Origin of the sequence: Siminovitchia fortis (genome assembly GCF_007681465.1) — a bacterium.
GTDB classification, from domain to species: Bacteria; Bacillota; Bacilli; order Bacillales; family Bacillaceae_C; genus Siminovitchia; species Siminovitchia fortis.
Genome location: NZ_VEKZ01000002.1, coordinates 1 through 57,671, shown reverse-complemented (window position 1 = coordinate 57,671; position 57,671 = coordinate 1). Strand labels below are relative to the sequence as shown.

Annotated in this window: 59 protein-coding genes and 1 other annotated feature (1 of these 60 running past the window's edge); of the genes, 2 read left to right on the top strand and 57 right to left on the bottom strand. The window is 45.6% G+C overall.

Features of this window, described 5'->3' with window-relative positions; all coding sequences use genetic code 11:
- The 25 genes from FS666_RS01295 to FS666_RS01180 form a co-directional block, all read right to left on the bottom strand.
- Nucleotides 1–471 carry the beginning of a TP0910 N-terminal domain-containing protein gene (locus FS666_RS01295; protein ID WP_144461389.1) on the bottom strand. The gene continues 735 nt to the left of window position 1, outside the view, so 471 of the gene's 1,206 nt are visible here — the first part of the coding sequence; the start codon lies at nt 469–471; the stop codon falls past the left edge of the window.
- 72 nt (nt 472–543) lie between these two features.
- Complete coding sequence (locus FS666_RS01290) at nt 544–1,320, bottom strand: ribonuclease HII (protein WP_144461390.1); 777 nt, start codon at nt 1,318–1,320, stop codon at nt 544–546.
- 31 nt (nt 1,321–1,351) lie between these two features.
- On the bottom strand, nt 1,352–1,618 hold the full coding sequence (locus FS666_RS01285) for a hypothetical protein (RefSeq protein ID WP_144461391.1): 267 nt from the start codon (nt 1,616–1,618) through the stop codon (nt 1,352–1,354).
- Nucleotides 1,619–1,658: 40 nt separating this feature from the next.
- Complete coding sequence (gene ylqF / locus FS666_RS01280; protein WP_144461392.1) at nt 1,659–2,516, bottom strand: ribosome biogenesis GTPase YlqF; 858 nt, start codon at nt 2,514–2,516, stop codon at nt 1,659–1,661.
- A 19-nt stretch (nt 2,517–2,535) separates the two neighbouring features.
- Nucleotides 2,536–3,075 carry a signal peptidase I gene (gene lepB, locus FS666_RS01275; protein ID WP_144461441.1) on the bottom strand — a complete coding sequence of 180 codons (540 nt, stop codon included), beginning with the start codon at nt 3,073–3,075 and terminating at the stop codon, nt 2,536–2,538.
- Nucleotides 3,076–3,276: 201 nt separating this feature from the next.
- The gene (rplS, locus tag FS666_RS01270) at nt 3,277–3,621 is read right to left on the bottom strand and encodes a 50S ribosomal protein L19 (RefSeq protein ID WP_120069619.1); all 345 of its coding nucleotides are present in this window, start codon (nt 3,619–3,621) and stop codon (nt 3,277–3,279) included.
- A gap of 154 nt (nt 3,622–3,775) precedes the next feature.
- The gene (trmD, locus tag FS666_RS01265) at nt 3,776–4,489 is read right to left on the bottom strand and encodes a tRNA (guanosine(37)-N1)-methyltransferase TrmD (protein WP_144461393.1); all 714 of its coding nucleotides are present in this window, start codon (nt 4,487–4,489) and stop codon (nt 3,776–3,778) included.
- Nucleotides 4,486–5,004 (bottom strand): ribosome maturation factor RimM, encoded by a 519-nt coding sequence (gene rimM, locus FS666_RS01260; RefSeq protein WP_120069609.1) that lies wholly within the window; start codon nt 5,002–5,004, stop codon nt 4,486–4,488. The genes trmD and rimM overlap by 4 nt, the downstream gene beginning before the upstream one ends.
- A 3-nt stretch (nt 5,005–5,007) precedes the next feature.
- Complete coding sequence (locus tag FS666_RS01255; RefSeq protein WP_120069606.1) at nt 5,008–5,400, bottom strand: YlqD family protein; 393 nt, start codon at nt 5,398–5,400, stop codon at nt 5,008–5,010.
- A gap of 54 nt (nt 5,401–5,454) precedes the next feature.
- A complete protein-coding gene (locus FS666_RS01250) occupies nt 5,455–5,688 on the bottom strand; it encodes a KH domain-containing protein (protein ID WP_120069869.1) in 234 nt (77 codons plus the stop codon).
- An 11-nt stretch (nt 5,689–5,699) separates the two neighbouring features.
- Nucleotides 5,700–5,972: a 30S ribosomal protein S16 gene (rpsP, locus tag FS666_RS01245; protein WP_018705165.1), complete on the bottom strand. Its 273-nt coding sequence runs from the start codon at nt 5,970–5,972 to the stop codon at nt 5,700–5,702.
- A gap of 172 nt (nt 5,973–6,144) precedes the next feature.
- Nucleotides 6,145–7,488, bottom strand: coding sequence for a signal recognition particle protein (gene ffh / locus FS666_RS01240; RefSeq protein ID WP_120069603.1), 1,344 nt, complete (start codon nt 7,486–7,488; stop codon nt 6,145–6,147).
- A 13-nt stretch (nt 7,489–7,501) separates the two neighbouring features.
- Complete coding sequence (locus FS666_RS01235; RefSeq protein WP_144461394.1) at nt 7,502–7,834, bottom strand: putative DNA-binding protein; 333 nt, start codon at nt 7,832–7,834, stop codon at nt 7,502–7,504.
- Between the two features lie 102 nt (nt 7,835–7,936).
- Nucleotides 7,937–8,926 carry a signal recognition particle-docking protein FtsY gene (gene ftsY / locus FS666_RS01230; RefSeq protein ID WP_144461395.1) on the bottom strand — a complete coding sequence of 330 codons (990 nt, stop codon included), beginning with the start codon at nt 8,924–8,926 and terminating at the stop codon, nt 7,937–7,939.
- A 24-nt stretch (nt 8,927–8,950) separates the two neighbouring features.
- Complete coding sequence (smc, locus tag FS666_RS01225) at nt 8,951–12,511, bottom strand: chromosome segregation protein SMC (protein WP_144461396.1); 3,561 nt, start codon at nt 12,509–12,511, stop codon at nt 8,951–8,953.
- A complete protein-coding gene (gene rnc, locus FS666_RS01220) occupies nt 12,493–13,254 on the bottom strand; it encodes a ribonuclease III (protein WP_144461397.1) in 762 nt (253 codons plus the stop codon). The genes smc and rnc overlap by 19 nt, the downstream gene beginning before the upstream one ends.
- A gap of 79 nt (nt 13,255–13,333) precedes the next feature.
- Complete coding sequence (gene acpP, locus FS666_RS01215) at nt 13,334–13,567, bottom strand: acyl carrier protein (protein WP_018705171.1); 234 nt, start codon at nt 13,565–13,567, stop codon at nt 13,334–13,336.
- A 64-nt stretch (nt 13,568–13,631) separates the two neighbouring features.
- On the bottom strand, nt 13,632–14,375 hold the full coding sequence (fabG, locus tag FS666_RS01210) for a 3-oxoacyl-[acyl-carrier-protein] reductase (protein ID WP_144461398.1): 744 nt from the start codon (nt 14,373–14,375) through the stop codon (nt 13,632–13,634).
- Between the two features lies 1 nt (nt 14,376).
- Nucleotides 14,377–15,318 (bottom strand): ACP S-malonyltransferase, encoded by a 942-nt coding sequence (gene fabD, locus FS666_RS01205; RefSeq protein ID WP_144461399.1) that lies wholly within the window; start codon nt 15,316–15,318, stop codon nt 14,377–14,379.
- Between the two features lie 13 nt (nt 15,319–15,331).
- The gene (gene plsX, locus FS666_RS01200) at nt 15,332–16,321 is read right to left on the bottom strand and encodes a phosphate acyltransferase PlsX (RefSeq protein WP_144461400.1); all 990 of its coding nucleotides are present in this window, start codon (nt 16,319–16,321) and stop codon (nt 15,332–15,334) included.
- 294 nt (nt 16,322–16,615) lie between these two features.
- On the bottom strand, nt 16,616–16,762 hold the full coding sequence (locus FS666_RS19620) for a hypothetical protein (RefSeq protein WP_186306507.1): 147 nt from the start codon (nt 16,760–16,762) through the stop codon (nt 16,616–16,618).
- 72 nt (nt 16,763–16,834) lie between these two features.
- Nucleotides 16,835–17,392, bottom strand: a complete 558-nt coding sequence (gene fapR / locus FS666_RS01195; RefSeq protein WP_144461401.1) for a transcription factor FapR — start codon at nt 17,390–17,392, stop codon at nt 16,835–16,837.
- Nucleotides 17,393–17,488: 96 nt separating this feature from the next.
- A complete protein-coding gene (recG, locus tag FS666_RS01190; RefSeq protein ID WP_144461443.1) occupies nt 17,489–19,537 on the bottom strand; it encodes an ATP-dependent DNA helicase RecG in 2,049 nt (682 codons plus the stop codon).
- A gap of 33 nt (nt 19,538–19,570) precedes the next feature.
- The gene (locus FS666_RS01185) at nt 19,571–21,229 is read right to left on the bottom strand and encodes a DAK2 domain-containing protein (RefSeq protein ID WP_144461402.1); all 1,659 of its coding nucleotides are present in this window, start codon (nt 21,227–21,229) and stop codon (nt 19,571–19,573) included.
- Nucleotides 21,230–21,245: 16 nt separating this feature from the next.
- Nucleotides 21,246–21,608: an Asp23/Gls24 family envelope stress response protein gene (locus tag FS666_RS01180; protein ID WP_144461403.1), complete on the bottom strand. Its 363-nt coding sequence runs from the start codon at nt 21,606–21,608 to the stop codon at nt 21,246–21,248.
- 259 nt (nt 21,609–21,867) lie between these two features.
- Between FS666_RS01180 and rpmB the strand changes: the two genes are divergently transcribed.
- Entirely contained in the window at nt 21,868–22,056 is a 189-nt protein-coding gene (rpmB, locus tag FS666_RS01175; protein ID WP_018705180.1) for a 50S ribosomal protein L28, read from the top strand.
- A 170-nt stretch (nt 22,057–22,226) separates the two neighbouring features.
- Here rpmB and spoVM read toward each other — a convergent pair whose 3' ends face one another.
- The 16 genes from spoVM to FS666_RS01095 form a co-directional block, all read right to left on the bottom strand.
- Nucleotides 22,227–22,307 carry a stage V sporulation protein SpoVM gene (gene spoVM / locus FS666_RS01170; RefSeq protein ID WP_018705181.1) on the bottom strand — a complete coding sequence of 27 codons (81 nt, stop codon included), beginning with the start codon at nt 22,305–22,307 and terminating at the stop codon, nt 22,227–22,229.
- A gap of 103 nt (nt 22,308–22,410) precedes the next feature.
- Entirely contained in the window at nt 22,411–23,064 is a 654-nt protein-coding gene (locus FS666_RS01165; RefSeq protein WP_144461405.1) for a thiamine diphosphokinase, read from the bottom strand.
- A 16-nt stretch (nt 23,065–23,080) separates the two neighbouring features.
- Nucleotides 23,081–23,737 (bottom strand): ribulose-phosphate 3-epimerase, encoded by a 657-nt coding sequence (rpe, locus tag FS666_RS01160; protein WP_144461407.1) that lies wholly within the window; start codon nt 23,735–23,737, stop codon nt 23,081–23,083.
- A 1-nt stretch (nt 23,738) separates the two neighbouring features.
- Nucleotides 23,739–24,620: a ribosome small subunit-dependent GTPase A gene (rsgA, locus tag FS666_RS01155; protein WP_120069863.1), complete on the bottom strand. Its 882-nt coding sequence runs from the start codon at nt 24,618–24,620 to the stop codon at nt 23,739–23,741.
- A gap of 24 nt (nt 24,621–24,644) precedes the next feature.
- Nucleotides 24,645–26,600, bottom strand: a complete 1,956-nt coding sequence (gene pknB, locus FS666_RS01150) for a Stk1 family PASTA domain-containing Ser/Thr kinase (RefSeq protein ID WP_144461409.1) — start codon at nt 26,598–26,600, stop codon at nt 24,645–24,647.
- The gene (locus FS666_RS01145; RefSeq protein WP_144461411.1) at nt 26,594–27,355 is read right to left on the bottom strand and encodes a Stp1/IreP family PP2C-type Ser/Thr phosphatase; all 762 of its coding nucleotides are present in this window, start codon (nt 27,353–27,355) and stop codon (nt 26,594–26,596) included. The genes pknB and FS666_RS01145 overlap by 7 nt, the downstream gene beginning before the upstream one ends.
- A gap of 53 nt (nt 27,356–27,408) precedes the next feature.
- The gene (gene rsmB / locus FS666_RS01140; protein ID WP_144461445.1) at nt 27,409–28,746 is read right to left on the bottom strand and encodes a 16S rRNA (cytosine(967)-C(5))-methyltransferase RsmB; all 1,338 of its coding nucleotides are present in this window, start codon (nt 28,744–28,746) and stop codon (nt 27,409–27,411) included.
- Complete coding sequence (gene fmt, locus FS666_RS01135) at nt 28,739–29,689, bottom strand: methionyl-tRNA formyltransferase (RefSeq protein ID WP_186306508.1); 951 nt, start codon at nt 29,687–29,689, stop codon at nt 28,739–28,741. The genes rsmB and fmt overlap by 8 nt, the downstream gene beginning before the upstream one ends.
- Nucleotides 29,677–30,180 carry a peptide deformylase gene (def, locus tag FS666_RS01130; RefSeq protein ID WP_144461415.1) on the bottom strand — a complete coding sequence of 168 codons (504 nt, stop codon included), beginning with the start codon at nt 30,178–30,180 and terminating at the stop codon, nt 29,677–29,679. Before def ends, fmt begins: the two co-directional genes overlap by 13 nt.
- Nucleotides 30,181–30,202: 22 nt before the next feature.
- Nucleotides 30,203–32,605: a primosomal protein N' gene (priA, locus tag FS666_RS01125; RefSeq protein WP_144461417.1), complete on the bottom strand. Its 2,403-nt coding sequence runs from the start codon at nt 32,603–32,605 to the stop codon at nt 30,203–30,205.
- A 5-nt stretch (nt 32,606–32,610) separates the two neighbouring features.
- Nucleotides 32,611–33,807 carry a bifunctional phosphopantothenoylcysteine decarboxylase/phosphopantothenate--cysteine ligase CoaBC gene (gene coaBC, locus FS666_RS01120; protein ID WP_144461419.1) on the bottom strand — a complete coding sequence of 399 codons (1,197 nt, stop codon included), beginning with the start codon at nt 33,805–33,807 and terminating at the stop codon, nt 32,611–32,613.
- 106 nt (nt 33,808–33,913) lie between these two features.
- Nucleotides 33,914–34,150 (bottom strand): DNA-directed RNA polymerase subunit omega, encoded by a 237-nt coding sequence (rpoZ, locus tag FS666_RS01115; protein WP_120069539.1) that lies wholly within the window; start codon nt 34,148–34,150, stop codon nt 33,914–33,916.
- A gap of 1 nt (nt 34,151) precedes the next feature.
- Nucleotides 34,152–34,766 (bottom strand): guanylate kinase, encoded by a 615-nt coding sequence (gmk, locus tag FS666_RS01110; protein ID WP_120069536.1) that lies wholly within the window; start codon nt 34,764–34,766, stop codon nt 34,152–34,154.
- A gap of 9 nt (nt 34,767–34,775) precedes the next feature.
- Nucleotides 34,776–35,033, bottom strand: coding sequence for an extracellular matrix/biofilm regulator RemA (remA, locus tag FS666_RS01105; RefSeq protein ID WP_018705194.1), 258 nt, complete (start codon nt 35,031–35,033; stop codon nt 34,776–34,778).
- Between the two features lie 46 nt (nt 35,034–35,079).
- Nucleotides 35,080–35,955, bottom strand: coding sequence for a YicC/YloC family endoribonuclease (locus FS666_RS01100; protein WP_144461421.1), 876 nt, complete (start codon nt 35,953–35,955; stop codon nt 35,080–35,082).
- 344 nt (nt 35,956–36,299) lie between these two features.
- Complete coding sequence (locus FS666_RS01095; RefSeq protein ID WP_144461423.1) at nt 36,300–38,969, bottom strand: calcium-translocating P-type ATPase, SERCA-type; 2,670 nt, start codon at nt 38,967–38,969, stop codon at nt 36,300–36,302.
- A gap of 142 nt (nt 38,970–39,111) precedes the next feature.
- On the opposite strand from FS666_RS01095, the gene FS666_RS01090 reads away from it, so the two are divergent.
- Nucleotides 39,112–40,839, top strand: a complete 1,728-nt coding sequence (locus FS666_RS01090; protein ID WP_144461425.1) for an Rqc2 family fibronectin-binding protein — start codon at nt 39,112–39,114, stop codon at nt 40,837–40,839.
- Between the two features lie 20 nt (nt 40,840–40,859).
- On the opposite strand, the gene pyrE is transcribed toward FS666_RS01090, so the two are convergent.
- The 16 genes from pyrE to FS666_RS01010 all read right to left on the bottom strand — a co-directional run bounded on the left by pyrE (nt 40,860) and on the right by FS666_RS01010 (nt 57,563).
- The gene (gene pyrE / locus FS666_RS01085; RefSeq protein WP_144461427.1) at nt 40,860–41,483 is read right to left on the bottom strand and encodes an orotate phosphoribosyltransferase; all 624 of its coding nucleotides are present in this window, start codon (nt 41,481–41,483) and stop codon (nt 40,860–40,862) included.
- 4 nt (nt 41,484–41,487) lie between these two features.
- Complete coding sequence (pyrF, locus tag FS666_RS01080; RefSeq protein ID WP_120069516.1) at nt 41,488–42,201, bottom strand: orotidine-5'-phosphate decarboxylase; 714 nt, start codon at nt 42,199–42,201, stop codon at nt 41,488–41,490.
- A complete protein-coding gene (gene carB, locus FS666_RS01075; protein WP_144461429.1) occupies nt 42,201–45,401 on the bottom strand; it encodes a carbamoyl-phosphate synthase large subunit in 3,201 nt (1,066 codons plus the stop codon). The genes pyrF and carB overlap by 1 nt, the downstream gene beginning before the upstream one ends.
- Nucleotides 45,385–46,485 (bottom strand): carbamoyl phosphate synthase small subunit, encoded by a 1,101-nt coding sequence (locus FS666_RS01070; protein ID WP_144461431.1) that lies wholly within the window; start codon nt 46,483–46,485, stop codon nt 45,385–45,387. Before FS666_RS01070 ends, carB begins: the two co-directional genes overlap by 17 nt.
- A complete protein-coding gene (locus tag FS666_RS01065; RefSeq protein WP_144461433.1) occupies nt 46,485–47,768 on the bottom strand; it encodes a dihydroorotase in 1,284 nt (427 codons plus the stop codon). Before FS666_RS01065 ends, FS666_RS01070 begins: the two co-directional genes overlap by 1 nt.
- 15 nt (nt 47,769–47,783) lie before the next feature.
- Nucleotides 47,784–48,668, bottom strand: coding sequence for an aspartate carbamoyltransferase catalytic subunit (locus FS666_RS01060; protein WP_144461434.1), 885 nt, complete (start codon nt 48,666–48,668; stop codon nt 47,784–47,786).
- A 153-nt stretch (nt 48,669–48,821) separates the two neighbouring features.
- Nucleotides 48,822–49,367, bottom strand: a complete 546-nt coding sequence (gene pyrR / locus FS666_RS01055; RefSeq protein ID WP_144461447.1) for a bifunctional pyr operon transcriptional regulator/uracil phosphoribosyltransferase PyrR — start codon at nt 49,365–49,367, stop codon at nt 48,822–48,824.
- A 199-nt stretch (nt 49,368–49,566) separates the two neighbouring features.
- A complete protein-coding gene (locus FS666_RS01050) occupies nt 49,567–50,478 on the bottom strand; it encodes an RluA family pseudouridine synthase (protein ID WP_144461436.1) in 912 nt (303 codons plus the stop codon).
- Nucleotides 50,465–50,941, bottom strand: a complete 477-nt coding sequence (gene lspA / locus FS666_RS01045) for a signal peptidase II (protein WP_144461438.1) — start codon at nt 50,939–50,941, stop codon at nt 50,465–50,467. The genes FS666_RS01050 and lspA overlap by 14 nt, the downstream gene beginning before the upstream one ends.
- Before the next feature lie 315 nt (nt 50,942–51,256).
- Entirely contained in the window at nt 51,257–54,016 is a 2,760-nt protein-coding gene (ileS, locus tag FS666_RS01040; protein WP_144461440.1) for an isoleucine--tRNA ligase, read from the bottom strand.
- A 52-nt stretch (nt 54,017–54,068) separates the two neighbouring features.
- Nucleotides 54,069–54,299, bottom strand: a binding site (T-box leader).
- 52 nt (nt 54,300–54,351) lie between these two features.
- On the bottom strand, nt 54,352–54,867 hold the full coding sequence (locus tag FS666_RS01035; RefSeq protein ID WP_120069493.1) for a DivIVA domain-containing protein: 516 nt from the start codon (nt 54,865–54,867) through the stop codon (nt 54,352–54,354).
- A 90-nt stretch (nt 54,868–54,957) separates the two neighbouring features.
- Entirely contained in the window at nt 54,958–55,734 is a 777-nt protein-coding gene (locus FS666_RS01030) for a YlmH family RNA-binding protein (protein ID WP_120069490.1), read from the bottom strand.
- 54 nt (nt 55,735–55,788) lie between these two features.
- The gene (locus FS666_RS01025; protein WP_120069487.1) at nt 55,789–56,052 is read right to left on the bottom strand and encodes a YggT family protein; all 264 of its coding nucleotides are present in this window, start codon (nt 56,050–56,052) and stop codon (nt 55,789–55,791) included.
- A gap of 5 nt (nt 56,053–56,057) precedes the next feature.
- A complete protein-coding gene (locus FS666_RS01020; RefSeq protein WP_120069484.1) occupies nt 56,058–56,501 on the bottom strand; it encodes a cell division protein SepF in 444 nt (147 codons plus the stop codon).
- Between the two features lie 17 nt (nt 56,502–56,518).
- Nucleotides 56,519–57,193 (bottom strand): YggS family pyridoxal phosphate-dependent enzyme, encoded by a 675-nt coding sequence (locus FS666_RS01015; RefSeq protein ID WP_120069481.1) that lies wholly within the window; start codon nt 57,191–57,193, stop codon nt 56,519–56,521.
- Nucleotides 57,194–57,287: 94 nt separating this feature from the next.
- On the bottom strand, nt 57,288–57,563 hold the full coding sequence (locus FS666_RS01010; RefSeq protein ID WP_120069479.1) for a YlmC/YmxH family sporulation protein: 276 nt from the start codon (nt 57,561–57,563) through the stop codon (nt 57,288–57,290).
- Nucleotides 57,564–57,671 lie beyond the last annotated feature (108 nt).

Sequence of the window (57,671 nt, the reverse complement as noted above, 5' to 3'; positions counted from 1 at the left end):
CAAGGCAGATAGCGCATCGGTCAATGGAAATTTGCTGCCTGCAGCAAGCAGTGAGTTGAATATGTTTTCCGAAAATGGCATATCTCTGGCGCTCATCAGCTTAATGACATCCAATGCCAGTTTTTTGTCAGATGCCTTCCCGACCCACTGTCCTGCCTGCTGAATCTGCTCCCTCGTCATGCTGAGGGATTCCTTTGTAAAAAATTCGGCGAGGGCATGGTATCCTTTTTCATTTGGCAGTGATAATTGCCTCATGAGTGAGAACTGATCCGCATTTTTTGTGCCGATTAATTTCAGCCGGGGTTCTCCCTCCACCAAATCGACCTGAAGAAAATAGCCTTTTCCGCTTTCCAGAGGGGCTTCGAGCCTGGCAATCAGCCTGTGTGTCCCGAGCTGAATCTCTGCATGCTGGTTTGGAAAAAGCCTATTGACATGAGCAAAAAATATTTGTCCATTCTTTAGTGTGAGCACGCGGTTTTGTCCCGAGCTTAGAGTTTGAAACATATCTTGGGTTAACGCATGAATATCCAGGTCGATCCCCCCTCAAGATTGAAGCATGGCCGCTTGGACAGGAGCAAAAGATTGACGATGGATCGGACATGGCCCAAGCTTTTTTAAAGCATCCAGATGGACTTTCGTTCCGTAGCCTTTATGTATCCCGAAACCATACCCAGGATATTGCCGGTCATATCCGGCCATGAGCCGATCGCGCGTGACTTTTGCAATGATCGACGCGGCCGCAATAGAAATGCTGTCTGCATCGCCTTTAATAATTGATTCCTGCGGATATGGGGCTTCTATTTTCATAGCGTCCAAAAGCAAAAAATCCGGCTGGACGGCAAGCTCGCTGACGGCGAGCTTCATCGCTTTTTTGACGGCCTGATAAATATTAAGGCGGTCAATCTCTTCGGAGGGAATGATGCCAATGCCTATCGCCTCTGCCTCTTCATGGATCCGGTCAAAAAGTTCCGTCCGTTTCGCTTCACTCAACTTTTTCGAGTCATCCAATCCGTAAATTCGGCTGTTTTCATTCAATATGACAGCAGCGGCAACAACCGGGCCTGCCAAAGGGCCGCGGCCGGCTTCATCGATTCCGCTGATCAGCCTGAATCCCTGTGCCCTCAACCGCTCTTCATGTACAGACATCCGTATGTACCGTTTATGCTCGTTACGTTCCTTTTCCTTTTCGGCCTTCCATTTATTTAAAAGGGTTTGCACACCTTTGCGGGAATCCGACTGCAGTTCAATAATAAACTCGTCATCTTCATTTTGTATTTCTGCCAAAGCATCCTTTATCTGTGCAATCGTCTGATTTTTCATCCGGTCCTTTCACCTTCATCCAAGAAAATTTTCATTGCGCTTTCTTCACGGCAATTCTATAAATACAAATGATGAATCCGCAAAATAACGTTCCTGCCAAGAACGTCAAAATGGAAACATGGGGAGAGACAGACGCTCCGAATGCCACTTCACTTTGAAGGTAATGCGCTTGCTCCCAAGAACCGGAGATATCAGGTTTATAAAACATAGTTCTTATGTATCCCGCTAATAGAGTATAGGTAAAATATAAAGCATGAATAATGACAGAGCCTGCCAAAGCATATGCCAAAGCCTTCAAGGTGTCCGCTCCTTTCCTAAAAATAAAGATCCGTATTGGTCTATTCATTTATTTCATCCGGCATATCGAAAGTAATATTGCCCAGCTTCTGTGCCCGCACATCCATGATGACTGTCTCCGCCGTCTTTTCATAATCGACTTCTCCTCCGGATGTCAGGCATCCGCGAAGTTTTCCAATGTGATCAAATACATCTACTATATCTTCTGGTATCTCTTTGAGCTGATACCTTTTTTGCATATTGCCGGGATAGTGGGATTCGAGGAAGCGAAGGGCAAAAACGGCGATATCCTGCATATTCAGAAGCGAATCTTTAATCGCGCCGGTCAAAGCAAGCTTATAACCTATTTTCTGATCTTCAAATTTCGGCCATAATATGCCCGGAGTATCAAGAAGCTCAAGGTCTTTTCCAACTTTGATCCATTGCTGCCCTCTTGTAACGCCAGGAGTGTTGCCGGTTTTGGCAATGTTTTTCTTTGCCAGCCGGTTAATTAGTGTGGATTTTCCAACATTGGGGATACCGGTAATCATCGCCCTGATCGCTCTTGGCTTCAAGCCCTTAGCTTTCCGGCGGTCTCTTTTCTCTTTCAGCAGCTCCTCTGCAGCCCTTACAATCTCGTTCAACCCTCTTCCTGCCTGGGAATTGATTGCAAGCGCTTTAGTCCCTTCTTCCGAAAAACGGCTGATCCATTGCCTTGTCAACTCCGGATCTGCCGTATCTGATTTGTTAAGAAGAATCAGTCGCGGCTTTTGCTGTATGATCTCCTGGAGCATCGGGTTGGCGGATGAAACGGGAATCCGTGCATCCACCAGTTCAAACACGATATCAACCAGTTTTAATTTTTCCGTTACTTCCCGGCGTGCTTTTGCCATATGGCCGGGGAACCATTGGATAGTCATGAATTATGTTCCTCCATCATCACTTAACAATTCTTATATCTTTGATCGGCCAATAGACGATTCTTGCATCTCCTATGACCTTGTCCATGGAAATGGTCCCTATATGGCGGCTGTCTTTGCTTGAGCGCCTGTTGTCACCCATCACGAAAAGTTCACCTTCAGGCACGGTCTTTTGGCCCGTGATCTCTTCCAATGTAAAATCTTCAGTCAGCGGCCCTTCAGGGGTCTGCTCTTTATAGGTTTCCAAATATGGCTCGTCATATGCCTTGCCGTTCACATACAAAGTGTCACTGACATATTCGACTGTGTCCCCCGGAAGACCAATCACCCGTTTGATATAATCCTTTTGCTCAGGCGCATGGAAAACGATGATATCAAACCGGTCGGGCTTGCTCAGTTTATTTACGATCATCCGATCCCCGTTTTGTAAGGTCGGCATCATAGAGAAACCATCCACCACTATCGGGGTAAAAAATGCGTATCGAATAAGTGCAGCCAATCCTACCGCAATAAGCAAGGCCTTTGTCCATTCCCAAAGCTCGTTTTTCTCCTTTGCCATATTGTCACCGTCCAATCCTGAAACTATAGATGTCTTCAAAAATCCTGTATCTTTATTTATTGTACAGTATATTAACCCGTAAAAACACTTTAAACTTGCCGTTAAGAGAAATAGAAAAGGAGCTTGAACCCAAGCCCCTTTTTTCATAACGGATTTGCATATCTCAGCAAGGTTTGCTTCCGTCAAGAAACCAAGCGTAAATTAACGAATTTCTTTAATACGAGCTGCTTTACCGCGTAGTTTACGCAAGTAGTAAAGTTTCGCACGACGAACTTTACCGCGACGCACGACATCGATTTTAGCGATTCTTGGTGTATGAAGAGGGAAAGTACGCTCAACACCAACGCCGTAAGAAATTTTGCGGACAGTGAAAGTTTCGCTTATTCCGCCTCCGCGGCGCTTGATGACTACACCTTCAAACAACTGGATACGCTCGCGTGTACCCTCCACAACTTTCACGTGAACACGAACGGTGTCACCGGCGCGAAACGATGGAAGATCTGTACGCAATTGTTCTTTAGTCACTTCTTCAATTAATTTGTGCATCGTATTCATCTCCTTCCAACCGATGCTCTTGCAAATCATTTCGTTGCAGCGGAACACCGTAGTTACAGACGGACAATCCAGATTGCCACAGTCACAAAGGTAATAATACCATATTGCCTGTGTATTTACAATTAAATTTTGAAGCAGTTTTTTCTCATTCAGTACGATTTTTTTCCTTTTGGGCATTGATATATTTTTCATAGAGATCCGGCCGGCGGTCTTTGGTCCTTTTCAAAGATTCGTTCAGCCGCCACTCTTCTATTTTGCTGTGGTTGCCGGATAACAATATATCCGGAACCTTCATTCCGCGAAAATCTGCAGGCCTTGTGTAATGGGGATGTTCCAGCAGGCCTGTGGAAAAAGAATCTTCAAGCGCCGAATGTTCATTTCCCAATACTCCCGGGAGCAGCCGTACAACAGAATCAATGATGACCATTGCGGCCAATTCCCCGCCTGTCAAAACGAAATCTCCGATGGAAATTTCGTCCGTGACGATCTGTTCTCTTATCCGTTCATCATATCCTTCATAATGACCGCATATAAAGATCAAATGATCCTCTTTCGCGAGCTCCTCCGCTTTCCTCTGGTTGAAACGCTCACCTTGGGGGCACAGCAAAATGACGCGTGATTCCACGCTTTCCTTTCGCACATGGGACACCGCGTCAAAGATCGGCTGGGGCTTGAGCACCATGCCTGCTCCCCCTCCATATGGATAGCCATCGACGGTTTTATGTTTATTTGCTGAAAAATCACGGAAATTTGTAAGGTGATAGGAGACCGATTCTTTTTCAGCAGCTTTTTTTAAAATGGAAGACCCGAATACTCCCGTAAACATTTCAGGAAAAAGGGTCAATACGTCGATCCTCATGACAGTAAACCCTCCATAGGATCTATGATGATCTTTTTCTCTTCAATGGATACCTCTTTTACAACATCGGGAATGTAAGGAATCAATATATCTTTGCCATTGCTGCCGCCGACAACCCATACATCATTTGCCCCGGGGGTTAAAATTTCTTTTACAGTCCCTATTTCGTCTCCCTGCCCGGTTACAACCCGACAGCCGATGATTTCATAGAAATAATATTCTCCTTCGGGAAGCTCAGTCAGTTGATCTTCTTTTATTTTTAATGTAGCATTTTTCCATTTCTCCACATCATTGATATTTTCATACCCTTCAAAAGTAAGAAGATCAAAGTTTTTATGCTTTCGGTGTGTTTTCACTGTTAATGGGGCCGGTTCCTGATGGTTTCCGGGGAATAGATAAAGGGTGCTGCCGGGGGCGTATCTTTCATCTGGAAAATCGGTTGAGGAAATGACCCGTACTTCACCGCGGATGCCATGTGTATTAACGATTTTCCCAACATTAAACCAATTGTCCATACTTTACCTCTCCCTGATCTCTGCTATGATTCCGTCTTTGACGATGATTGTTTTTCCATTGATGATATCTTCCCATTGATCTCCGACCCGAATATCCACCAAAGCCTGGATGTCCTGATCTTTAAGCTCGCTTCCGTATGGAAGCATCCCAAGCTGTTCAATCTGAAAGTCAATCAGCTTGATCTTTTCTTTCCGCAGCTCGATTTCTTTATCAAATTGTGCTTTAAGTCCGGCAGCAGAAAACTTTCTTGTTCTTTCAAGCTTTTTCATTTCGAACAGCAATTGGTCACACTCTTTTTGAAGCTGCTGTTTCGATGTCGTATATTTGACAGAAAGTTCTTCTTTGCTTTTTTCAGTTAAAACCTGTTTGACGGTGACTGTTTGGATAATTTTCACAATCTCATCCTCCGCCTTTGCAAAGTTTAAAAAAAGAGGGGTGTTTCGGCCCCCCTATTCGTCGATCTCTAAAAAAATCCTCTTATGTTGTTTTGACCCTGCTGCAGCGTAAACGACCGTTCTGATGGCTTTCGCCACTCTTCCATGTCTTCCTATCACTTTTCCAATATCATCTTCATGAACGGACAAGTGGTAGGTAATACGCTTTTCGCTTTCATCCATCCGTACTTGGACATCTTCAGGATGATCAACAATCGGTTTTACAATCGACATAATCAATTCCTGCATATTTATCACTGTTATTTGCTATTTTTAGCGTTATGATATTTCTCCATGATACCTTGCTTGGAGAACAAGTTTCTGACTGTATCGGATGGCTTAGCACCATCTTGAAGCCATTTTAAGGCACTTTCTTCATTGATGTCAACAATCGCAGGCTGGGCGACCGGATTGTATGTGCCAACCTCTTCAATGATTCTTCCGTCGCGTGGTGAACGGGAATCTGCAACAACGATGCGATAGAAAGGAGATTTCTTTGCTCCTAAACGTTTTAAACGAATTTTAACTGCCATTTTAATAGCACCTCCGAATTGTTTTACACAAATCAGTATAATATCAATCTGTGTTTTGTTTGTAAAGTGTTTTTTCTTAACACGTTAAAAATTAGAATTTAAACCTTGTCTATATGGTGATGAACAGAGACTTTTTGTTTAATGTCCAGCTCCAGCGCTTATGCTTTTCTCATCACATAAAAGGGAACTTAAATCCCTTCTTTTTCCCTTTTTGCTGCATGCCGCTCATCTGTTTCAGCATTTTTTTCATTTCTTCAAACTGCTTCAACAGCCGGTTGACCTCCTGGATCGTCCTTCCGCTTCCTTTCGCGATCCGCCGGCGCCTGCTGGCGTTGATAATGTCAGGACGTTCCTTTTCCTCTTTTGTCATCGACCTGATGATTGCTTCGACATGCCCGATCTGCTTTTCATCGACCTGTATATTGTCCAGGCCTTTCATTTTATTGGCACCCGGCATCATTTTGATCAATTCATCCAAGGGTCCCATGCTTCTTACCTGTCCAAGCTGGTCAAGAAAATCATCAAAAGTGAAGGATGCCGTACGGAATTTATGTTCCATTTCCTTGGCCTTTTCTTCATCGACATTGGCCTGGGCTTTCTCAATCAGTGTCAGAACATCACCCATACCAAGTATTCTGGAAGCCATCCTCTCGGGATGAAACGGCTCAAGGGCGTCCATTTTCTCCCCCATACCGACAAATTTGATCGGCTTTTGGGCAACGGAACGGATGGACAGGGCGGCACCGCCCCGGGTATCCCCATCAAGCTTGGTTAAAATGACCCCAGTGATATCAAGCTGATCGTTGAAGTTCTCGGCTACGTTTACGGCATCCTGCCCGGTCATGGCATCGACCACCAGGAATATTTCATCAGGGTCAGCCAATTCCTTAATATCCCTTAACTCCTGCATCAACTCTTCATCGATATGAAGACGGCCCGCTGTATCAATGAGAACATAGTCATAATGCTCTTCTTTCGCCTTTTCAATACCCTGGCGGACAATTTCTGCCGGGCTTACCTTGTCCCCAAGTGAAAAGACCGGCATATTCAGCTGTTTTCCGATAGTTTCAAGCTGCTTAATCGCTGCTGGACGATAAATATCTGCCGCAATAAGAAACGGTTTGCGATTGTAGCTTTTCCGGAGCAGGTTGGCAAGCTTTCCGGTCGTCGTCGTTTTACCTGCCCCCTGGAGGCCTGACATCATGATGACGGTCGGCGGACGCTTCGCCACTGCGATTTTGCTCTGTTCCCCGCCCATGAGCTCTGTCAGCTCTTCCTTGACGACTTTGATGACTTGCTGGCCAGGCGTGAGGCTTTTCATCACTTCCTGGCCCACCGCTCGTTCACTTACTTTCTTTACAAACTGTTTGACTACTTTAAAGTTGACATCCGCTTCCAGGAGCGCAAGACGCACCTCGCGCATCATCTCTTTGACGTCCGCTTCGGTCACCTTGCCTTTGCCGCGGATCTTTTGGATGGTCGTTTGCAAGCGGTCGGCCAATCCTTCAAATGCCATCGATCTCCGCCCCCTAATCCAATTCCTCTAATTCATCCAAATAACGGTTCAGCTTGTCATTGTCATCCGGATGTTCATTCATGCTTTGCCTAATCAATGCGATCAGTTTCCTTCGTTCTTCGAATTTCCTGAACAAAGAAAGCTTATGTTCATACTCTTCCAGCAAAATTTCTGTTCTTTTAAGATTGTCGTATACTGCTTGACGGCTGACTCCGTAGTTTTCGGCGATCTCACCAAGCGAATAATCGTCACGGTAGTAAAGGGCCATATAGCTGCGCTGCTTCGGAGTCAACAACGATTGATAAAAATCATATAAATAATTCATTCGCGTTGTTTTCTCAAGCATACTTTAATCTCCACCTTGTTAAGCTAAAAACCTTTACACTTATTAAATGATAAACTCTTTCGCCTGGGGCGTCAAGGTTAATTCCTTTAATTTAAAACAGGATCATTCCTCAGTCTTTTCAATAGCGTCGGAAAACAGTCCGTAAACATATTTTTCCGGATCAAAGACCTGAAGATCATCCATTTTCTCGCCAAGCCCGACAAATTTCACCGGAATGTTCATTTCATGGCGGATTGCCAACACAATTCCGCCCTTCGCTGTTCCGTCCAGCTTGGACAAAACGATTCCGCTGACATCTGTTGCTTCCTTGAATGTTTTTGCCTGAATAAGGGCGTTTTGCCCTGTCGTGGCATCCAATACAAGAAGGACTTCGTGAGGAGCTCCCGGAATCTCCCGTTCGATCACCTTTTTGATTTTTTCCAGTTCTTTCATGAGATTGACTTTATTTTGAAGACGGCCTGCTGTATCGCACAGCAGTATATCCGCTTTGCGGGACCTGGCAGCCTGCACAGCATCATACATGACAGCAGCGGGGTCAGACCCCTCTGCATGTTTGATGACATCGACTCCGACACGCTCACCCCATACTTCAAGCTGATCAATGGCACCAGCCCGGAAGGTATCTCCTGCGGCAAGCAGGACATTTTTCCCTTCGGATTTAAACTTATGGGCCAGCTTGCCGATTGTCGTTGTTTTTCCGACACCGTTCACCCCGACAAATAAAATGACGGTAAGTCCGTCTTCCTGAATATTAAGGGTGCTTAGGTTCTCATCACCGGATTCGTATATTTCGATCAGTTTCTCGGATATAACGGATTGGACATCTGCCGGATCTTTTATATTCCTTTTTTTTACTTCCATTTTCAATTCTTCCACAAGTTCCATGACCGTTTCAAAGCCTACATCCGCCTGGATCAATATTTCCTCCAGTTCTTCAAAGAAATCTTCATCGACCGTACGGTAGCGGGAAACCAGATCATTGATTTTATTGGAAAAGTTATCACGGGTTTTTACAAGCCCCTCCTTAAATTTTTCCGAGATCGAGTCGCCGGAAGCCGTGAATTTATTTTTCAGCCTTTTAAATAAGCTCATTTTGCATCACCCCAATGATTAAATTTACGCCATCATCCGTTCTTCTTCCAACTTGACGGATACAAGCTTGGAAACACCCGATTCCTGCATAGTGATCCCATATAGAACATCTGCACCCGCCATTGTTCCCTGTCTGTGGGTAATCACGATGAACTGGGTATTTTCACTGAATTTTTTCAAATATTCACTGAAACGATTGACATTTGCCTCATCAAGGGCAGCCTCGACTTCATCCAATACGCAAAAAGGAACTGGACGCACTTTTAAAATTGAAAAGAGCAGAGCGATTGCGGTCAAGGACCTTTCCCCACCTGAGAGCAAGCTTAAATTTTGAAGTTTTTTACCAGGCGGCTGTGCAATGATATCAACACCTGTATTCAGCAGGTCATCGGGCTGTGTCAATCTCAATTCTGCTTTTCCCCCACCAAACAACGAGGAGAATACGCCTTGAAATGCTTGTTGGATGGATTGAAAAGTGCTGCCGAACCTTTTTGTCATTTCATCGTCCATTTCATCCATAATTTGGTACAGAGTTTCTTTCGCCTGTGAAAGATCTGCCTGCTGTTCCAATAAAAACTGGCTGCGGCTGAACACCCTCTTATATTCTTCAATCGCCCCGATGTTCACAGTCCCTATTTCTGATAGTTCAATTTTTAGCTCGTCCCGTCTTTGCTTCGCTTCGGATGCTTCAATAGATAAAGAAAATTCCTTTTGGGCACGCTCAAAGGAGATGGTGAATTCATCCCTCAAAATTTTTATGAGATTCTCCATCTCAAGTTCAAGGCGGCCTGCCTTCAATTCTTCGCCTTTCAGCTTATCTGCCAGTCTTTTTTGCTGTCTTGCAAGTTCTTTCAACTCAATCTCCTTGCTGGAGACAGCTTCCTGAAGCCGGGCTCTTTCATTTCGGCTGGTTGAAATATTTTGCAGCGTCGCCTCTCTCTTTGCCTGGGTTTCTTTCGCTTCTTTCTCGAGTTCGGCCACTTTACCCAATATATCTTCATTTTCGGCATGTAGGGCATTCAATTCTTTACCGGCTGCTTCTGACTGCAAGATAGTTTGTTCAATCGAAGCCTCTATTCGCTCAAGATTCGATTGTGCTGCAACCAGCTGTTCCTCCAGTTGGGCACTTTGTATGTTTAATTGGTTGATTGCAGCCAACAGATGGTCTTTTGAACTTTGCTGCGAGCTTTTCTTTTCAGTTAGGCCCTGTATTTTTTCTTCCAATAAACGAATGGACTGCTCCTTGCTTCTTATGGCTTCCGCAATTTGTTCTTTTTGGCGTTTTAGCGATTCTCCTTCTGCAGCAAGCTCCTTCATTTCCATCCCGCTGAGAGAAAGATATTCTTCGGTGTTTTTCAATGTGATTTCCAGCCGCGCCACATCCGATTGACGTTCATAAAGCAGGCTTTCCAATTCTTTCGTTTTTGACTTCCCTTGGGACATACGTTTTTCATAATCAGCCAGCTTTGCTTTTGCGTCATTTACGGCCATTTCAGTGGAAGTCGTCTCGCGTTCCAGAGCAGCAAGCTCTTTTCTGATCTGTTCCAGTTGATTTTTTCTCCCGATCAGGGAGCTCTTTTTCTGCCTGGAAGCTCCCCCAGTCATAGATCCTCCCGGGTTAATGATTTCCCCCGCCGGAGTAACGACGCGAAGCCGATAGCCAGCCAGCTTTGCCAATTCCCCGGCACCTTTTAAATCTTTTGCCACAACAACATTTCCCAACAAATATCTGATGACAGGTTCATATTTCTTGTCGCAGCCAACCAGGTCTGCGGCTACACCAAGGAATGAACTGTGGCGCTGGAGAGCTTCCTTCTGGTTTGGGCTGAGATATTTTCCCTTTATTATGCTCAAAGGGAGAAATGTAGCCCTGCCGAGCCGATTCTTCTTCAAATAGCTGATTGCCTCTCGCCCGTCCGCTTCAGTTTGTACAACCACGTGCTGGACCGCACCGCCAAGGGCCGTTTCTATCCCCGTTTCAAGCTCTTTCGGAACATGGATAAGATCGGCAGCGCTGCCTTCGATGCCCTGCAAAATCGTTCCCTTGGCTTTTAGCACCTCACGGACACCTTGCATGTAGCCTGCGTAATCCTCTTCCATTGTTTCAAGGCTCTCTTTTTTGGCTTTTTGCTGCTGATGGTCACGGTACAACTGAAAAAGCCTTGACTGCTGTTCCTCTCTATATTTTTTGAGAGATTCCAATTCCTTTAGCATTTGCTGTTCTTCTTTTTCAAACGCGCCGATCTGGTCTTTGAGTTCACGCATTTCCTCACGCATGCTTCCAAGCTTGTTTTCAATGGATGCCTTTTCTTCCTCGTATTTCCTTTTGTCTGCTGCAAGCTTTTTCAGCCTGACTTCCTGCTGGCCCAGCTGTTTTTTAATATACTGAAGTTCGTTTTTGTCTGAAACATGCTCATTCATCAAATCGACATAGTCACTTTTTAATGTTTCAATTGTATGATCGAGCGTATCATCCAAGTGATCCAATTCCAGCTTTTTGTCAGACAACCTTTTTTTCAGTGCCGCCGCTTCAGTCTCCTTTTCTGCTATGAGCTGTTCAATTTTCTTTTTTTCACCCTGAAGACTGTTGGTTTTTAACTTTGAGTCTTTTATATTTTCCTTCAGTATTTCAATATTCCGGATCGCATTTCTGCTTTTTTCCCGGAGCACTTGGCGCCTGCCTTCCAGTTTTTCCAAATGTTCGGAAACCGAGAGAAGCTCCTCCTGCAGGCGGTTTATTTTCACGTCCAATTCATTTTGGCCTTGTCTGTCTTCATCCGCCGCCATTTCAAGCTGTTGTATTTCATTGGACAGCTTGATTTCAGAGTCCGTATATGTTTCAAGCTCCTTTTTGGCTTTCTCCCACTTAATATACAGGCTCTCCACTTCCCGGACGATGAGGGCTCCTTCAATTTTCTTCAGTTCATCCTGCTTTTCCAGAAATTTTTCCGCAGTTTCCGCCTGTTCTTTCAATACAACAAGCTGGCTGTCCAATTCATGGAGAATATCTTGGACACGGTTGAGATTTTCTTCTGTTTCTGCAAGCTTTTCTTCGGTTTTTTTCTTGCGCTGCTTATATTTGAGCACACCGGCCGCTTCTTCGAAAATCGTCCTGCGTTCCTCGGGCTTGCTATTTAAAATTTGGTCCACTTTTCCCTGGCTGATAATGGAAAAAGCTTCCCTCCCCAAGCCCGAGTCCGTAAACAGACCTACGATGTCCCTTAGCCGACAAGGATTGTCGTTGATGAAAAATTCACTTTCACCCGTCCGGAAAACCCGCCTCTTTACACTGACCTCATTATAATCAATGGGAAGCTTTCCTCCCTGGTTATCAAGGATAATCGAAACTTCAGCATAATTCAGCGGTTTTCTTGCATCACTGCCGGCAAAAATGACGTCTTCCATCGTCCCGCCGCGCAGCGACTTGGCGGATTGCTCTCCAAGAACCCAGCGGAGCGCATCGGTGACATTGCTTTTTCCGCTGCCGTTCGGCCCGACAACTGCAGTCACACCGGGGACAAACTCCAGTTCTGTTTTTTCCGCAAAGGATTTGAAACCATATATGTTCAACTGCTTGAGGAACAATCACTTTTCCCCCTTTTTTCATCCAATTTACCAAGGGCCATTTGCGCAGCATGCTGTTCAGCCTCTTTCTTGGACCGGCCTTTTCCTTTACCGATCACTTCTCCATCCAGAACTACTTGTGATTCAAACAACCTGTTATGGGCCGGGCCGTGTTCCTTTAAAATTTGATATTCAAGCGTGCCGGATCCGTCCCTTTGGACAACTTCCTGCAGCTGGCTTTTAAAATCCATCACATGAGAAAAAGCACCTATTTCAACTTTCGGAAAAACGATCTCATTCAGAAAAGCCTTGGTTTTTTCCAGCCCCTGATCAAGATATAAAGCGCCAATAAATGCTTCAAAGGCGTCCGCAAGCAAAGCCGGCCTTTTCCTTCCTCCCGTCAACTCTTCCCCTTTTCCGAGCAGGACTGCCTCACCGAATTCCAGTTCGTTGGCAAAGGTGACAAGAGATGGCTCACAAACAATGGCTGCCCTTAATTTCGTCAATTCCCCTTCGCTCATCATGGGATATTTTTCATATAAAAATTGGGAGACTGTCAATTCCAAAACAGCATCACCCAGAAATTCAAGGCGTTCATTGTCTTCATACGGCCTTTTGCGATGCTCATTCACATAGGATGAATGTGTAAAAGCTTTCTTTAAAAGTTTTTCATTTGAAAAATGAATGCCCGTCCGCTCCTGCAGCTTTTTAAACAGGGAGGCCTCCCTTTCAGCTGCTTTTGCATCTTTTCTTGATTTTCGCATTGTCTATCCACCTTATAAGGTAAAGTTAAAGCAGAAAAAGCCCCGCTGGCAAATCAACGGGACATTTAGTTTCCAACGACTAGCTATTGCTTTTTATGTAATTGACTGCGTCGCCGACTGTTGAAATTTTTTCTGCGTCTTCATCGGAAATTTCCATATCAAACTCATCTTCCAATTCCATAACAAGTTCTACAACGTCAAGCGAGTCAGCCCCGAGATCATCTTTGAAAGAAGATTCCAATTCAACCTTTGACTCTTCAACTCCAAGACGGTCAACAATAATTTTAGTCACTCTTTCCTGTATATCTGCCATCCGGTTCACCTCCCCTCAAGCCATTATAATCGAAACATCATAAAAATAAAATAATCATCATCCATTACATGGCCATGCCGCCGTCAACATGAATCGTCTGGCCGGTAATGTAATTGGCATCATCCGAGGCAAGGAATAAAACCGCATTCGCAATATCCGAAGCCAGCCCGAACTTGGCAAGGGGAATTTGCTGCAGCATTGCTTCTTTTTGCTCGTCCGCCAACTGGTCCGTCATATCTGTCGCAATAAATCCAGGCGCAACGGCATTGACAGTGATTCCGCGGGATGCGAGTTCTCTTGCAGACGACTTCGTCAAGCCGATTACCCCTGCTTTTGCTGCCACATAATTGGCTTGTCCCGGGTTTCCGATGACACCTACAATGGAAGCCACATTGATGATTCTGCCGCTTCTCTGTTTCATCATCTGCCTGGTGACAGCTTTCGTGCAAAGGAAGACTCCTTTCAAGTTTGTGTCAATCACATCATCCCATTCATCTTCTTTCATTCTCATGAGAAGATTATCCCTGGTAATGCCGGCATTGTTTACTAGAATATCGAGCCTTCCGAACTTTGCTATAACATCTTTGACCATTGACTGTACCGCATCACTGTCTGACACATTGCACTGATAGGTAATGGCTTCCCTTCCAAGCGCTTTTATTTGTTCCGCCACTTCGTTGGCTTTATCTGTACTGCCGGCATAGTTCACAACGACATCGGCTCCTGCTTCCGCAAGCTTAATGGCAGTCGCTCTGCCGATCCCTCTGGAGGCACCCGTTACGAGTGCCACCTTTCCTTCCAGTTTCATGTTATTCCCCCCTCAGTAATTGTATCGCCTGTTGGCAGCTTTCCGGATCCTGGACGGACATTGTCCTGACATTTCTGTCCACTTTTCGCACTAAACCGGACAATACCTTTCCAGGCCCAATTTCAACAAACTTATCTACGCCAAGATCAATCAGCTTTTGTACCGTATCTTCCCACAGCACCGGGGAATACAGCTGCTCAATCAGCTTTTCCTGAAATGCTTCCTTTGTTGTTTCGGGTGCAGCCGTCACATTGACGACTACAGGGACAGAAGCATCCCGGATGGAAATTTCATTTAAAATGTTGCTGAATTTTTCCGCCGCCGGCTTCATGAGGCTTGAATGGAAAGGACCGCTCACCTGCAAAGGTAGAACACGCTTTGCCCCCTGCTCTTTCGCTTTTTCCCCCGCCTTTTGGACTCCTGCCACCGTTCCTGAAATGACGATTTGCCCAGGGCAGTTTATATTGGCCAACTGAACTGCGTCCCCTTCTTCGGTAACACTTTCGCAAACAGTCTGAAGGATGTCCCTATCAAGACCCAGAACAGCTGCCATTGTCCCTTTTCCGTCCGGAACGGCTTCCTCCATATATACGCCGCGTTTATGCACGGCATAGACGGCATCTTCGAAATCGATTGCTCCGCTCGCAACAAGCGCTGTATATTCACCAAGGCTGTGGCCCGCAGTATAGTCCGGGGTGATACCCGCTTCCGACATGCTTTGCAAAAGGGCAATACTTGTCGTCAAAAGGGCCGGCTGTGCGTTGGCCGTCAATGTCAGCTTTTCCTGAGGACCTTCGAAAATGATGGAAGAAAGCGAATAACCAAGCCGTAAGTCTGCCTGATCAAAAATCTTTTTGGCCTTTTCATTCGTTTCGGCCGCTCCTTTTCCCATGCCCACTGTCTGTGAACCCTGGCCCGGGAAGATAAATGCTATTTTTCCCAATGTCCTGCCCCCTTTATTCTTTTTGTTCCGCGACAGCGGCTTTTATTGTTCCGGCCACATCATTCATCACGATATCCCTTGTTTGGCGAATGGCATGGTATACCGCGTTCGAATTGGATGAGCCGTGAGCTTTGATAACCGGGGCCTTCAGTCCGAACAGTGCGGCTCCCCCGTACTCCGAATAATCCATTTTGTTTTTCAGCTCAACCAGGTCCGATTTAATCAACCCGGCGGCAAGCTTATTCTTAAGGCTGCTTGTAAATGTTGATTTTAACATCGAAAAAAGGGAAGCAGCGGTCCCTTCGATGGCTTTAAGGACGACATTTCCGGTAAAACCGTCCGTAACAACAACATCTGCGTGCCCTTCGAGCAATTCCCTTGCTTCGATATTTCCGACAAAATTAACATCGGAGCCCTCAAGGAGATCAAATGTCTTTTTGGTCAGTTCGTTCCCTTTATTGGATTCAGATCCGATGTTTAATAGAGCGACCCTTGGCTTTTCAATTTTCCTTACTTTCTCAGCGTAAATCTGTCCCATGAAAGCATATTGGAGCAGATGCTCCGGCTTTGCATCCGCGTTTGCCCCCAGATCAAGCATCAAAAAGCCTTTTCCGTCCAGTGTTGGAAGGGTAGGCGCCAATGCGGGCCGCTCGATTCCTTTGATTCTGCCGACGATAAATAAACCGGCAGTCATCAAAGCACCCGTATTTCCAGCGGATATGCAGGCATCGGCTTCCCCATCCGCTACCGCCTGGGCCATCTTCACCATGGAAGCTTCCTTTTTGCGGCGCACTGCCCTGACCGGCTCATCCGTCGGGCTGATCACTTCATCCGTATGGACAATCGTTATCCGTTCATTTGGCTGAAGATGCTTCCGTATCTGTTCTTGATCACCATATAAAACAAATCCAGTATCAGAAAAATCCCGGGCAGCCTTGTTTACGCCGAGAATGATCTCCTTCGGCGCATGATCGCCGCCCATGGCATCAATCGCTATTTTCATAAACTATCTCCCTTTTTCCAAAAACTAAGGCAGCGCGTTTTCTATGACTCAATAACTGCCCAGCTGCTCCAGAGGGCTCCAGTGCTAGCTTCAGCTGTACGTCGATGGACAGGCGCTTTCGCTTTTCTTATTGTCCAGCTCCAGCGCCTATCGACTAGCAGACTTCGGGCCTATTGTGCTCCTGCGGCGTAGCATATTCGAGGATGTTTGGCGAACATCATAGAAAAGCTGCACGACGCCAATTCCAGGAAGCATCACACGAGGCATCTCAAGTAGTAGCTTTCCTACGATAAGTCAACATCGGTTCGCCTGTGGCTCACCGTGTTGTCCGGCTGCGAGTGCCATCGGCTCGAGGTCATAAGCCAATCGCTGCTGAAGGCAAACTACGCCTTCTTCAGCGCTCGTCTTATGCTTGTCGCCGATAAGCAGGCACTCTCGCACTTCATTATCCTTTATCTCGTCGGAGCCACTCCAGTCTGTACGTCGATGGACAGGCGCTTCCGCTTTTCTTAGTCACTGACGATACATTTCAAATTCGCCCCTGAATGCCAGTTCCCCGCCGACAAAGCTCTCAACATCCACGATGGTCCGTTTGTCGCCTTTTTTATATGGGCGCACCTTTGCCTTTGCCACTACCCTCTCTCCCACTTTTACAGAGCGGGTGAAATAGATTTTTGCCTTGACGGTCAAAGCCAGTTCATCATTGATGACCGCAACTGCAAGTGAGTTGGCCTGGGCGAACAAATGGTGCCCCCGGGCGATGGAGTTGCGGGTGAAAACATGTTCCTCCCGGACATCGAATATGGAAATGGCGTTCTGATCTAAATTAAGGTCAACCACCTCGCCGATCACTTCGCTCATCGGAAGTGATTTCACTTCATTTTCCACATGTTTTTCCGCCACAGTTTTTATTCTTTCCCTCAATTCGGGTATTGCCAGCTCCATACGGTCCAGCCTGATCGTCTGCACACTCACCATGAATTTTTCTGCGAGCTCCTCATCCGTTACAAAAGGATTGGCATCTATCGTCTCAGCGAGCAATTTCTGTCGTTCCTTTTTCGAAGGCTTCATTTGATTCACATCATTTCCCGATATTAAGACTTGGTATTAATAGTAGTATATAAAATGCTTCGCAAGCTTGCAACTAAAAAATGCAGCCAGGCCAGCCTAGTCCAGTTTTTCTTCGGACAGGGCGCCCGACTCTTCCAAATGATTTCTTAACGAAGAAAACTGCTCATCTTTCCAAAAAGACTCGGATTCTATCAGCTGCATTGCATCGTTCCTTGCAATCTCAAGGACACGGTAATCGTGAACCATGTCAGCCACTTTAAATTCAGGAAGGCCGCTTTGTTTTTTTCCAAAAAAATCACCCGGCCCCCTCAATTCAAGATCACGCTCGCTCAAAACAAATCCGTCATTTGTTTCGGTCATGATCTGCATCCTTTCTTTTCCGATTTCCGTTTTCGGGTCCGCAAGCAAAATACAATAGGACTGGCTGCTTCCCCTTCCAACCCGGCCGCGCAGCTGGTGAAGCTGGGCCAGACCGAACCTTTCCGCATCATATATCAGCATGAATGTCGCGTTTGGAACATTTACTCCGACTTCCACGACAGTTGTCGATACAAGCAGCTGTATTTCATTTTTACTGAATGCTTTCATGACATCATCTTTTTCCGCCGCAGGCAGACGGCCATGCATCAGCCCCGTCTTAAAACGGCCATGGAAATGATTGGACAGCATATCGTAAACATCGATGGCATTTTGGACATCCAATTTGTCGCTCTCTTCAATTAATGGGCAGATGACATAGGCCTGCCTCCCGTCACGAAGTTCTTTCTCCATGAAATCCAAAACCCGATCCAGCATTTCATGCTTCGCCCAATACGTTTCAATCGGCTTCCTTCCCTTTGGCAATTCGTCAATGATGGAGACATCCATTTCCCCGAACACCGTAATGGCCAATGTGCGGGGGATAGGCGTGGCTGTCATAAACAAGACATCCGGGCTTTCGCCCTTTTCTTTCAGAACCCGGCGCTGCTCCACACCGAAGCGGTGCTGCTCATCTGTAATGACAAGGCCCAGGTGATGGAAGTCAACATCTTCCTGTATAAGGGAATGGGTCCCGATCATGATATCTATATCACCGTTCCTAAGGCGATTTAATATATCCTCCCGCTTTTTGCCTTTCACCGAGCTTGTCAGCAACTCGATGGATAGATCGGTATGTGAAAAAAGACTTTGAAGCGATTCCGCGTGCTGCTCTGCCAAAATTTCGGTCGGTACCATGAGAGCCCCCTGATATCCGGCAGTTACACTGGCGAACATCGCAATGGCAGCGACGACTGTTTTTCCTGAACCGACATCCCCCTGTAGAAGCCTGTTCATTTTATACGGGGATTTCAGATCAAAGCAAATTTCGTTCACAGCTTTTTTCTGGGCATTTGTAAGAGAAAAAGGAAGGGAAGAAATGAAGGCTTTTAGTTTATGAAGGTCATAGTCTTGGCCGACACCCCGGGTGCCTTCCCTTCTCGTCCTGCGAAGGGCCTGCATTTTAAGTTGGAATAGAAGGAATTCCTCATATACAAAGCGTCTCCGCCCTTGCTTCATTTCCTTTCCCGATTCCGGAAAATGCATGAATTTCAATGCATCTGCAATACCTGCCAGCTTGTACTTTTCCAGGAGGGATTCCGGAAGGGTTTCTTCAATATACCCGCTGAAAGTCTCGAACGCCTCTTTAATAAAGCGGCGCAATGCTTTTACAGTCAACTGGCCCTTTACAGCATATACCGGCTGAAAGTCCCCGATCTTTTCATGGGGACCGAGCACGACCTCGTTGCAAGTGAGAGTCTGCCGGTGTTTGTCCCATTTTCCGGTAACAGTGATCGTCCTTTGCGGCTGCAGTTTTCCTTTCAGGTAGCCCCGGTTAAACATGACTGCTTTTACTAAATACCTTCCAACCAGCAGGCGGACAGTCAGACGGTTTCGTTTCCTTCCATAATACACAAGGGAAGGTTCACTATGAACCTTCCCTTCAATCGTAATGCGCTCATCATGTTCTACCTCGGTTAAATCACGCAGCCTTGAGTCATCGTATCGGTAAGGAAGATAGTACAGTAAATCGCGGATTGTATGAATGCCCATGCCTGCCAGCTGGGCGCCAGTCTCATCGCCTATGCCCTTTAAAACTGTCACTTCTTGATCCAAAGGACTATTCATGATCTGCAAAACCGCCCCCCTCAATCAGTAGATTTATTCAACAGAAAAAATGTACGTATATACTGGCTGTCCTCCATCATGGACTTCCATTTCAATGTCTTCAAAATTCTGATTTGCATAATCAGTGAGTTGGTCCAGTTCTTGCTTGTCCGCATCCTCACCATAAAGGACAGTCAAAATTTCCGAGTCTTCATCAATCATTTCATTTAACAGATTTTTGGCAGTTTCCAAAAGGTTAGGTCCCGACGTTACAATTTTACCATCGGCTATTCCCATATAGTCACCTTTAGAGATCTTCACTCCATCAATGACCGTATCCCTGACTGCATAGGTGACCTGTCCTGTTTTTACTTCCTTCATTGCCTCGGCCATGCCCTGGCAGTTTGTTTCGAGAGAGGCAGTCGGATTAAAAGCAAGAATGGCGGCCATCCCTTGGGGCAGCGTCTTTGACGGAACAACAGCGACATTTCCTTCCGCAATGTCTGCAGCCTGTTCGGCAGCCATAATGATATTTTTATTATTCGGCAAAATGATGACATTTTTTGCATTTGCAGATTTTACTGCTTTTACGATATCCTCGGTGCTTGGATTCATCGTTTGCCCACCTTCAATGACGGCAGAAGCCCCGATGCTTTTGAGCAGCTTCCCGACGCCTTTCCCCATCGAAACTGTAATGATGGCATACTCTTGTTTTTCCTTTAATGGGGCCCGGGCGGCCGGTTTTTTCTTCTTAAGGGCACTGTGCTGCTCCCGCATATTTTCAATTTTCATATGGATCAGAGGGCCGTACTGCTGTCCGTACGATAACACCTCGCCGGGCCGCTCTGAATGAATATGGACCTTCGCCACATCTTCGTCCGAAATGACAAGAAGCGAATCACCGTATTGGCTGAGATCGGAGCGGAATTCCTCTTCATTATAAGGGCGTTTGCCGTTTTCCAGCCGAACCATGAATTCGGTGCAATACCCAAATTTAATATCCTCCGTATCCATAAAGCCATGGACATTTTGATGATGTTGTGCACTGACCAGTTCTTCCATCGAAGGAGCAGCAGGCCCCGCACTCGGAATCTCCTTCCCGGCAAGGGAAGACAAGAAACCTTCATAGACGAATACAAGTCCCTGGCCGCCGCTGTCTACGACTCCGACCTCTTTTAATACCGGCAGCAGGTCCTGTGTTCTTTCTAAAGATCTTTTCGCCTCTTCCAAAGTTTTTTCCATGATTTCTATGAGATCATCCGTTTTGCCGGCAGCCTTTACCGCTTCATTCGCAGCATCCTTGGCCACTGTTAAAATGGTTCCCTCGACAGGTTTCATGACTGCTTTATAGGCTGTTTCCATTCCGGCTTTCAGCGCATGGGCGAATTCTTCCCCCGTGATCGTTGATTTATGCTCGATATCTTTAGAAAAGCCTCTGAACAGCTGGGACAAAATGACACCCGAATTCCCCCTGGCCCCCATTAACAGGCCTTTGGCAAAGGCGGCACCCACCTTTCCAATATGGTCCTGCTTATTCGCCTGGGCTTCTTTTGAACCGGATGTTATGGATAGCTTCATATTTGTTCCCGTATCACCGTCCGGTACGGGGAAAACATTTAATGCATCAACGATTTCAGCATTTGCTGACAAATGATTCGCACCGCTAAGAATCATTTCGGCAAAGCGGTTACCATCCAAAGATGTAATCGACACGAACTTTTCCTCCTCATTACGGATTCGTCACACGAACCCCCTGAACATAAATATTGACAGTATCGGCAGACATGCCGATCGTTTTTTTCAGTGTATATTTGACTTTAGACTGCACATTAAATGCCACTTCAGAAATTTTTGTCCCGTAACTGACGATAATGTACATATCGATATGGAGTTCATCGTTTTCCTGGCGAATGACGACTCCTCTGGAGAAGTTTTCTTTTCTTAGAATCTCGGTCAATCCGTCACGAATCTGGCTTTTGGAAGCCATACCGACGATGCCGTAACAGTCGATGGCAGCGCCGCCGGCAATCGTAGCAATCACTTCATTGGAAATATCAATTTGGCCAAATTTCGTTTTCATTTCAATGGACACAAATTATCCCCCCTATTATAATAAGCCGCGTACCTTTTGTTCCCCTTAGTGAGCTATGATTATATTACTATAACGGGTTCCATTTTAAAAGCGGAAACAGCAAGTTCATGCTGTCAAGGATTCAAGCATGACAGAAGTTGAATGATTTGTTGCATTGCGGGCCTTTCTGTGATAAATTATTAAAGTATCTTTTCATAAAAAGGATGAAATAATCATTCGATTATTTATGGTAATGCCAGTGACAGGAGGGGAATCATCAATGTCTAAAAAATGTGTTATTACAGGACGGAAAACAAGTACAGGCAACAAACGTTCACACGCAATGAATGCCAATAGACGCACTTGGGGTGCAAACCTTCAAAAAGTACGCATTTTGGTCGATGGAAAACCAAAGCGTGTCTGGGTTTCCGCTCGCGCCCTTAAATCAGGCAAAGTGGAAAGAGTGTAACACAAATGCGTACGGCGCCCGTAATCGGCGCTTTGCAGCTGGACTGATATTCGATTTGAAACACAAAAGAGGCGCCTTGAACAGGTGCCTCTTTTTGCGTTTCCCAAACTTATTTGCGAGAAAAATATAGCATTCAGCCCCAACTTACGTCCAGCTACAGCGCCTATAAATTAATCTTTCTTGAACGTTCCAAGCATCGCTCTCACAATGCCCCCTAAAAACCTTGGAAGCTTGATTGTATAAAACTTCATACAGGTCCCCTCCTCATCACTATAAAAAAACTGACATTTTCTCATTCATATCATATTCATGATCTATACATAAGTACGCATAACCAGTTCATTCATGCCAATATTAATCCTTGCTCCTTATCATCATTAATATGCCTTTTTCGAATGAAAAATGACCAGTTTCCTGAATAAGTTCATTGCTGATGCATAGGGAAGAACCTACAGGGACGTGATGATGTTTGAGGGGATACTTGAATCCTTGCAATGTCAATCCATATACATCTGAAAAAATCGGGATAAAGGAGATGAACTTTTTCTCCCCATCGCGCTTTATTTCATGGGCCCCCGGCAAATGGACCGAAAGATTGTTTTGAACATCAATCAATTCAAAATTGATACCGGAATGGTCCCGTTTGAATTTACCCAACATAAGCGCATTTGCCATGAAATGATCAAGCCGGCCCCCCGTCCCGCCGAATATCTTGACAGCAGGCGGATTCATTTCCAATGCCCACATGATGGCCAGCTCCATGTCCGTTTCATCTTTTTCCGGCTTAAACCGGCGCAGTGACGGAACTTGACGTTCAATCCTCTCCAATTCTTCTTCCTTGATCGAATCGAAATCGCCGACAGCCAAATCCGGCTGGAGCCCTGCATGGAAAATTGTTTGAACTCCTTTGTCAACGCCGATCCATACGATGTTTTCTTCCTGATATTCAGATAACTCCGGAATTAACGCTCCGGGTCCTCCGGCTACGATATGAATTGTTTTTTTCAATGGAATTCACCGCTTGTCATGCTTGCTTTAATTGATTTCGAATATCATCAATCGCTTTTTTCCGGTCAGGCTGATTAAAAATGAAGGACCCGGCGACGAAAACATTCGCACCTGCTTCCTTGCACAGCCGGGCTGTATCAGCATTAATTCCGCCGTCCACTTCGATTTCCAGATCCAGGCCTCTTTCATCCGCCATGTTTTTAACTTCCGTTATCTTTGGAAGGACGGACTCAATGAACGACTGCCCCCCAAAACCGGGGTTGACCGTCATTAATAAAACCATATCGATATCTTCCAAAACATGCTTGATTGACTCGGCAGGGGTGGCAGGATTTAATACGACGCCTGCTTTTACACCGTGTTTCTTTATCTCTTGAAGCGTCCGGTGCAGATGCGGGTCGGCTTCGACATGGATCGTTATATAATCAGACCCGGCCTTGGCAAAGTCTCCTATATATAAATGAGGATTCTCTATCATCAAATGTACATCAAGTGGAAGGTCCGTCACCGTTTTGATTGCGGCTACAGTTCCGGGGCCCATCGTAATGTTCGGGACAAAATGTCCATCCATGACATCGATATGAATGTAATCTGCTCCTGCAGCTTCCACTTCTTTTATTTCATCCCCAAGTTTCAAAAAATCGGCTGCAAGAATTGATGGTGCAATCTTCATCTTAATACCTCGGCTTTCTATTCTTTATTTCTTGGTAAAAATCCTGATAATGATCATAGCGGTATTGGCGGATTTCGCCGGATTCGACTGCCTGCTTTACGGCACAGCCAGGTTCATTTATATGAAGACACCCCCGGAATTTGCAGTTTTCTCCGTATTGCTCAATTTCCGGAAATGTAAATGGCAGATCTTCCGCCTCCATTTCCGGGAACTCCAATGAACTGAATCCCGGTGTATCAGCAACGAGGCCTCCCCCGATTTGAAGAAGCTCCACATGGCGGGTGGTGTGCTTTCCCCTTCCAAGGTGGTCAGAAATATCCGCAGTTTTTATATCCAACTGAGGATGCAATGAGTTGAGCAGGGACGATTTCCCGACTCCGGATTGTCCGGCCAAGACGCTGATTTTTCCATCGATGAATGGAAATAGTTGTTTTAGCCCATCTCCGGTCTTTGTCGACAATTGAAAAACTTCATAGCCGATCGACTGGTATCCATCAATGTACCAGCCGATCTTTTTCTTTTCCTCCTCAGATAACAAATCCATCTTTGTGATGCAAATGACAGGAGTAATGTCATTCGCTTCAATCACTGAGAGAAAACGGTCAAGAAGCAGTGGACTGAAGTCCGGCCTGGCCGCCGAAAAGACCAAAATCGCCTGGTCGATATTGGCTATCGGGGGCCGGATGAGCTCATTTTTTCTCGGTTTGATTTCCATGATATAGCCTTCCGTTTCGTTTTCTGACTGGAAGACGACATAATCCCCGACAAGAGGGGTAACATTCTTTTTCCGAAAAACCCCGCGTCCGCGGCACCGAATGATATTTTCCCCTTCGAGTACATAATAAAATCCGCTCAATGCTTTAATGATTTTTCCTTCCGACATGGCATCCATCCTTTTTTTCAAAAATTATTTTCCTGAAACTTCCTCGTCCAAGATGACCGTATTATCCCTTACAACTTTGTAGCCTGCTTTTTTTCCTTTTTCTATTGTAAATTCCAATTGTCTTTTCTCTGTGGAATCAATCGTGAATGTTTCTGCCGGCACTGTCATGCTGTGATTCATATCTTCGATAAAAATCCTGATTTCCTGCGGCTTTCCTTCTTCACTTGGCTCATATGGAATGGTAATTTCTTTGGTCACCTTTTCAGGCGGGATTTCTTTCTGCCCTTTTGATATGGTCACTTTTACGGTAGAGCCTTTCATCAGCTCGGTACCCGGGGCTGGATCCTGCTTTATGACGAGCCCCTCCGGCACATCGTCCGAATATTCTTCATTGGAAGAATCGATTATTAACCCGGTTGATTTTTCATAGCTTTCAAGACCTTTTTGGTTATTGCCTGACAAATCTTCCAAAGTGACCTTTTCTTCACCCAAACTCACTTTAAAAATCAATGTGGTTTCAGAAGGAACCACTTCAGAACCCGGTGCGGGATCCTGCTCAATGATTGTCCCCGGTGCAGCAGTATCATAGACATCTTCTCGATCAATATGATCGAAGCCTTCTTTGTCGAGCAGTTCAACAATTTTATCATAGTCCCTGCCCTTGTAATCGGAGAGCTCAAATTTTTCCTTGCCTGTGCTCACATAGACATTGATCAAACTGCCTTTTTTCACTTCACGGCCGGCCTTCGGGCTTGTCTTGATCACTTCGCCTTCCGCCACAACTTCATCGGTTGTTTCAATTTTTTCACCGACTTCAAATCCGGCATCCACCAGACTCTTCACCGCATCGTCATACATCTCTCCGCTCACGTCCGGCACTTGTACCACTTTGGCGCTCATCAGTGCGGGCATCATTATGAGGAAAACTGCGGCAATAATCAGGACAGCCAGAATGGAGCCGACAACCCAAGGCCACTTTTTCCTTGTTTTTTTATTTTTATCCTTGTTTTTCTTGTCCGTTTTTTCTACGTCTTTCGTATCTATTTGATGGATCATTGTGTCATCGTCGAGTGATTCAACATGATCTTCTGTTATGACCGGGATGGCTTTTGTTGCTTCATGATCTTCCGGAATGATGAACTTCGGTTCTTTCATCCGCTCCGGATCAAGTGCTGTCTCCAGATCTTTTTCCATTTCTTCGATACTGTTATAACGGAGGAAGGGATCTTTGGCTGTTGCCTTCAAAACGATATTTTCCACGCTTTGCGGGATATCGGGGTTCCACCTTGTCGGAGGCGGAGTTTCCGATTGCAAATGTTTTAAAGCGATAGAGACAGCCGACTCGCCGGAAAAAGGAAGCCTCCCTGTCAAAAGTTCAAACATAACGATCCCCAGTGAATAAATATCCGATTTTTTTGTCGCCATTCCCCCCCTGGCCTGTTCAGGGGACAGATAATGTACAGAACCGAGCACAGCATTTGTGTGCGTGATGGACGTGGCACTTAATGCCATGGCAATACCGAAGTCCGTTATTTTCACATTGCCGTCGTGGTCTATTAGAATATTTTGAGGTTTGATGTCACGATGGATAATATGGTTATAATGGGCGTGTTCAAGAGCAGAAGTCAGCTGCTTGACAATATCAATCACTTTTTCAACCGAAATGGGATAATAGTTTTGTATGTATTGCTTCAAGGTCAACCCGTCCACATATTCCATGACGATGTAGTAAATATTATCTTCTTCACCTACATCGAAAATGTTTACGATGTTCGGGTGGTTCAGGCTTGTCGCCGACTGGGCCTCCCTCTGAAACCGGCGGATGAATTCTTCTTCGTCCGCGAAATCCAGCCTCAAAATTTTCACCGCCACATCACGGTCCAATATCATGTCACGGGCCAGATAGACGTTGGCCATTCCGCCGCCGCCAATCATTTTAATGATTTTATAGCGCCCGCTAATTCTTTTTCCGATCAGCATTCATTGCACCTGCTTTCACCGCGGGCCGCATATTCTACTATGGCAAGTGATATATTATCTTCTCCGCCATATTGATTGGCCAGTTCAATCAAACGGTCAGCCTTCTCTTCTTTTGTCAGGGATGCTTTCAATGTTTGTTCCATTTCAATTTTGCTCACTTTATCGGACAAGCCGTCCGAACAGAGCAATATTTTGTCCCCTTCTTCAAAAGTGAGGGTTTTTGTATCTATGTCTATTTCCTCTTGGGTCCCGGCCGCTTTTAATACGATATTTTTCCTGGGATGATGCGCAGCATCTTCAGGTGATATTTGTCCGGTTTTAACAAGCTCGTTCACAAAGGAGTGATCTTCCGTCAACTGGGCGTAGCCTTGCTCATTCATTACATAACAACGGCTGTCACCGACATTTGCCACTGTTGCAAACCTGCTGGTGCAGATTGCGGCAACGATCGTCGTTCCCATGCCTTCACAATGTGAGTTTTTTTTCGCATGTTCAAAGATTTTTTTGTTGACAGCAGCAAAGTGTTCCTGAAGCCATTGTTCCGCTTCCGCAGGAGTAAGGGCTGTTCGGACCTCTTGCCATTGTTGTTTTAATTCATTAACAGCAATGCCGCTTGCCACTTCACCCGCTTTGTGCCCCCCCATTCCGTCAGCCACAATTGCCAGCACTTCCCCCTGCACATTCATGAAGACCCCGCCATTGTCTTCATTATGCTGCCGGACCTTTCCCGTATCTGTTTTAAAAATTGCCAGCATATCCTACCACCTCACCCTTCAATACAAAATCTGCTATTGTCATTATTTCCATACTATGATCCTTTTTTTCTGAAAGAGGATATAAAAAACCCGTCTCCGCCGAAATCCTGCGGGAAAATTTGCAATGAATATTCATTATCCTTCATTGGCAGTGCTCCCGGCATTCGAAGACAATTCGGTTCAAACTCAGGGTGATGTTCCAGAAAGTGTGCGGCCGTTTCCTCATTTTCTTCTTTATCGACGGTACATGTACTGAACACAAGTAATCCGCCTTTTTTAACCAGCTTGGACGTTTCATTCAAAATATCCGTCTGTACGCTCTTTAGTGCATAAATATCTTCTTCGGCCTTAGAATACTTGATATCAGGCTTTCTCCTCAATACTCCAAGTCCCGAACAAGGGGCATCCACAAGGACCCTGTCAAATGATTCCATTTCAAAGACATCCCCCGTTTTGCGGCTGTCCATGGCCTTTGCCTCCACATTTTTCAAATGAAGCCTTTTAACCTGATCCATAATCAGTTTTACTTTATGGGGGTGCAGATCAAGTGCAATCACTTTTCCTGTATTATCAAGCATTTCTGCAATGTGGGTTGTTTTTCCTCCCGGGGCTGCACATGCATCCAGCACTCGCTGGCCGGGTTCAAGCTCAAGGGCATAAGCCACTAACATAGAGCTTTCATCCTGAATCGTAAAAAGCCCTTCTTTATATGCTTTTGAACGGGCAAGGTTTCCTTCCACCGCTTGGATTCCGAATGGAAGCAAAGGACTCGGGACAGCCGATATCCCCTCTTCCTTCAGTTGTTCAATGACATGCTCCCGGTTTGTGAGGGTTTCATTCACTCTGGCAGTCTGTACAGGGGCAAGAAGGTTCTCTTCACACATTTTCTTTGCTTGATCAAAACCATACTGATCAATCCAACGCTTAACGAGCCATTCGGGATGGCTTGTTTCGATGGAAAGCCGCACGGTTGGATCTTTAATTTCATCAAGGGAGGGTATTCCCTTTCTTTGAATGGATCTCAATACTCCATTTACCAGTCCTGCTATCCCTTTATGGCCGCGTCTTTTAGCAATTTCAACAGCTTCGTGGATGACTGCGCGGTCCGGAATCTTGTCAAGGTATACCATCTGGTAGACGGAAAGCCTCAATAAAAGCCTGACCCAATGTTCCACTTTCTTTTTTACAAAAGGATTCAAATAATAATCAAGCGTCATTTTCCTTTGGATTGTCCCATAGCTGATTTCCGTCAAAAGGGCGGCATCCGCACCTGTGAATTGATACTTTTTAATTGTTTCGTTGAGAAGGAGATTGCTGTATGAACGGTTCCTCTCCACCGCTTCGATAATATCCAGTGCAGCTTCCCTGACGTTTTTTTTATGTTTATTCATCATGTCCGCCCAATTTCAGCCCCGGTTCCAGAAATGAGCCGGCTCCCCTTAAAAATTGGGAAGCGGGCATCCTTTTCTTGCCGGCAGGCTGAAGTTCAGTTATTTTTATCGCAGTGTCATCCCCGCTGGAAACGATAAACCCGTCTTTTTCGACTTTTATAATCGTTCCTGGTTCGCCAACTTGGCCGGCCTGCTTTTGCGCTCCCCAGATTTTTAGCACTTCATTGTTGAGCTTTGTATAGGCCACGGGCCAAGGCCGCAGGCCCCGGATTTGATCATAGATTTCCCGGCCGGTTTTTTTCCAGTCAATCTTTTCCTGTTCACGTGTAATATTGGCGGCAAATGTAGCCAAATCCTCGTTTTGGGGAATTCTATCAGCTTCACCGGAAATGATTTTCGGCAGCGTATCAGAAAGAAGTTCAGCGCCTGCCGAGCTTAATTTATCATGAAGGGAACCGACATCATCATGTTCTTCTATCGGCACTTCCACCTGGCTGATCATATCTCCCGCATCTAATTTCTCAACCATATGCATGATGGTAACACCGGTTTTATCTTTCCCTTGTAAAATGGCATAGTGAATGGGGGCCCCGCCGCGAAGTTCAGGAAGGAGGGAAGCATGCACATTGATGCAGCCAAGCTTTGGGAATTCCAATATTTCCTTTGGCAAAATTTGTCCGAATGCTGCCGTAATGATCAAGTCAGGGCCAATTGCCAATATTTTTTCCGTTTCCTCTGCAGCACGGATTTTTTCAGGCTGGAAAACAGGTATGCCGAGATTCACCGCTTCCACCTTCACAGGCGGAGGGGTCATCACTCTTTTTCTTCCTACAGGGCGGTCAGGCTGTGTGACAACAGCCGCAACATCATAACCGTCTTCAACGAGTCTTTTCAAAATGGGCACGGAAAAGTCAGGCGTGCCCATGAATATCACTTTTGTAATTGTTCTTCACTCCAATCTCCCAGTTCCGATTCATCGACATATTCAACCACTTTCGATGTAAAAAGAACCCCATTTAAATGATCGATTTCATGCTGGATGGCGCGCGCCAGATAGCCTTCCGCCTCCAAAATAAATTCATCCCCGTAACGGTCGTTTGCTTTGATTATGACCAATTGCGCCCGCGGGACTTTTCCATAAATGCCTGGAAAGCTTAAACATCCTTCAATGTCGATCTGTGTACCTTTTTGCCCGATGATTTCCGGGTTGATCAATTCAAACCGCCCTGATTCTTCCCCTTCCCCAATATCTACTATTGCAATTTGGCTGATTATGCCGATTTGCGGAGCCGCAAGCCCGACACCATCTTCGGCGATCATCGTGTCATACATATTATCCAATAGACGATGGAGATTCTTGTCAAAGCTTTTCACCTGTTCACACACAGTTTCAAGAATTTCATTTGGGTGGTGAACGATTTGAAGTATAGACAAAGCTGACCCTTCTTTCTGTTCGCTACATCATATTATATGGGTTTATATCAATCGTGATGGATAAACCATCACGGGAAGCTTGTGGATTATAATGCTCCAGTACTTTTCTCATTGCTGAAAAAAGGTTTGGTTCACGCTTGTATTTTATCAGACATTGATAGCGATATCTATCATTGATCTTTGGTATCGGCGAAGCGACAGGGCCCAATAAAATCGCTTCTTCAGAGATGTTTGATTTTAAGAAATTTGATATTTTCTCGGTAGCGGCCACCGCCTGCATCAGATCCTCGTGGGTGACGGTCACAAGCGCCAGGTAATAAAAGGGCGGGTATAGACCGATTTTTCTCATGGCCATCTCTTGATTATAAAAACGTTGGTAATCCTGCAGGGCGGCCAATTGAATGCTGTAATGTTCGGGGGTATACGTTTGAACAACCACTTCTCCGGACAATTCATGCCTTCCCGCCCTTCCGCTGACCTGGGTCAGCAGCTGGAACGTTTTTTCTGCAGCCCGAAAATCCGGCAAATGCAGCATCGTATCCGCACTGAGCACCCCTACAAGGGTGATATTGGGAAAATCCAGGCCCTTGGCAATCATTTGAGTCCCCAGTAAAATATCTGCTTTACCGGCTTGGAAATGCTCGAGAATCTTTTCATGTGCCCCTTTTCTCGTCGTTGTATCCACATCCATCCTTATAATCCTTGCTTCAGGGAGGAGTTTTACCAGTTCTTCCTCAACTTTTTGTGTACCCATCCCAAAATATCTGATATGGCTGCTGCCGCATTCCGGGCATTCCGCAGGAACGCCCGTCTGGAAACCGCAGTAATGGCACTTCATTTCATTGGATGAGCGGTGATAGGTCATGGAAATATCGCAATGGGGACATTGCATGACATAACCGCAGTCCCTGCACATGATAAAAGTGGAATGGCCCCGCCTGTTCAGGAACAGGACGGTCTGCTCCCCTTTATGAAGGCGGTCTTTTATTTTTTCAAACAGATCGGATGAAAACATCGACCGGTTCCCGCTTCGCATTTCCTCTCTCATATCAACAACCGTTACTGGAGGCAATCCCCTGTCATTCATTCTTTTTGAAAGGGTGAGCAGGTGATAGACGCCTTTTTGGGCCCTGGCAAAAGACTCAAGCGAAGGTGTCGCGCTTCCGAGAATGACAGGACAGCGATGGTACTCCCCTCTTTTGATGGCTACATCGCGCGCATGATACCGCGGAATCTCTTCCTGTTTATAGCTTGACTCATGCTCTTCATCGATAATGATGATGCCGAGATTCTCAAAAGGGGCAAATATCGCAGACCGTGCGCCGACAACCACTTTCACTTCTTTCCTTTGAATCTTTCTCCACTCATCGTATTGTTCCCCAATGGAAAGCCGGCTGTGCAAGACAGCCACGTCGCTTCCGAATCTTCCTTTAAACCGCTCAACCATCTGGGGGGTCAAAGCAATTTCAGGAACAAGGACGATCGCTTCTTTTCCCTGTTTGATCACTTCCTGGATCGCCTGCAGGTACACTTCCGTTTTCCCGCTTCCGGTTACGCCATATAAAAGAAACGTTTCATGTGATCGTTCCGCGATAGAACGCAAAATCGGATCCATTGCTGCCTGCTGGTCCTTTGTAAGAGGGAGCGGGCTTGTTCTTTCAAAGTCTTTGTGCTCATAAGGATCACGGTATTCTTCCACCATATGTTCCGATAAAACGCCTTTTTTGATCAGTGCCTTAATGGCAGCTGCGGGCACCCCGGCTTCCTTGGCCAAAACAGCCGCTTCAATCATACCCGGCTCTGAATCCAATAGATGCCGGATCAGCTTTGCCTGGTTGACGGCGTTGGATGGGAGTGAAAAGAGAATGTCTTCCAGCTCATCTTTTCCAGCGGCCAATTCAACAGCCCTTTTCAACTTTTTCCTTGCCCTGTCCTTTACAAAATAAATCACTTCGGCGTTGCCTTTTTCAATCTCTTTATGCAGTGCCGGGAGAAGGCTGCGCTTTTCAGCTTCTTTCCATGTAACCTCCTGTTTTCCCTCAAACAGCTCATCGAGGAGCAGGCTCGCATTGTCCGTCCTTCTGATGATCTTTTCATACTTGGCTTTCATGGCAACGGGCAGCATCGCATGAAAAACAGATACTTTATAAGATATGGTCTCCTTCGCCATCCAGTCTCCCAATTGAAGCAGTTCTTCATTCAATACCGGCGCCAAATCAAGCGGCTGAATGATATTTTTTATTTTTTCTATATCCGTATGTTCGTTCAACTTGACAACAAAGCCCTGTATGGACCTTGGGCCGAAGGGAACAGCTACCCGCATGCCCGGCCGGATCATGCCTTCCCATTTTTTCGGAACAGCGTAATCGAATACCTTGTCTGTCCCCAAGGAAGGGACATCAACAATAACCTGTGCTATTGTCATAAGCGTCAATCATCCCCCAGCTTTTCCGATATCTCCAATAAAATCCTTCTTGCCGTTTCCTGTTTGCTCAATAACGGGAGCGAAACGCTCGAAAGGTCTTTATGAAAAATTGTGACGATATTCGTATCCCCTGCAAAACCGGCCCCTTCTGCAGCTACATTGTTCGCCACGATCATATCTGCATTTTTCTTGATCAGCTTATTTTTGGCATACTCTTCCATATTGTCGGTTTCTGCAGCAAATCCGACGAGAAACTGGTGTTTTTTCTTTTGTCCCAGCTCAAATAGGATGTCTTTCGTCCTTTCCAGTTCTATGGCCATGTCGCCAGCCTGCTTCTTCATTTTCGAATCATGTACCAATTTCGGCCTGTAATCTGCAACTGCGGCACTCTTGATGATCACGTCGGCTTCATCCGCATAAGCCATTACTTCATCGTACATGTCCGCAGCGCTCTCAACATGTATGACTTTTACTCCTTTGGGCTCCGGCAGTGCATTTGTCCCTGTAACCAAAATGACTTTTGCTCCCATCAATGCCGCCTGCTCTGCAAGAGCATAGCCCATTTTGCCGCTGGATCGATTGGTAAAATACCGGACGGGGTCGATTTTCTCCTTTGTAGGACCTGCTGTTATTAAAAATGTCTTGCTTGCAAATAACTTTTCCGATTCAAAATGGGCTTTCACAAGTTCCAAAATTTTAGCCGGTTCTTCCAGTCTGCCTTTTCCGACATAGCCGCAAGCCAAATAACCTTCCCCCGGTTCGAGAAAATTACAGCCCATCAGCATAAGGGTTTCCATATTCTTTTTGACGGCAGGATGCCCGTACATATGGACATTCATTGCAGGCGCAATCCAGACCGGGGCTGCCGACGCCAACAGAGTGGTGGTCACCATGTCATCCGCTATCCCGTTTGCCAGCTTGCCGATCGTATTGGCCGTTGCAGGGGCTACTAAAATCAAATCCGCCCAATCAGCTAGGTCTATGTGGGCAATCACTCCAGGGTTATTTTCAATAAAAGTGTCCACAAAGACTTCGTTTCGCGATAAAGCCTGGAACGTCAGCGGGGTGACAAACTTCTTCACAGAATCACTCATGATGACTTTCACATTGAAGCCTGACTGCACAAGCTTGCTTGTCAAATCTGCAGCTTTGTAAACGGCAATGCCCCCTGTGACACATAACAAAACATTCTTTTTTTCCACAGCAAATATCCCCTTTTTTCATCCTCTATTCTTTCTATTATGAATGATTTACGGTCTTTATAAAAGAAAAAACCTGCCTTGTCGACAGGTTGAATATGACGGATTATTATGCCGGATCTTGTTTGGCTTCATCTTCTGACTCATCGCCATCCGGCTCTTTCATCGTCAAGACTCCATTATAAATCTCTTCAAGGGCTTTTCCTACAAACTTATGTGATCTGTATTTTTCCAGCTGGGGATTATGATCTTCCTGGAGCTTACGTGCCCTTTTTGCCGCAACCGTTACGAGTGAATATTTGGAGTCGATCACATTCATTAATTTATCTATTGAAGGATATAACATGTTACTTCACCTCCAGCATTTCGATATATTTATCAATGACGCGCTCACTGCGGCAGTGCTCCGCCTGGACAATCGCATTGATTTTGTCAACTGCCCGCTCGACATCATCATTTACAACAATATAATCATACATACTTGTCAGTTCAATTTCTTTCCTTGCTGCTTCCATTCGGTTGCGGATCAAATCCACCGACTCTGTTCCCCTGCCGACAATTCTGTTTTTCAGTTCGGCAAGGCTTGGGGGCATGAGAAAAATGAAGATGCCATCGGGGATTTTTTCCCGGACCTGTTTGGCACCCTGAACTTCAATCTCCAGGAAAACATCTTTTCCGGCTTCCAATGTTTCCTTTACATAATCAACAGGAGTGCCGTAATAATTGCCCACGTATTGAGCGTATTCAAGCAGTTTCCCCTCTTCGATCAGCTTTTCAAACTCCTCCTTGGACTTAAAGAAGTAGTCGACTCCGTCAACTTCCCCTTCGCGGGGTTTTCTCGTCGTCATGGAGATAGAATATTCAAATTTGGCATCCGGCCGTGAGAAGACCGCCTTTCTGACAGTCCCTTTCCCAACTCCTGACGGTCCGGAAAGCACAATCAAAATCCCTTTATCACTCATTCAATAATCCTACCCTTCTTCCTGGCCATTCGAAATTAAACGTTGGGCAACCGTTTCAGGCTGTACTGCCGAAAGAATGACGTGCTCACTATCCATGATGATCACCGCACGCGTCCTTCTTCCATATGTAGCATCTATTAAGGTTGCCCTCTCACGGGCATCCTGAATCATCCTTTTGATCGGCGCTGACTCAGGACTGACAATTGATATGATCCGGTTGGCAGAAACAATATTTCCAAAACCTATGTTTAAGAGCTGTATCGGCATGCTGCTCCTCCAGTCGACTTCGGCTGCTCAGCCTTATTTCTATCATTCATTCGATATTCTGCACCTGTTCACGCAACTTTTCAATCAACACTTTCATTTCAACCGCCATGATGGATATGTTTGAATCGTTGGCTTTGGAACCGATCGTATTCACTTCCCGATTCATTTCCTGTATGATGAAGTCCATTTTTCTTCCAATCGGCCCAGTCGCAAAAAGTGCTTCCCTAAATTGGGATATGTGGCTTATAAGCCTTGCCGTTTCTTCACTTATGTCGGCTTTGTCGGCAAAAATGGCAGCTTCGGAAACAATCCTTGTTTCATCTATGTTTTCCTTCACCATTTCATATAATTTGCTTCGGAGCCTGTCAGTATATGTTTTTTGAACCAATGGGGAAAGTTCCTTTGTTTTTTGGACAAGTTCTTCCAGAGAGTTTATGTAAGAATCCAATTCAATTGATAATGAGTTTCCTTCTGTTTCCCGCATTTTCAGTACCTGAGCGGCTGCATCATCGGCAGCACTCAATAACAATGAAAGTACATCGCCGTCAATATCGCCTGTTTCGCCAACTATAACGGCTTCTTCCAGCCTGAACAGATCGGATAAAACGGTTTCCTCGGCCAATCGATATCTCTTCTTTGCTTCCTTTATAAAATGATAATAACTGTCCATCAAATCCCAGTCAATATGCAATTCTTTTCCCGGTGAAATATTTCCTGACACTTTGATATTCAATTCAATCCGGCCTCTGTTGAATTGCTTGCTGAGCTGGTTCCGAAGCGGGATTTCAGCCTGGGAAAGCTGTGGAGGCATTTTTATGTGGAATTCGCGGTAGCGATGGTTAACAGTTTTGATTTCAACTTGCACCATGCAATCGGATGTCTGTTTGACACTCCGTCCAAAACCGGTCATGCTCATCACCATATGAGTCACTCCGTTCAACAAAAAGCGCAATCGCCTTGATTAGTTGTCCATTCTTTTTTTAAAAGTAAAAGAAAGTATAAGCTGATATGAAAATTTTTTTTCAATAGAGGCCTTTCTTTGTCCAGCTCCAGCGCCCAGCGACTAGCAAACTTCACACTCCTCCACTCCGATAAGTCAACATCGGCTCGTACCTCGCCGTGTTTCCTTTATCTCATTGCGGAGTGCTCCAGTTTGTACGTCGCTAAACGGGCGCTTGCGCTTTTCTTAAAATAATGATTTATATTTTTAACTTGAAGAAAAAAAGGCAATAGATATCTCTATTACCTTGTTGATTATAACATACACTATTTTCTTTTTCTTGAAAAAAACGTTCCTGCCAGCAAAAAGGTGGGGACTGCACTCAGGCCAAGGATCAACAGCCAGTCTCTCGGTTCAACCGCCACCGTGTGGAAAATCGGCTGGAAAACAGGGACATAAATGACGATAAACATCAGCAATGCCGAGGAAATGACCGCCCAGACCAAATATTTATTTTCAAATGGATTTCGGGAAAAGATCGATATTTCGCTCCGGCAGTCAAATACATGTATGAGCTGGGCCATGACGAGTGTGGCAAAAGCAACTGTCTGGGCATATGGCAAATCGTTTGGATTGCGATGATAGACGATGACAAAAGCAGCCAAAGTGACAACTCCGATCAAAAATCCGCGGGAAAGGATTTTCCAGCCGAGCCCGCGGGCAAAAACGCCTTCTTTGGGATGCCGCGGATTTCTTTGCATCACGTTTTCCTCCGGCTGATCCAGCCCAAGAGCCATAGCCGGCAATCCATCAGTGACCAGATTGACCCATAAGATTTGGATGGGAACTAGGGGCAGTGGCAGGGACATTAGCATGGCAAACAGCATAACAAGTATTTCCCCCACATTTGATGCCAGCAAATACCGGATGAATTTCCGGATATTTTCGTAAATATTCCTTCCCTCTTTGATTGCCGCTTTGATCGTTGCAAAGTTATCATCCAGAAGGATAAGGGAAGATGCTTCCTTGGCCACGTCTGTCCCGGTGATTCCCATCGCGATTCCTATATCGGCTGCTTTGATGGCAGGGGCATCGTTTACACCATCGCCTGTCATCGCTACAATGTGGCCTTTGTTCTGCAGTGCATTGACTATTTTCAATTTATGCTCCGGAGATACTCTCGCAAAAACAGATATGTCTTCCACTACGGTTTCAAGATCTTTCACAGAAAGCTCATTGAGCCTGCGCCCATCCATTACCTTTGTTTCCTTGGCACCGTTTGACAGGATACCCAGCTGGCCGGCAATGGCACACGCGGTTTCAACATGGTCGCCTGTGATCATTACCGTCTTGATCCCTGCCCTCTTACACTCAGCGACAGCTGCTTTCACTTCAGGACGCGGGGGATCGATCATTCCCTGTAAACCGATCAATGTCAAATTTTTCTCAACATCTTCGGCTCTTTCCGGAATTGGGCCTCTCAAAGGCTTATAGGCTATGGCAATTGTCCTGAGCGCCATGGATGCCAACTGTTTCACAGCACCTTGGACCTCCTGCATCAGCTGGCCGCTTAAGGCTTTTTGCTTTCCCTCCCACAGGATGGCATCACTTTTTAATGACAGGACATCCGGTGCTCCTTTTGTAATGACAAAACGTTCTTCGGAAGGACCTTTTACGATAACGCTCATCATCTTGCGGGCGGAATCGAATGGATATTCCTTTTCGATGATGAACTGCCCGAGAAGGGATTTTTTATCGATCCCGGCCTTTGCCCCTGCGATTAACAATGCACCTTCCGTCGGATCCCCGTCCACGTTCAGTTCCTTGCCTGACATTTTGATTTCGGCATTATTGCACAGTGTCCCAAAAGTGAGAAGCTGGTACAGTGTTTTCTCCCTTTCAACCTCAATTTTTTTGTCCTGGGCGAAAAATTCCCCGGAACCGGCCACTGTCCATGTTTTTCCGCCGCCCCATAAATGGGTGACGGTCATTTTATTTTGGGTCATTGTTCCCGTCTTGTCTGAGCAAATGACCGAGGCACATCCGAGCGTTTCAACAGCCGGAAGCTTTCGGACGATCGCATTTTTACGGATCATCCTTTGGACACCCAGTGACAGGGCAATCGTGACAATGGCGGGCAGGCCTTCCGGAATGGCCGCAACAGCAAGGGAGACACCTGCCAGGAACATCGTATAAATATCATGGCCATGGAAAATACCTGCCAATACGACCGCGACTGTCAGAAGCAGCGCGACTGTGATTAAAATTTTTCCAAGCTGATCGAGTCTTCTTTGCAGCGGAGTCATGATCGTTTCAGCGGTTTGGATCATCCCGGCAATTTTTCCCATTGCCGTGTTCATTCCGGTTGCCGTGACGATGCCTATCCCATTTCCCCGGGTCACCATCGTTCCCATGAATGCCATATTGTTCAAATCTCCGAGAGAAGGATTTTCATCCAGAATGGGATCTGAATGTTTCTGAGCAGGTATCGATTCCCCGGTCAGAGCCGATTCCTCTATTTCCAAATTGTTTGAAACGATGATCCGCATATCGGCTCCCACCCGGTCACCGCTTGAAAGTTTGAGAATATCACCAGGCACAGCATCTTTTGAATCTATTTTTATCCAACGCCCGTCCCGGAGAACGTTGACCTTTGGCGCGGATAAATTTTTTAATGCCTGCAGGGATTTTTCTGCTTTGCTTTCCTGGATAAAACCAAGTAAGCCATTGATTAAAACAATGACCATGATCGCGACCGCATCGACATATTCACCGAGCAGCCCGGATATTAGCGTGGCCGCCAATAATACAAGCACCATAAAGTCCTTGAATTGGCTGAAGAAAAGAAGGATGGCAGATTGTTTTTCCCCTTCTGACAGTTCATTCCGGCCAACCTTTTTTCTTCTCTCATCAGCCATCTTAGTGGACAATCCTGTCTTTGTATTTGTATGAAGCGACTTCGCCGCCTCATTTGTATCCATTTGGTGGTATATCATCGCACAACCGCCTTCCCCTATGACAAGCAATAGTTGTCCTTATCATTGCAAGCTTATTCAGGAACAGGGCCATTCATGATATAATTTTTCTTATAGGTAAAAAATCACGGAATCATAATTATATAAGTAAAGGATGTTTTTAATGGCTTTTGACGGACTGTTTACCAGGGCTATGACAAAGGAACTTTCTGAAACATTGATTGGCGGCAGGATCAATAAAATTCAGCAGCCGTATAAAAATGAAATGGTCATTACTGTTAGGGCGAAGGGAAAGAACCATAAACTTCTGCTTTCCGCCCATCCCAGCTATTCCCGGATACAGTTGACAGAGGAATCATATTCGAGTCCTGATGAGCCTCCCATGTTCTGCATGATGATGAGAAAACATCTGGACCGCGCCATTGTCCAAAACATATACCAGTCCGGACTTGACAGAATTGTCATTTTTGAAATGAAAGGCAGAGATGAGCTCGGAGATGAATCAATCAAGCTTTTAATCATGGAGATTATGGGAAGGCACAGCAATATCATTCTTGTGGATCAGGCAAATGATAAAATAATAGACAGCATCAAGCATATTCCCGCTTCAGTGAACAGCTACAGGACTGTATTGCCCGGCGGCACGTATATATTTCCGCCTGCACAGAACAAGTTGAATCCATTGGAAGCCGGCACCGAGGATGTGATGCGGAACATCGACTTTAACAGCGGAAAAATCGATCGGCAAATTGTGCAGCAGTTCGCAGGGATTTCTCCGCTTTTTGCCAAAGAAATCACCTTCCGCTGCGGCATGGTTAACAGGAGCACCCTTCCACCGGTTTTCTTGGAAATTATGGAACAAGTAAATTCACATCAATACCATTATACCATCACAAGTTCCGGGGGCAAAAGCGCTTTTTATCTGCTGCCGCTTACGCATATGAAGGGAGAATCCAAACCTTTTTCTACATTAAGCAGTATGCTGGACAGCTTCTATTTCGGCAAGGCCGAAAGGGACCGGGTCAAACAGCAGGCGATGGACCTGGAAAGATTGATGAAGAATGAGAAGGAAAAAAATGAAAAGAAAATCATCAAGCTTGAGGCGACATTGGATAAAGCTGAACAAGCCGACAAGTTTCAGCTTCTTGGAGAGCTTTTAACTGCTAATATGCATCTTGTCAAAAGGGGCATGAAAGAAGTTTCCGTTGTGAATTATTATGACACTGAAGGCGGAACAGTCAGCATCCCGCTGGATCCCCGAAAGGGGCCATCGGAAAATGCGCAAAGCTTTTTCACCAAATATCAAAAAGCCAAGAACTCCATTAGCGTAGTCAAACAACAGATTCAACAGGCAAAGGATGAAATCACTTATTTTGATGGGCTGCTCCAGCAATTATCCTCTGCATCAGTCGAAGATATTGATGAAATTCGCGATGAGTTGATCGAAGAAGGCTATATAAGGCGCCGGCAAAACAGGTCAAGGAAAAAGCCGTCGGGAAAGCCTGCTGTTGAGAGGTATGAAGCAAGCGACAAAACCGCAATCCTTGTGGGAAAAAATAATAAGCAAAATGATTATTTAACAAACAAATTGGCCCGCAGGGACGAGATCTGGCTCCATACGAAAGATATTCCGGGTTCCCATGTCGTTATCCGCAGTACCGATCCAACGGATGAGACCATCCTCGAAGCTGCTATGCTTGCCGCCTATTTCAGCAAAGCGAGAGATTCTTCTTCCGTACCCGTCGACTACACCAAAGTCCGCCATGTAAAAAAGCCGAACGGCGCAAAGCCGGGGTTTGTCATATATGATCAGCAGAAAACTGTGTATGTCACGCCAAATGAAGAACTGGTACGAACCATGAAAGTCAATGAGAAAAAGGCTGCCTATTAAAACAGCCTTTTTCTCATTGATTATTTTCCCCATTCTTCCGGGTTTTCGCGCCAGTTGCGGAGTGTTTCAAGATCTTCTTCTTTGATCAATTCTTTATTGAATGCTGTTTCAATCAGGTTTGAATAACCCGTTAAAGAAAAAGCCCTGATACCTTCTTCACCAAAAGATTTTTTCGCTTTATCCAGCTCATAGGAAAAAATACTGACAACACCCAAAACATCGCAGCCTGCCTCTTGAAGCGCTTTGACAGCAGTGATGGAGCTTCCTCCGGTAGAGATCAGGTCTTCAACCACAACGACTTTTTGCCCCTTCGAAGCTTTTCCTTCTATTTGATTTCCCTTTCCATGGGACTTGGCTTTTGATCTGACATAGCACATGGGCAGGCCCAGTATGTCGCTGACCCATGCTGCATGCGGAATGCCTGCCGTAGCTGTTCCTGCGATCAGTTCCACTTCAGGGAATTGTTTTTTGATCAGTTCCGCCAGCCCTTCAGCAATTTCTTTTCTGACTTTCGGATAAGACATCGTTAATCGATTATCGCAATAGATAGGCGCCTTCATCCCGGACGACCATGTGAACGGATCGTTCGGCTGCAAAAAGACGGCTTTTATATCAAGTAAATGTTCGGCAATTGATTCGCTCATCACTTTACCTCTCCCATTCTGTCAACACTTTTTTATAGGATAAAACCGGATTGTCCGCTTGCGTAACCGGGCGTCCGATTACAATCATTGATGATCCCATTTCCCGGGCTTTCGTCGGGGTCACGACCCGCTTTTGATCATCGCTTTTGCTGCCAGTCATCCGGATTCCCGGAGTCACCCTCAAAAAGCCGGATCCAGCTTTCTTTGCAATGGAAGCAGCTTCAAAAGCGGAACATACAACCCCATCGAGGCCTGATTCCCTGGCAAGCAATGCATAATGGAGGACAGATTCGTCGATTGTCCGGTTGATCAATTGCTCACGCTGCATTTGTTCTTCACTCGTGCTTGTCAGCTGCGTGACAGCAATCAGAGCGGGACGGGTCTGACCCGCTTTTGTCCCTTCTTCCAGCCCGGAAAGGGCCGCTTTCATCATTTCTGTTCCACCTGCTGCATGGACATTGACCATATCAACCGAAAGTCCGGCGAGGACTTTCATTGCCCGATGAACCGTATTGGGAATGTCATGCAGCTTTAAATCTAGAAAAATCCAATGTCCTTTTTCCTTCAGGAAGTGGAGGAGCTCCGGTCCCTCCCGGTAATAAAGCTCCATTCCAACTTTTACATACAGCTTTTCTCCATCGAATCGGCTCAAGAAATCCCAAGCTGTTTCTATATCCGGAAAATCAAGTGCTATGATCGGCAAATTTTTCCCGCCCATTATTGAACCGCCTTTTTACCGGACGGCATTGCTTCAGCGGAAAGAACCATCGATTCAAGGACGTCGAGAATTGCTTTGGCTGTATCCAGCGATGTCAAACATTGGATGCCATTTTCAACGGATTCTCTTCTGATACGAAAACCGTCTCTGCGTGGCTGCTTCCCTCTTGTCAGTGTATTGATGACAAGCTGAGCATCCCCCTGTCTGATCGTATCGAGCAAGTTATGGCCGGAAGCTCCAATTTTATCGACGGTTTGGACCTTAATGCCCGAATCCGAAATGGCTTTCGCCGTTCCGCTGGTAGCAATGATCTGGTAACCTATCCCTGAGAACCTTTCAGCGAGTTTCACTGCTTCATCCTTGTCCTTGTCAGCTACCGTAATCAATACGGTACCGTGCGTCTTAATTTCTATTCCGGAAGCGACAAGCCCTTTATATAACGCTTTTTCCATCGTCCTGTCTTTGCCCATGACTTCCCCGGTGGACTTCATTTCAGGTCCCAGGTTGATATCCACCCTGCGAAGCTTGGCGAACGAGAAGACTGGAACTTTGACATAGACACCGCTCATCTCTTGGCTAAGGCCTGTTTCATAGCCCAGCTCAGGCAGCTTCTTGCCCAGAATCACTTTCGTAGCGAGATTTGCCATCGGAATGCCGGTGATTTTGCTTAAAAATGGCACTGTTCTGCTTGAGCGCGGATTTACTTCAATGACATACAATTCATTGTTCGAAATGACATATTGGATGTTCAAAAGTCCGATAATCTCAAGTCCCCTGGCAAGGCGGATCGTTGCATCTTCAATCTTCTTGATCATGTCCGCACTGATATTTTGCGGCGGATATACTGCAATTGAGTCTCCTGAGTGGACCCCTGCCCGTTCAATATGCTCCATGATACCGGGAATCAACACATTTTCCCCGTCGGAAATCGCGTCGACTTCTATCTCTTTTCCTGTCAAATAGCGGTCTACAAGAACCGGATGTTCAGGATTGATTTTTACGGCATTTTCCATGTAATGGAGCAGTTCTTTTTCCTCGTAGACAATTTCCATCGCTCTTCCACCAAGGACATAGGAAGGACGCACCAGCACAGGGTAGCCAATATCAGAGGCGATTTTCACAGCCTCATCGACTGAAAAAGCGGTCTTCCCTTTTGGCTGCGGTATGTTCAACTCAGAAAGAGCATGTTCAAATTGTTCCCTGTCTTCTGCCCTGTCAAGACTTTCAAGTGAAGTGCCCAGAATCTTTACTCCGCGTTCGGAAAGCTCTGCTGCCAGATTGATTGCTGTTTGGCCGCCGAACTGGACGACTACACCGATCGGCTGCTCCAAATCGATGATATGCATGACATCTTCAATCGTAAGCGGCTCAAAATAAAGCTTGTCAGAAATACTGAAGTCCGTCGACACAGTCTCAGGGTTATTGTTGATGATGATCGCTTCGTAACCTGCCTGCTGGATGGCCCATACACTGTGTACAGTCGCATAGTCAAACTCGATGCCCTGGCCGATGCGGATCGGTCCTGATCCTAGTACGATAACACTTTTTTTGCCAGTGCACTCTGATTCATTTTCCTCTTCATAAGTACCGTAGAAGTACGGAGTTTCGGATTCGAATTCAGCTGCACATGTATCTACCTTTTTATATACTGGCATGAGCTCATTGTTTTTGCGCCAGTCATAAATTTCCTTTTCATTGCTTTCCCACAGTTTTGCAAGAGTAATGTCTGCAAAACCCATTTTCTTCGCTTGAACTGCCAGTTCAGCACTAAATGGTTCTTTTTTCAGCTTATTTTCAAGTTCGATGATTTTGTTTAGTTTGTGCAGGAAAAATAGGTCGATCTTGCTCCAATCATGGATAGTCTGGATAGAAACTCCTCTTCTTAACGCTTCTGCTACAATAAAAAGCCGCTCGTCTGTAGCATTTTCGATTCCAGCCTGAAGCTCTGACTGTTTCATCGCTCTGGCTTCCTCGTTTTCCAGGTGATACAGGCTGATCTCTAGGGAGCGCACCGCTTTTAGCAATGATTCTTCAAAGCTGCGGCCGATTGCCATTACTTCGCCTGTCGCTTTCATTTGAGTTCCAAGGCTTCTGTTTGCGGATTCGAATTTATCAAAAGGCCATCTCGGAATTTTAGTGACAATGTAATCGATGACCGGTTCAAAGCAGGCATACGTTTTCCCTGTCACAGGGTTCATGAGTTCATCCAAAGTATATCCGGCGGCAATTTTTGCTGCGAGTTTCGCAATCGGAAATCCTGTCGCCTTGGAAGCAAGCGCGGACGAACGGCTGACACGCGGGTTCACTTCAATGATGTAGTATTGGAAACTCTCAGGATCAAGGGCAAGCTGGACATTGCATCCCCCTTCGATTCCAAGTGCACGGATCAATTTCAAAGAAGTGTTTCTCATCAACTGGATTTCCCTGTCGCTCAATGTTTGGCAAGGGGCGACGACGATAGAGTCGCCGGTATGGACACCGACCGGATCCACATTTTCCATATTACAGACGACAATCGCATTGTCATTGGCATCTCTCATCACTTCAAATTCTATTTCCTTATATCCGGCAATGCTTTTTTCAATCAGGCATTGGTTGACAGGGCTGTTTTTCAAGCCGCTTGATACGATGGAATCAAGCTCCTCGCTGTTTTTGCAAATACCTCCGCCTGTTCCGCCAAGTGTATACGCAGGCCGGACAATAACAGGAAACCCAATTTCTTCAACAAAATTTACTGCTTCTTCCAGCGTATGGACGATCGCACTTTCAGGCACCGGCTCATTCAATTCGTTCATCAAGCTTCTGAATTGATCCCTGTCCTCCGCCTGTTCAATAGCTGAAAGTTTCGTACCAAGTATTTCAACATTGCATTCTTCAAGAACACCTGCTTTGGCCAGCTGCATGGCGATATTCAAGCCGGTCTGTCCGCCGAGTGTAGGCAGGATGGCATCCGGCCTTTCTTTTCTGATAATGCGGCTGACAAATTCAAGAGTCAGCGGTTCGATATAAACAGCATCCGCAATCTCGGAATCTGTCATGATGGTCGCGGGATTTGAATTGATAAGGATGACCCTGTACCCTTCTTCTTTCAGAGCAAGGCAAGCCTGAGTGCCGGCATAGTCGAATTCAGCCGCCTGTCCAATTACGATGGGGCCTGACCCCACTACTAAAATACTTTTGATGTCAGTTCTTTTCGGCATGGTCATCCGCCTTTCTTTTATTTTCATCCATTAACTTCAAAAATTGATCAAATATATACTTGGCATCTTCCGATCCCGGTGCGCCTTCCGGTTCAAATTGTACAGAGAAGGCCAGTTGATTTTGATGGGACAGCCCCTCGATGGAGCCTTCGTTCAACTCAACGTGAGTGATGGTCAGCTTGCTTCCATCCACCGATTGTTTATCCACTTCATATCCATGGTTTTGGGAGGTGAAAACCACTTTGCCCGTTGCCAGATCTTTCACGGGATAACTTCCCCCCCGATGGCCGACAAACATCTTCTTCGTCTTGCAGCCATTTGCAAGGGCAAACAATTGATGGCCAAGGCCGATGCCAAAAAGAGGTACTTTTCCTTGAATTTCACGTATCGTCTCAATCGCTTCAGGAACGTTTTCCGGGTTTCCCGGCCCGTTGGACAAAATCACACCGTCCGGCTGCAAGGAAAGGATCTCATCTGCAGTGGTTTGGTAAGGAACGACTGTAACATCGCACCCCCGCTTGGTAAGCTCGCGTAAAAGCCCGTGCTTCAAACCAAAGTCCATGACGATGACACTGCTGCCGCGTCCCGGTGCCGGGAACGGTTTGACCGTCGACACCTGCTTTACCTGATCCGGCAGGCTTTCAACTGCATGAAGGCGGGAAAGATGCGTTTCAATGCTCTCTCCAAATCCGCACATGACCCCTTTCATCGTTCCTTTTGATCTGATGATCCTGATCAATTTTCTTGTATCGATACCGCTAATGCCGGGGATTTCCTTCGCTTTTAAAAACTCGCCAAAGGACATGTTGCTGCGCCAGTTTGACGGGTAGTCGGCCGCTTCTTTTACTACGACACCTTTGATGACTGGCCGGATGCTTTCAAAATCATCACGGTTGATTCCATAGTTTCCGATTTGCGGAAATCCGAACACGATAATCTGTCCGTAATTGGACGGATCGGAAATGATCTCCTGATAACCGGTCATGCTAGTGTTAAAAATAATTTCACCTGTCGTCTCTTTTTCACTTCCGATTGCTTCGCCGATAAAAACTGTTCCATCTTCGAGAATGAGCTGGCGTTTCATCAATTGTCACGTCCTTCCGACCATTTGATTTCTCCGTTGACAAAGGTGGCTGCAGGCCATCCTTTGCATGTCCACCCGCTGAACGGTGTGTTTTTTCCTTTAGATAAAAACTTGCCTGAATCAATTTTTTGTTCTTTTTCCAAATCAATCAGGGTGATATCAGCAGGTTTTCCTATATCCAAAGTTCCGCAACCCAGCTTAAATGTGTTGGAAGGCGCTGCTGTCATCCAGTCAACCAATTGCTTCAATGTGCAATAGCCTTTTTCCACAAAGTGCGTATAAAGCAGCGGAAAGGCCGTTTCAAGGCCGACGATTCCGAAAGGAGCCTCGGTCACTTTCTTTGCTTTATCCTCTGCTGTATGAGGGGCGTGGTCCGTTGCAATGAAATCGATTGTCCCATCCAGCAGCCCTTCAATCAGGGCCTCGCGGTCTTCTTTTCCGCGGAGGGGCGGGTTCATTTTGAAATTCGTATCATTGGCATCCGGAATATCTTCATCACACAGGAGCAGATGATGCGGGCTGACTTCCGCTGTCACTTTAATCCCTGCCCTTTTCGCATCCCTTACTGTCCGAACAGACTCTTTTGTGCTGATATGGCATACATGATAATGGCAGTCTGCCGCTTCGGCGAGCAGCACATCCCGCGCAATATGGACAGATTCGCATATGGAAGGGATTCCCGGAACCCCCGATTTTCTGGAAAACTCCCCTTCATGAAGGGCACCGCCATAGATCAGCGAATTGTCTTCACAATGGGCGACGATTGCCATATCCAGTTCTGCAGCCTTTTGCATAGCCTCATACATTTTGGCAGCTGTCTGGATACCGACTCCATCATCTGTAAAAGCGAAGGCTCCCGCTTCTTTCAATCCCTTGAAATCAACAAGTTCCTCTCCCTGCAGGCCGTGAGTAATCGCAGCATAAGGGAGAACATTGACATGGGCAGTTTCTTTGATGCGGCCAACAAGCCACTCCATTTGATCAGGGTTATCCGGAACAGGATTCGTGTTTGGCATGGAGGCCACAGTTGTAAAACCGCCTTTTGCCGCTGCCTTGGTTCCCGTTTCAATGGTTTCTTTTTGTTCTCCGCCCGGTTCCCTTAGATGGATGTGGAGATCCACTAATCCTGGTGTGATCAGCAGCCCCGCTGCATCATACTCTTCCTCCCCCCTGTTTTCCAGATTCCCAACTTCGGCGATAAGGCCATCTTTGACTCTTATATCCATTTCTTTCAGTTCACCATTATCTTGCAGCACTTTTCCATTTTTGATCAGCCAATTCATGCGGGCTTCCTCCTTTTATTTATCAAGAATGTGTTTTATAACTGCCATTCTTGCATATACACCATTTTCCATTTGCTTAAAAATCCTGGATTTGCAGCTTTCCACAAGACTGCCGGCTATTTCGACACCCCTGTTCACGGGCCCGGGATGCATGATGATGCTTTCAGGCTTCATCCTCTCTTCCCTCTCCGGCGTCAAACCGTATCTTTCATGATATTGCTCTGCTGTCAGGTCCATCATTGTATTGTGTCTTTCATGCTGAATCCTCAAAAGCATAAGTACATCCGAAAACCCGATCGCTTCATCAATGTCCACGTAGTTTTGGGCATTTTCCGGGTCACCTTCAAACCATTCAGACGGCCCCGAGTAAAAAACTTCGGATCCCAGTGCGGTTAATGCTTCTGTGTTGGACCTTGCAACCCGGCTGTGGCTCAAGTCACCGACAATTGTCACCTTTAAACCTTCAAACTTTCCAAATTCCTGTTTGATTGTCAGCAGATCCAATAATGACTGTGTCGGATGCTGGCCGCAGCCATCTCCCCCATTTACGATTTTCATTTGAAATTTTCCTGCCAGGGATTCATAGTAAGCATCCTGCTTATGGCGGATGACCGCAAGGTCCACCCCGATTGATTCAAGTGTTTTCAGCGTATCGTCCAGCGTTTCCCCTTTTAAAATGCTTGATGTGCCCGTTTCAAAAGGAATCACTTCCATGCCCAATTTGCGTTCAGCCATTTCAAAACTTGTTTTTGTCCTTGTGCTCGGTTCAAAAAACAAGTTGACTGCGAAGGTTTGTTTTGCGGGAGTCCAAATTTCTCCCTTTGCAAATGATTCCGCTGTATGCAAAATCTCATGTATTTCCTTTGTGGATAAATCCCTCATGGAAAAAAGATTACTCATGGCCGCTCACCGTTCTTTCTAAGATTGTCATAAAAAAACCCTCTATGCCTTTATTCCGGCAAAGAGGGTTTGCAAAATGAAGCCGGCACAATTTTCCGGCTTCCCTTTAAAAACCTCCCTTTGCCAGTCTCACGGGACTGAATTAAAAGGGTATTATTCACTTTCATAAATTCCTACCTGATCATGCCCGTCTGTTTCCATAAGTTCAACAACAATTCTCTCAAGACTTGAAGTAGGAATGTTTTTACCGATAAAATCTGCGCGGATCGGCAGTTCACGATGTCCTCTGTCAACCAAAACAGCGAGCTGGATTTGGGAAGGACGGCCGATATCGACCAAAGCATCCATGGCAGCTCTCACTGTCCTGCCGGTATATAAAACATCATCCACTAAAATCACTTTCTTATTCTTGATATCGACCGGAAGGTTTGATCCTAAGACCTCCGGTTCGGTACTTTCCGTTTTAATGGTCAAATCATCCCTATAGAGCGTGATATCCAATTCACCGACAGGTATGTCTTCGCCTTCGATGCGTTTAATCCGATCGGCCAATCTCTGTGCGAGATCAATTCCCCGTGTTTTGATTCCGACCAATACACAGTCTTCAATCCCTTTGTTCCGTTCAATGATCTCATGCGCAATTCTGGTCAATGCCCGGTGTATTGCTTTTTTATCAAGAACAATTGCTTTCGGCTTCACGTTTTCCACACCCCTTTTCAATGAAAAAAGCCCTCCCGCGGCTCAGCAGGAGGGTACAAATGATGACAACAGAATATCAGCATATCAGCATATCAGCATATCAATCAATGCAAATTAATCCGTACCTTCCCGGCCTCACGGGACCGATTTAAAGGTTCATATTCAACTATAATCAATATAGCCTTCACCGGGATGATTGTCAATGATTTTGTCGAAGTTTATTTAGCAATTGTGTAAAATAATCCGGCAGCGGGGCACTGAACTCTTTATACTCCCCTGTGCGGGGGTGCAAAAATCCAAGAACCCCTGCATGCAAAACCTGCCCGTCAGTGGACAGTGTATTTCGCGGCCCATATTTTGGATCCCCAACGAGCGGATGCCCGATATATTTCATATGGACTCTGATTTGATGAGTCCTGCCGGTTTCCAGGGTACATTCTACAAACGTATAAGGTTCGAGCCGCTCCAGTACAGTAAAATGGGTAACCGCCGATTTTCCTTTTTCATTGACGGCCATGCTCTGGCGTTCGATCGGATCCCTTCCAATCGGGGCATCTATCGTTCCGTGATCATGCGGAATCACCCCATGGACAAGAGCAAAGTATTTCCTCGTTACTGTTTTATCCACTAACTGCTGAACAAGCTTTTCATGGGCTTGGTCATTTTTTGCCACCATTAAAAGACCGGATGTATCCTTATCGATTCTATGGACGATTCCCGGTCTCAGAACGCCATTGATTCCCGACAAATCTTTGCAATGGGCCATCAGCCCGTTCACTAACGTTCCGGATGGATGGCCCGGCGCAGGGTGGACAACCATCCCTTTCGGTTTATTGACTACAAGCACATCTTCGTCTTCGTAATAAATGTCAAGATCCATTTCCTCCGCTTCAACGTCAAGAGGCTCCGGATCCGGCACCTGTATAACAATAAGATCATTTGAGCTGCATTTATAATTTGCTTTGACCGATTCCCCATTAACGGAAATATGTCCATCCTTTATCCATTGCTGTACTTGGGAACGCGACCAATTTTCACCGATAGCGGCAACCAGTTTGTCAATCCGCTCCCCGCTTTCTTCTTCCTTTACCCGGTAGTCAACTTTTTCCATGTTCACTCACCTTTTCTTTTCGTTCTTCCTTAAACATTTGGATAAAAAGAAGGATGACGCCAATGGTCAAGGCCGAGTCGGCAATATTGAAAATGGGGAAATCATATCCAAATATATATGTATCCAAAAAATCGACAACTTCTTTTCTGAACAGGCGGTCAATGAAATTGCCGACTGCTCCCCCCAAAATAAAAGCGAGGCTGATCAGGAACAAAGGCTTGCCTTTGGCCTGCGTCTGCATATAATAGATGATCCCGGAAACGACGATGAGCGTTATAATATAGAACAGCCACATTTGGCCTTCCAGCATACCCCACGCCGCCCCTTTATTGCGATGGGAAGTGAGATAAAAAAAATGATCTATGATTTTAATGCTTTCTCCGATTTCCATATTACGGACGACCGTCCATTTAGTGAACTGATCCAAAATAATGACAAATAATGCGATTAAATAATAACCCACGAGCAAACCCCCGAATCGAAAAAGTTGTTCTTTTGAATTTTAGCATAAAAGGCGGAAATTAAATAGTTATTATAAGCTCAAAAAAACGGTATTTCAATAACGGAAGAAGCCCTCCAAAGACGGAGGGCTGATTTTTTACTTTTAAAGAAGGGTGGATAAAATTTAGACGAAACATCTATACGGAATATGAAGTGGTATGTCCAGCTCCAGCGCCTAGCCCCGCAAGGATCAAGCCGCTTCCCTGTGGTGGCTGAAGAACTGCCTCCTCGGGAATCGTCTTGTTTGCCCGCGCTGAGCAAGGCGCTTCCGCTTTTCCTAATTGAGTTGTTCAACAACTGATGCACAACGCGGGCAAATGGTGGGATATTCTTCCACTTTTCCCACTTCGGGCGTTACGACCCAGCAGCGTTCACATGTTTCGCCGTCGGCTTTTTCAACAACAACCGCAGCCTTATCAAGCTTCAAAGCCTGTTCCGGCGCTTCATCATATGATCCGGCCACTTCGAACCCGGAGACGATGAACAATTGTTTCAAACTCTCGGAGATGCTGTCAAGCAAGTTTTTGACATCTTCATTAACATATAAGCTTACTTTGGCAGTTAATGATTTTCCGATTACTTTTTCATTCCTTGCTTCTTCCAATGCTTTTAACACGTCGTTCCTGACAAGAAGGAATTCTTTCCATTTCTTCTCGAGCTCTGCGGCATTGGCAAACTCCTCCACTTCCGGCATATCAGTCAACTGGACGCTTTCTTCCTGTACTCCGGGGATATGTGCCCACACCTCATCTGCCGTATGCGGCAAAATCGGCGATAACAGTTTTGCCAAAGAAACTGCACACTTGTACATGACAGTCTGCATCGCTCTTCTTTCAAAGTTGTTTTCCGCCTCGATATAAAGAACATCTTTTGCAAAATCCATATAAAACGAACTCAGATCAACTGTACAGAAGTTATTGACCACATGGTAAATATCGGCAAACTCGAATTCGTCATATGCTTTAAGCGATTCTTTGACCAAATTGTTCAGCCTGATCAACAAAAATTGATCCACTTCCCGCAGTTCATCAAATGCCACAGTATTTTCTTCCGGTTTAAAGTCAGCAAGGTTGCCGAGCAGGAAGCGGAATGTGTTCCGGATTTTCCGGTACACCTCACTGACCTGCTTTAAAATGGCGTCAGAAATTCTTACATCTGACTGATAATCGACGGATGCCACCCATAGACGGAGGATTTCTGCTCCAAACTGGTTGGTCACTTTTGCCGGAACAATGACATTTCCGAGGGATTTACTCATTTTATGGCCTTCGCCATCGAGAACAAACCCATGGCTCAAAACACCTTTATAAGGGGCTTTTCCCGTAACGGCCACGGCAGTCGTCAAAGAAGAGTTGAACCACCCGCGATATTGGTCCGAACCTTCCAAATAAAGGTCGGCCGGGCGTCTTAAGTCATCTCTTTCCACTAAAACTCCCTGATGTGAAGAACCGGAATCAAACCAGACGTCCATAATATCCGTTTCTTTTGTAAAGATCCCGTTCGGGCTTCCCGGATGGGTAAAGCCTTCAGGCAGCAATTCAGATGCCTCTTTCTCAAACCAGATATTGGACCCGTGTTCACGGAAAAGCTCTGATACACGGGAAATCGTTTCATCCGTAATAATGGCTTCACCATTTTCGGCATAAAATACCGGAATTGGCACTCCCCATACCCTTTGACGGGAGATACACCAGTCTCCGCGGTCCCTGACCATATTATAAAGCCTTGTTTCCCCCCACTTAGGCACCCACTTGACCTCTTTGACAGCTTCAAGGATGTCTTCCCTGAAATCTTTGATCGAAGCGAACCATTGGGATGTCGCCCGGAAGATGACCGGCTTTTTGGTCCGCCAGTCATGCGGATACGAGTGAGTAATGAATTCCAGCTTTAACAACGCACCGGCTTCTTGAAGCTTTTCTGTAATCGGTTTATTGGCCGCATCATAAAACAAGCCTTCAAACCCAGGAGCCTCTTCTGTCATATGCCCTTTGTCGTCAACAGGGCAAAGTGCTTCAAGCCCATATTTTTGGCCAATATTGAAGTCGTCTTCCCCGTGTCCCGGAGCAGTGTGGACGCAGCCGGTACCGGAATCCATCGCCACATGTTCACCTAAAATGACAATCGAATCTCTGTCATAAAACGGATGCTTGGCAACTACGAACTCAAGGTCCTTTCCTTTCATTGTTGCCGCAACATTGGCATCCTGCCAATCAAGCACTTCTTTTAAATTTGACACAAGGTCTTCTGCGGCAATGTACTTTTTCCCTTCATGTTCAATCACAGCGTAGGTTAAATCAGGGTGGACCGCAATAGCGAGGTTTGCAGGAATTGTCCATGGGGTTGTTGTCCAGATGATAATATTGCTTCCGTTTTCGACGACCCCTTTTCCATCCGTCACTTTAAAAGATACATAAATCGACGGCGAGCGCTTATCTTTATATTCAATTTCTGCCTCTGCAAGGGCCGATTCGCTGGAAGGCGACCAGTAGACAGGCTTCTTCCCTTTGTAAATATATCCTTTTTTGGCCATCTCCCCGAACACTTTGATTTGTTCGGCTTCATACGCGGGCTTCAGTGTAATGTATGGATTTTCCCAATCTCCTCTGATTCCCAGGCGTTTGAATTCTGTTCTCTGATTGTCAATTTGCTCGTATGCGTATTGCGCGCATTTCTCCCTGAATTCGGCTACGGACATTTCCTTGCGGTTGACCCCTTTATTGGTAAGCGCCTGCTCGATTGGGAGTCCATGTGTATCCCAGCCGGGAACATATGGAGCGCAGAAGCCGGCCATTGATTTGTATCGTACGATGAAATCCTTTAATGTTTTATTAAGGGCGTGGCCCATATGAAGGTCACCGTTGGCATACGGCGGCCCATCATGCAAAATATAAAGCGGCCTGCCTTTCGTACGCTCCTGGACTTTTTGATAAATGTTTTCCTCTTCCCACCTCGCCTGCATTTCCGGCTCTCTTTTCGGCAGATTTCCACGCATGGGGAAATCCGTTTTCGGCATGAGCAGCGTATCTTTGTAATCCAATTCGTTTTCCTCCTTGTTTAGTTTAGTCTTAAACAAAAAAACTTCCCGCCCCAAAAGGGACGAGAAGACTGTTTTCCCGCGGTACCACCCAAATAGACAATTACATTATCATTGCCCGCTCATAAATCCGTATCGTGGATGAATCGCTCTTTTCTACTTGCCAAGCTTTCGAATCGAGTACTCGAGGGTGATTTTCCAAGTCTCTTCCATTTCCGGGCTTCCACCATCCCCAGTTCGCTTTCAACGGAAAATGAGACTGTACTCTCCCTTTCATCGTTTAAAACATATAAATAATTTATTCCATTATATGAGAATCGTAAATCGGGAGTCAAGTTTTAATCCAATTCTTCGACTTCTTCCAAGGAGTTCAGTTCGGTTGCATCCAGTTCAAATTCCATGAGCTGATCCCAATCATCATTATTGATCAAATCGAGCTGGGCTTCAATCAGCATTCTGAACCGTGTGCGGAATACTTTTGACTGCTTCTTTAATTCCTCAATTTCAAGTGCGATTTTACGCGCTTTGGATAACGACTCATTGACAATCCGGTCAGCGTTTTTCTCCGCTTCCCTTATGATGAGTTTCGCTTCCTTCATCGCGTTGCCTTTCACTTCTTCTGCAGCTTCCTGGGCTACAACAATTGATTTGTTGAGTGTTTCTTCAATTGTGCTGAAATGCCCAAGCCTCTCATTCATTGAGGCGATCTTTTCTTCGAGTTCTTTTTTTTCCCGGATGACCAATTCATAGTCTTTTATGACCTGATCCAGAAACTCATTGACTTCATCCTCATCATATCCCCGAAATCCTTTGCTGAACTCCTTGTTATGTATATCGACTGGTGTTAACGGCATCTTGCCACCTCCATTGCTAACGTCTATTATTCTTATCTTATTATACTCGAATTTCGTCTAAAATTGGCGGGTTTCTTTTTTATTTTAATATTATTTTAATAATCCAATTTTCAGCCTTGCCTTGTTTTTCTTCGTAGTGCCCAACAGTCCGATGATTTTACATCTTCCAAGCCTCCGTGCGGAAATGAGGTCACCCTCCATGCATTCCGCAGCGGGGTTTTCAACTGTTTTCCAATTCAGTTTAACAAGCTTCTGTTCAATCAACACTTGCGATTTTTGTCTTGATAAATTGAATGCCGCGGAAATGATTCCATCCAGCCTTAATGATGCGGCTGATATTTCCTTCTCTTTCCACTGCTCCGGCACCTGGACGGCCTCTTCCAACGGAAGTTTCCGCAGCTGTACGGATGCCCGCCCGATTTCCTGTAATTCCGTCATTAAAAATGATTCGATCTCTTCATTTGAAAAAAACTGAATACGGTCACCATCGGCCAGAATGTCGCCAAACTTATCCCTCTTTACCCCTAATGACATTAAAGAACCCAAAACCATGGGGTGTTCAATCTTAATAAATTTACGCGGATACTCTATTTCATATAAGCCAATATGAAAATCCTTTTCTTCAGGCTTAAAATATTCCGGATATAAAAGGGCCCTTTTTCGCTCGCTCCGCTCCCTTCCTCCGAAAAATCCATATTGGACATCCGCCCCATCCCCTATGACAGACTGTAGAATAAATTGCTGCCGCGGATCCAGAAAATCGGTCAACTTGGGTGCATATGTATTTTCAACATACTCTTTCCAATCCAGTACCGTATCGATAAATGGCTTTTCTTCCGGCCTGAAGTGCTGATAGATTGATGACATTCTCACAACTCCTAAACAATAGAAAAAAGGAGAGCCCATCAGCTTTCCTCTTTTTTAGCTTACCCATCTGGCGATTTCCCACAGGCCCGCTGTAGCCAGCCTGAGAACCAAAAACGCAACAATCGGGGATATATCAATCATTCCAAGCGGTGGGACAATTCTTCGAAAAGGTTCCAAATAAGGTTCACAAATTCTTCCAAGAAGCTGGCCTATCGATGACTCCCTTGCATTTGGAAACCAGGACATCAATATGTATATAATCAATGCCCATGAATATAGGCTAATCAGCTGCACTATAATCGCTATGACAAAATTCATGCCGTTTAGGACCACCTCGGATCTTCGTAATTCTCATCATCAAACATTTCAGTAATGTTTCCAGATACTTCCACATTATCCGGGGTGCAAAGGAAAATATCCCTGCCAACCCTTTGGATATCACCGCCAATCGCATAAACCGTTCCGCTTAGAAAATCTACTATCCTGATAGCTTGATCATGCTGGATCCGCTGCAAATTGACTAAAACCGCACGGCGATTGACAAGATGGTCGGCAACTTCCTGCGCTTCTGCATACACTCTTGGTTCAATCAGTATGACCTTTGAAGATTGCTGCACGCTTTGAAGGCTGACAACATTTTGTTTTCGGCTGGATGCTGTCTTCGCGGGCTGCTTTTCTGCTTGAGGTTCAACTTCATTTTTCTCTTCTTCGTATTCGTATTCATCTTCTAATAGGAAAAAATTTTTGAACTTTGATTTAATGCCCATTTCCGGCCTCCTTAGCATCATTCTCCGACAAGGGCAGAACCTATCCGTACGAATGTCGCCCCTTCTTCAATGGCTATTTTATAATCATTTGACATGCCCATCGATAACTCGTGACACGGTGCATGCCTTAATCCAAGCCCTTCAACTTCCTCCTTAAGGTTCCTGAGCCGGCGGAAGCATGTACGCAGAACCTCTTCATCATCTGTATATGGAGCCATTGTCATTAACCCGATGACCTCAATATTTTTATAAGGCTCAAGCTTTTGTATAAATTCTACTGTATTTTCTGGCTGAAGGCCATGTTTGGATTCCTCCCCGGAAACATTGACCTGAATAAAGCATTTTATCCTCTTGTCTGCGCGTTTATTAATTTCTTTTGCCAATGACATTCGGTCGAGCGAATGGATATACTCCACCTTATCGATAATGTTTCTGACTTTCCTGGATTGAAGGGTTCCAATAAAATGCCAAAGCGGCTTGTCCTTCAATACTTCCCACTTGGCGAGTAATCCATCGTCGCGGTTTTCTCCAAGATTCTGTATGCCGGCCTCCAGAGCTTCGGCTGCCCTTTCAGCCGAAACATACTTCGTAACCGCCACGATATGAATATGTTCAGGATTACGGCCGGACCGTTCGCATGCTTCCGCTATCTGACCTTGAATAAAAGCTAGATTCTCTTTTACATCTCTCACGTTGATTACCCCTATTGCATCTTCTTGTTTTTTCCTTAAAAATAGACATTTTCTTAAGTGTACCATAAAAGCATGCAAACGGCATCCGATTTATTTAGTCTTTTGGCGTTCCAAGCTGCTGCTGTGTATATTGGGATCCGTTGTACCTGACAAGAATGACATCCTCCCCGATTTTGATGATCTGATTCCAAGGGATGACAACTTCATCATCCTTTCCAAAAAAGCCGAGCAGTTTTCCTGCAAAACTTATAATGATCGATTCTATCCTGCCGCTATCCAAATTAATCTCAATGTCGCTTATATTACCCAGTTTTCTCCCATCTGATATGTTGACAACATCCTTTACTTGAAACTCCGAAATTCTCACCATATTAATTCCCCGCTTCCGCTTCTTTTATAATCTATATATATGCAGTAAAAAAAGGGTCAGACCCCCTTTACTGCAGTAAAGGGGGTCTGACCCCATCTCATTGAACAT

Excerpts from the sequence above, each read along its gene's own strand:
- rpe (WP_144461407.1), bottom strand. The coding sequence starts at position 23,737 with ATGAAGATTGCACCATCAATTCTTGCAGCCGATTTTTTGAAACTTGGG.
- fabG (WP_144461398.1), bottom strand. The coding sequence starts at position 14,375 with ATGAAACTGGAAGGAAAGGTGGCACTCGTAACGGGTGCCTCCAGAGGG.
- acpP (WP_018705171.1), bottom strand. The coding sequence starts at position 13,567 with ATGGCAGATATACAGGAAAGAGTGACTAAAATTATTGTTGACCGTCTT.
- rpoZ (WP_120069539.1), bottom strand. The coding sequence starts at position 34,150 with ATGTTATATCCTTCAATAGATAAATTAATGAATGTGATCGACTCCAAA.
- rplS (WP_120069619.1), bottom strand. The coding sequence starts at position 3,621 with ATGCACAAATTAATTGAAGAAGTGACTAAAGAACAATTGCGTACAGAT.
- FS666_RS01050 (WP_144461436.1), bottom strand. The coding sequence starts at position 50,478 with ATGGAAAAAGTTGACTACCGGGTAAAGGAAGAAGAAAGCGGGGAGCGG.
- lepB (WP_144461441.1), bottom strand. The coding sequence starts at position 3,075 with ATGGCAAAGGAGAAAAACGAGCTTTGGGAATGGACAAAGGCCTTGCTT.
- carB (WP_144461429.1), bottom strand. The coding sequence starts at position 45,401 with ATGCCGAAAAGAACTGACATCAAAAGTATTTTAGTAGTGGGGTCAGGC.
- FS666_RS01235 (WP_144461394.1), bottom strand. The coding sequence starts at position 7,834 with ATGCTTGAGAAAACAACGCGAATGAATTATTTATATGATTTTTATCAA.
- plsX (WP_144461400.1), bottom strand. The coding sequence starts at position 16,321 with ATGAAAATAGCGATTGATGCCATGGGCGGCGATCATGCGCCGAAGGAG.
- FS666_RS01030 (WP_120069490.1), bottom strand. The coding sequence starts at position 55,734 with ATGTCATCAATCTATCAGCACTTCAGGCCGGAAGAAAAGCCATTTATC.
- FS666_RS01100 (WP_144461421.1), bottom strand. The coding sequence starts at position 35,955 with ATGGTGATGAGCATGACCGGTTTTGGACGGAGTGTCAAACAGACATCC.
- trmD (WP_144461393.1), bottom strand. The coding sequence starts at position 4,489 with ATGAGGATCGACGTATTGACCCTTTTTCCTGAAATGTTTACGGGAGTA.
- FS666_RS01290 (WP_144461390.1), bottom strand. The coding sequence starts at position 1,320 with ATGAAAAATCAGACGATTGCACAGATAAAGGATGCTTTGGCAGAAATA.
- rsmB (WP_144461445.1), bottom strand. The coding sequence starts at position 28,746 with ATGAATAAACATAAAAAAAACGTCAGGGAAGCTGCACTGGATATTATC.
- FS666_RS01250 (WP_120069869.1), bottom strand. The coding sequence starts at position 5,688 with ATGCAGGAATTGATTATGTCGATTGTAAAACCGATTGTTGATCATCCT.
- FS666_RS01025 (WP_120069487.1), bottom strand. The coding sequence starts at position 56,052 with ATGAATTTTGTCATAGCGATTATAGTGCAGCTGATTAGCCTATATTCA.
- FS666_RS01060 (WP_144461434.1), bottom strand. The coding sequence starts at position 48,668 with ATGAGTAATCTTTTTTCCATGAGGGATTTATCCACAAAGGAAATACAT.
- FS666_RS01020 (WP_120069484.1), bottom strand. The coding sequence starts at position 56,501 with ATGGGCATTAAATCAAAGTTCAAAAATTTTTTCCTATTAGAAGATGAA.
- pknB (WP_144461409.1), bottom strand. The coding sequence starts at position 26,600 with ATGCTGATCGGAAAAAGAATTAGCGGGCGCTATAAAATCATTAAAATG.
- recG (WP_144461443.1), bottom strand. The coding sequence starts at position 19,537 with ATGAATAGTCCTTTGGATCAAGAAGTGACAGTTTTAAAGGGCATAGGC.
- ylqF (WP_144461392.1), bottom strand. The coding sequence starts at position 2,516 with ATGACTATCCAATGGTTCCCCGGCCATATGGCAAAAGCACGCCGGGAA.
- rpmB (WP_018705180.1), top strand. The coding sequence starts at position 21,868 with ATGTCTAAAAAATGTGTTATTACAGGACGGAAAACAAGTACAGGCAAC.
- FS666_RS01095 (WP_144461423.1), bottom strand. The coding sequence starts at position 38,969 with ATGATATACCACCAAATGGATACAAATGAGGCGGCGAAGTCGCTTCAT.
- FS666_RS01070 (WP_144461431.1), bottom strand. The coding sequence starts at position 46,485 with ATGAAACGCCAGCTCATTCTCGAAGATGGAACAGTTTTTATCGGCGAA.
- fapR (WP_144461401.1), bottom strand. The coding sequence starts at position 17,392 with ATGAAGCCTTCGAAAAAGGAACGACAGAAATTGCTCGCTGAGACGATA.
- FS666_RS01010 (WP_120069479.1), bottom strand. The coding sequence starts at position 57,563 with ATGGTGAGAATTTCGGAGTTTCAAGTAAAGGATGTTGTCAACATATCA.
- spoVM (WP_018705181.1), bottom strand. The coding sequence starts at position 22,307 with ATGAAGTTTTATACAATCAAGCTTCCAAGGTTTTTAGGGGGCATTGTG.
- FS666_RS01090 (WP_144461425.1), top strand. The coding sequence starts at position 39,112 with ATGGCTTTTGACGGACTGTTTACCAGGGCTATGACAAAGGAACTTTCT.
- ffh (WP_120069603.1), bottom strand. The coding sequence starts at position 7,488 with ATGGCATTTGAAGGATTGGCCGACCGCTTGCAAACGACCATCCAAAAG.
- rpsP (WP_018705165.1), bottom strand. The coding sequence starts at position 5,972 with ATGGCAGTTAAAATTCGTTTAAAACGTTTAGGAGCAAAGAAATCTCCT.
- ftsY (WP_144461395.1), bottom strand. The coding sequence starts at position 8,926 with ATGAGCTTATTTAAAAGGCTGAAAAATAAATTCACGGCTTCCGGCGAC.
- rsgA (WP_120069863.1), bottom strand. The coding sequence starts at position 24,620 with ATGTCGGAAGGAAAAATCATTAAAGCATTGAGCGGATTTTATTATGTA.
- FS666_RS01035 (WP_120069493.1), bottom strand. The coding sequence starts at position 54,867 with ATGCCGTTAACACCAGTCGATATACATAACAAGGAGTTCAGCAAAGGA.
- FS666_RS01145 (WP_144461411.1), bottom strand. The coding sequence starts at position 27,355 with ATGCTGGCAATTTTTAAAACAGATACGGGAAAGGTCCGGCAGCATAAT.
- FS666_RS01065 (WP_144461433.1), bottom strand. The coding sequence starts at position 47,768 with ATGAATTGGCTGATCAAAAATGGAAAAGTGCTGCAAGATAATGGTGAA.
- pyrF (WP_120069516.1), bottom strand. The coding sequence starts at position 42,201 with ATGGGCGGGAAAAATTTGCCGATCATAGCACTTGATTTTCCGGATATA.
- rnc (WP_144461397.1), bottom strand. The coding sequence starts at position 13,254 with ATGCGAAAATCAAGAAAAGATGCAAAAGCAGCTGAAAGGGAGGCCTCC.
- rimM (WP_120069609.1), bottom strand. The coding sequence starts at position 5,004 with ATGGACAATTGGTTTAATGTTGGGAAAATCGTTAATACACATGGCATC.
- priA (WP_144461417.1), bottom strand. The coding sequence starts at position 32,605 with ATGACAATAGCACAGGTTATTGTTGATGTCCCTTCCTTGGGGACAGAC.
- remA (WP_018705194.1), bottom strand. The coding sequence starts at position 35,033 with ATGCCGATACAGCTCTTAAACATAGGTTTTGGAAATATTGTTTCTGCC.
- gmk (WP_120069536.1), bottom strand. The coding sequence starts at position 34,766 with ATGAGTGATAAAGGGATTTTGATTGTGCTTTCCGGACCGTCAGGAGTT.
- pyrE (WP_144461427.1), bottom strand. The coding sequence starts at position 41,483 with ATGAGCGAATCAATTGCCGAACATTTACTTGATATAAAAGCCGTCTTT.